This is a genomic window from Succinivibrio dextrinosolvens DSM 3072 (assembly GCF_900167015.1).
GTDB classification, from domain to species: domain Bacteria; phylum Pseudomonadota; class Gammaproteobacteria; order Enterobacterales; family Succinivibrionaceae; genus Succinivibrio; species Succinivibrio dextrinosolvens.
This window is the reverse complement of sequence record NZ_FUXX01000013.1, coordinates 1-56,881: the sequence shown is the minus strand read 5'-3', so window position 1 is coordinate 56,881 and position 56,881 is coordinate 1. Positions and strand designations below refer to the sequence as shown.

General features: G+C 39.8%; 48 protein-coding genes and 10 tRNA genes. 29 read left to right on the top strand and 29 right to left on the bottom strand.

What is annotated here, in order from left to right; genetic code table 11:
- Positions 1-364, bottom strand: a 364-nt coding sequence (locus B5D46_RS05290) for a flagellin N-terminal helical domain-containing protein (protein ID WP_459551246.1), incomplete at its 3' end; no start/stop codon positions are given.
- Between the two features lie 434 nt (positions 365-798).
- Complete coding sequence (locus B5D46_RS05285) at positions 799-1,755, bottom strand: flagellin N-terminal helical domain-containing protein (protein ID WP_078928562.1); 957 nt, start codon at positions 1,753-1,755, stop codon at positions 799-801.
- A gap of 295 nt (positions 1,756-2,050) precedes the next feature.
- Between B5D46_RS05285 and B5D46_RS05280 the strand changes: the two genes are divergently transcribed.
- From B5D46_RS05280 to B5D46_RS05270, 3 genes are all read left to right on the top strand, one after another.
- Positions 2,051-2,126 (top strand) — tRNA-Gly (locus tag B5D46_RS05280).
- Between the two features lie 31 nt (positions 2,127-2,157).
- Positions 2,158-2,233, top strand: a tRNA-Gly gene (locus tag B5D46_RS05275).
- Positions 2,234-2,266: 33 nt separating this feature from the next.
- A tRNA-Gly gene (locus tag B5D46_RS05270) sits at positions 2,267-2,342 on the top strand.
- A 352-nt stretch (positions 2,343-2,694) separates the two neighbouring features.
- Here the strand turns inward: B5D46_RS05270 and B5D46_RS05265 are convergent.
- The 4 genes from B5D46_RS05265 to B5D46_RS05250 all read right to left on the bottom strand — a co-directional run bounded on the left by B5D46_RS05265 (position 2,695) and on the right by B5D46_RS05250 (position 3,084).
- Positions 2,695-2,784: transfer RNA gene (locus tag B5D46_RS05265), tRNA-Leu, on the bottom strand.
- A 46-nt stretch (positions 2,785-2,830) separates the two neighbouring features.
- Positions 2,831-2,920: transfer RNA gene (locus B5D46_RS05260), tRNA-Leu, on the bottom strand.
- Positions 2,921-2,926: 6 nt separating this feature from the next.
- Positions 2,927-3,000 (bottom strand) — tRNA-Cys (locus B5D46_RS05255).
- A gap of 8 nt (positions 3,001-3,008) precedes the next feature.
- Positions 3,009-3,084: transfer RNA gene (locus tag B5D46_RS05250), tRNA-Gly, on the bottom strand.
- 276 nt (positions 3,085-3,360) lie between these two features.
- On the opposite strand from B5D46_RS05250, the gene xseA reads away from it, so the two are divergent.
- Both xseA and B5D46_RS05240 read left to right on the top strand, forming a co-directional pair.
- Positions 3,361-4,941, top strand: a complete 1,581-nt coding sequence (gene xseA, locus B5D46_RS05245) for an exodeoxyribonuclease VII large subunit (RefSeq protein ID WP_078928561.1) — start codon at positions 3,361-3,363, stop codon at positions 4,939-4,941.
- On the top strand, positions 4,938-5,744 hold the full coding sequence (locus tag B5D46_RS05240) for a hypothetical protein (protein WP_078928560.1): 807 nt from the start codon (positions 4,938-4,940) through the stop codon (positions 5,742-5,744). The genes xseA and B5D46_RS05240 overlap by 4 nt, the downstream gene beginning before the upstream one ends.
- A 165-nt stretch (positions 5,745-5,909) precedes the next feature.
- Here B5D46_RS05240 and B5D46_RS05235 read toward each other — a convergent pair whose 3' ends face one another.
- Positions 5,910-7,193, bottom strand: a complete 1,284-nt coding sequence (locus tag B5D46_RS05235) for a dicarboxylate/amino acid:cation symporter (RefSeq protein WP_078928559.1) — start codon at positions 7,191-7,193, stop codon at positions 5,910-5,912.
- Positions 7,194-7,198: 5 nt separating this feature from the next.
- The gene (gene cysK, locus B5D46_RS05230; RefSeq protein WP_078928558.1) at positions 7,199-8,131 is read right to left on the bottom strand and encodes a cysteine synthase A; all 933 of its coding nucleotides are present in this window, start codon (positions 8,129-8,131) and stop codon (positions 7,199-7,201) included.
- A gap of 318 nt (positions 8,132-8,449) precedes the next feature.
- On the opposite strand from cysK, the gene B5D46_RS05225 reads away from it, so the two are divergent.
- The 5 genes from B5D46_RS05225 to nudC all read left to right on the top strand — a co-directional run bounded on the left by B5D46_RS05225 (position 8,450) and on the right by nudC (position 12,451).
- Entirely contained in the window at positions 8,450-9,370 is a 921-nt protein-coding gene (locus B5D46_RS05225; protein ID WP_078928557.1) for a 3'-5' exonuclease, read from the top strand.
- A 20-nt stretch (positions 9,371-9,390) separates the two neighbouring features.
- Positions 9,391-9,831, top strand: coding sequence for a large-conductance mechanosensitive channel protein MscL (gene mscL, locus B5D46_RS05220; protein WP_078928556.1), 441 nt, complete (start codon positions 9,391-9,393; stop codon positions 9,829-9,831).
- Between the two features lie 153 nt (positions 9,832-9,984).
- Positions 9,985-10,662, top strand: a complete 678-nt coding sequence (locus tag B5D46_RS05215; RefSeq protein WP_051639667.1) for a M15 family metallopeptidase — start codon at positions 9,985-9,987, stop codon at positions 10,660-10,662.
- Between the two features lies 1 nt (position 10,663).
- Positions 10,664-11,596, top strand: coding sequence for a thioredoxin-disulfide reductase (gene trxB / locus B5D46_RS05210; RefSeq protein ID WP_078928555.1), 933 nt, complete (start codon positions 10,664-10,666; stop codon positions 11,594-11,596).
- A gap of 3 nt (positions 11,597-11,599) precedes the next feature.
- Entirely contained in the window at positions 11,600-12,451 is an 852-nt protein-coding gene (gene nudC, locus B5D46_RS05205; protein WP_078928554.1) for an NAD(+) diphosphatase, read from the top strand.
- 71 nt (positions 12,452-12,522) lie between these two features.
- Here the strand turns inward: nudC and B5D46_RS05200 are convergent, their stop codons facing one another.
- Positions 12,523-13,170: a hypothetical protein gene (locus tag B5D46_RS05200; RefSeq protein WP_078928553.1), complete on the bottom strand. Its 648-nt coding sequence runs from the start codon at positions 13,168-13,170 to the stop codon at positions 12,523-12,525.
- Between the two features lie 255 nt (positions 13,171-13,425).
- Here B5D46_RS05200 and proQ point away from each other — a divergent pair, with 255 nt between their 5' ends.
- The 6 genes from proQ (at position 13,426) to B5D46_RS05170 (ending at position 21,163) form a co-directional block, all read left to right on the top strand.
- Positions 13,426-14,109 carry an RNA chaperone ProQ gene (proQ, locus tag B5D46_RS05195; RefSeq protein ID WP_078928552.1) on the top strand — a complete coding sequence of 228 codons (684 nt, stop codon included), beginning with the start codon at positions 13,426-13,428 and terminating at the stop codon, positions 14,107-14,109.
- A 12-nt stretch (positions 14,110-14,121) separates the two neighbouring features.
- Positions 14,122-16,173: a carboxy terminal-processing peptidase gene (locus B5D46_RS05190; RefSeq protein ID WP_078928551.1), complete on the top strand. Its 2,052-nt coding sequence runs from the start codon at positions 14,122-14,124 to the stop codon at positions 16,171-16,173.
- Positions 16,174-16,228: 55 nt separating this feature from the next.
- Positions 16,229-18,862, top strand: a complete 2,634-nt coding sequence (gene pepN / locus B5D46_RS05185; protein ID WP_078928550.1) for an aminopeptidase N — start codon at positions 16,229-16,231, stop codon at positions 18,860-18,862.
- A 5-nt stretch (positions 18,863-18,867) separates the two neighbouring features.
- Positions 18,868-19,098 (top strand): DUF2835 family protein, encoded by a 231-nt coding sequence (locus B5D46_RS05180; protein ID WP_078928549.1) that lies wholly within the window; start codon positions 18,868-18,870, stop codon positions 19,096-19,098.
- A 15-nt stretch (positions 19,099-19,113) separates the two neighbouring features.
- The gene (gene pyrD, locus B5D46_RS05175) at positions 19,114-20,145 is read left to right on the top strand and encodes a quinone-dependent dihydroorotate dehydrogenase (RefSeq protein WP_078928548.1); all 1,032 of its coding nucleotides are present in this window, start codon (positions 19,114-19,116) and stop codon (positions 20,143-20,145) included.
- A gap of 454 nt (positions 20,146-20,599) precedes the next feature.
- A complete protein-coding gene (locus tag B5D46_RS05170; RefSeq protein ID WP_078928547.1) occupies positions 20,600-21,163 on the top strand; it encodes a cell division protein ZapC domain-containing protein in 564 nt (187 codons plus the stop codon).
- A gap of 1,674 nt (positions 21,164-22,837) precedes the next feature.
- Here B5D46_RS05170 and B5D46_RS05165 read toward each other — a convergent pair.
- Together B5D46_RS05165 and B5D46_RS05160 are read right to left on the bottom strand one after the other, a co-directional pair.
- A tRNA-Pro gene (locus tag B5D46_RS05165) sits at positions 22,838-22,914 on the bottom strand.
- A gap of 39 nt (positions 22,915-22,953) precedes the next feature.
- Positions 22,954-23,030, bottom strand: a tRNA-Pro gene (locus B5D46_RS05160).
- A 437-nt stretch (positions 23,031-23,467) separates the two neighbouring features.
- Between B5D46_RS05160 and B5D46_RS05155 the strand changes: the two genes are divergently transcribed.
- Positions 23,468-29,380 (top strand): AarF/UbiB family protein, encoded by a 5,913-nt coding sequence (locus tag B5D46_RS05155; RefSeq protein ID WP_078928546.1) that lies wholly within the window; start codon positions 23,468-23,470, stop codon positions 29,378-29,380.
- A 122-nt stretch (positions 29,381-29,502) separates the two neighbouring features.
- On the opposite strand, the gene B5D46_RS05150 is transcribed toward B5D46_RS05155, so the two are convergent.
- From B5D46_RS05150 to B5D46_RS05140, 3 genes are all read right to left on the bottom strand, one after another.
- Positions 29,503-30,339: an ISL3 family transposase gene (locus B5D46_RS05150; protein WP_234973821.1), complete on the bottom strand. Its 837-nt coding sequence runs from the start codon at positions 30,337-30,339 to the stop codon at positions 29,503-29,505.
- Positions 30,340-30,385: 46 nt separating this feature from the next.
- Entirely contained in the window at positions 30,386-30,751 is a 366-nt protein-coding gene (locus tag B5D46_RS05145) for a transposase family protein (protein ID WP_078928544.1), read from the bottom strand.
- Positions 30,752-31,163: 412 nt separating this feature from the next.
- Positions 31,164-31,240, bottom strand: a tRNA-Pro gene (locus tag B5D46_RS05140).
- A gap of 616 nt (positions 31,241-31,856) precedes the next feature.
- On the opposite strand from B5D46_RS05140, the gene B5D46_RS05135 reads away from it, so the two are divergent.
- From B5D46_RS05135 to B5D46_RS05095, 8 genes are all read left to right on the top strand, one after another.
- A complete protein-coding gene (locus tag B5D46_RS05135) occupies positions 31,857-32,675 on the top strand; it encodes a BON domain-containing protein (protein WP_078928543.1) in 819 nt (272 codons plus the stop codon).
- A gap of 19 nt (positions 32,676-32,694) precedes the next feature.
- Positions 32,695-34,335, top strand: coding sequence for a hypothetical protein (locus B5D46_RS05130; RefSeq protein WP_078928542.1), 1,641 nt, complete (start codon positions 32,695-32,697; stop codon positions 34,333-34,335).
- Positions 34,328-35,143 carry a penicillin-insensitive murein endopeptidase gene (locus B5D46_RS05125; protein WP_159443024.1) on the top strand — a complete coding sequence of 272 codons (816 nt, stop codon included), beginning with the start codon at positions 34,328-34,330 and terminating at the stop codon, positions 35,141-35,143. Before B5D46_RS05130 ends, B5D46_RS05125 begins: the two co-directional genes overlap by 8 nt.
- Before the next feature lie 278 nt (positions 35,144-35,421).
- The gene (gene argC, locus B5D46_RS05115; RefSeq protein ID WP_078928539.1) at positions 35,422-36,426 is read left to right on the top strand and encodes an N-acetyl-gamma-glutamyl-phosphate reductase; all 1,005 of its coding nucleotides are present in this window, start codon (positions 35,422-35,424) and stop codon (positions 36,424-36,426) included.
- Between the two features lie 61 nt (positions 36,427-36,487).
- On the top strand, positions 36,488-37,249 hold the full coding sequence (gene argB, locus B5D46_RS05110; protein ID WP_078928538.1) for an acetylglutamate kinase: 762 nt from the start codon (positions 36,488-36,490) through the stop codon (positions 37,247-37,249).
- A 47-nt stretch (positions 37,250-37,296) separates the two neighbouring features.
- Positions 37,297-37,953 carry a GNAT family N-acetyltransferase gene (locus B5D46_RS05105; RefSeq protein ID WP_031492766.1) on the top strand — a complete coding sequence of 219 codons (657 nt, stop codon included), beginning with the start codon at positions 37,297-37,299 and terminating at the stop codon, positions 37,951-37,953.
- Complete coding sequence (locus B5D46_RS05100; RefSeq protein ID WP_078928537.1) at positions 37,953-39,161, top strand: acetylornithine/succinyldiaminopimelate transaminase; 1,209 nt, start codon at positions 37,953-37,955, stop codon at positions 39,159-39,161. The genes B5D46_RS05105 and B5D46_RS05100 overlap by 1 nt, the downstream gene beginning before the upstream one ends.
- Before the next feature lie 94 nt (positions 39,162-39,255).
- Entirely contained in the window at positions 39,256-39,660 is a 405-nt protein-coding gene (locus tag B5D46_RS05095) for a GNAT family N-acetyltransferase (RefSeq protein ID WP_078928536.1), read from the top strand.
- Between the two features lie 74 nt (positions 39,661-39,734).
- On the opposite strand, the gene B5D46_RS05090 is transcribed toward B5D46_RS05095, so the two are convergent.
- The 3 genes from B5D46_RS05090 to B5D46_RS05080 form a co-directional block, all read right to left on the bottom strand.
- The gene (locus B5D46_RS05090) at positions 39,735-40,505 is read right to left on the bottom strand and encodes an alpha/beta hydrolase family protein (RefSeq protein WP_078928535.1); all 771 of its coding nucleotides are present in this window, start codon (positions 40,503-40,505) and stop codon (positions 39,735-39,737) included.
- A gap of 166 nt (positions 40,506-40,671) precedes the next feature.
- On the bottom strand, positions 40,672-41,838 hold the full coding sequence (gene dapE / locus B5D46_RS05085) for a succinyl-diaminopimelate desuccinylase (protein ID WP_078928534.1): 1,167 nt from the start codon (positions 41,836-41,838) through the stop codon (positions 40,672-40,674).
- A 12-nt stretch (positions 41,839-41,850) separates the two neighbouring features.
- Positions 41,851-42,837, bottom strand: coding sequence for a bile acid:sodium symporter family protein (locus B5D46_RS05080; RefSeq protein WP_078928533.1), 987 nt, complete (start codon positions 42,835-42,837; stop codon positions 41,851-41,853).
- A gap of 321 nt (positions 42,838-43,158) precedes the next feature.
- Between B5D46_RS05080 and B5D46_RS05075 the strand changes: the two genes are divergently transcribed.
- On the top strand, positions 43,159-44,244 hold the full coding sequence (locus B5D46_RS05075) for a DUF1189 family protein (protein WP_078928532.1): 1,086 nt from the start codon (positions 43,159-43,161) through the stop codon (positions 44,242-44,244).
- Positions 44,245-44,253: 9 nt separating this feature from the next.
- Positions 44,254-44,649, top strand: a complete 396-nt coding sequence (locus tag B5D46_RS05070) for a DUF1036 domain-containing protein (protein WP_031492774.1) — start codon at positions 44,254-44,256, stop codon at positions 44,647-44,649.
- 159 nt (positions 44,650-44,808) lie between these two features.
- Here B5D46_RS05070 and B5D46_RS05065 read toward each other — a convergent pair whose 3' ends face one another.
- Positions 44,809-45,789, bottom strand: a complete 981-nt coding sequence (locus tag B5D46_RS05065; RefSeq protein ID WP_078928531.1) for an MYG1 family protein — start codon at positions 45,787-45,789, stop codon at positions 44,809-44,811.
- A gap of 122 nt (positions 45,790-45,911) precedes the next feature.
- Here B5D46_RS05065 and B5D46_RS05060 point away from each other — a divergent pair, with 122 nt between their 5' ends.
- Together B5D46_RS05060 and B5D46_RS05055 are read left to right on the top strand one after the other, a co-directional pair.
- Positions 45,912-46,865 carry a tRNA-dihydrouridine synthase family protein gene (locus B5D46_RS05060; protein ID WP_159443023.1) on the top strand — a complete coding sequence of 318 codons (954 nt, stop codon included), beginning with the start codon at positions 45,912-45,914 and terminating at the stop codon, positions 46,863-46,865.
- Positions 46,855-47,340: a hypothetical protein gene (locus B5D46_RS05055; RefSeq protein ID WP_078928529.1), complete on the top strand. Its 486-nt coding sequence runs from the start codon at positions 46,855-46,857 to the stop codon at positions 47,338-47,340. The genes B5D46_RS05060 and B5D46_RS05055 overlap by 11 nt, the downstream gene beginning before the upstream one ends.
- A gap of 111 nt (positions 47,341-47,451) precedes the next feature.
- On the opposite strand, the gene B5D46_RS05050 is transcribed toward B5D46_RS05055, so the two are convergent.
- From B5D46_RS05050 to B5D46_RS12275, 11 genes are all read right to left on the bottom strand, one after another.
- Positions 47,452-48,486, bottom strand: a complete 1,035-nt coding sequence (locus B5D46_RS05050; protein WP_078928528.1) for a TerC/Alx family metal homeostasis membrane protein — start codon at positions 48,484-48,486, stop codon at positions 47,452-47,454.
- Between the two features lie 80 nt (positions 48,487-48,566).
- Positions 48,567-48,971 carry a phosphoribosyl-AMP cyclohydrolase gene (hisI, locus tag B5D46_RS05045; protein ID WP_074942434.1) on the bottom strand — a complete coding sequence of 135 codons (405 nt, stop codon included), beginning with the start codon at positions 48,969-48,971 and terminating at the stop codon, positions 48,567-48,569.
- Complete coding sequence (hisF, locus tag B5D46_RS05040) at positions 48,964-49,737, bottom strand: imidazole glycerol phosphate synthase subunit HisF (RefSeq protein ID WP_078928527.1); 774 nt, start codon at positions 49,735-49,737, stop codon at positions 48,964-48,966. Before hisF ends, hisI begins: the two co-directional genes overlap by 8 nt.
- Positions 49,719-50,453 (bottom strand): 1-(5-phosphoribosyl)-5-[(5-phosphoribosylamino)methylideneamino]imidazole-4-carboxamide isomerase, encoded by a 735-nt coding sequence (locus tag B5D46_RS05035; protein WP_078928526.1) that lies wholly within the window; start codon positions 50,451-50,453, stop codon positions 49,719-49,721. Before B5D46_RS05035 ends, hisF begins: the two co-directional genes overlap by 19 nt.
- A gap of 9 nt (positions 50,454-50,462) precedes the next feature.
- Positions 50,463-51,068, bottom strand: coding sequence for an imidazole glycerol phosphate synthase subunit HisH (gene hisH / locus B5D46_RS05030; protein ID WP_078928525.1), 606 nt, complete (start codon positions 51,066-51,068; stop codon positions 50,463-50,465).
- A gap of 2 nt (positions 51,069-51,070) precedes the next feature.
- On the bottom strand, positions 51,071-52,174 hold the full coding sequence (gene hisB / locus B5D46_RS05025; protein ID WP_078928524.1) for a bifunctional histidinol-phosphatase/imidazoleglycerol-phosphate dehydratase HisB: 1,104 nt from the start codon (positions 52,172-52,174) through the stop codon (positions 51,071-51,073).
- Between the two features lies 1 nt (position 52,175).
- Complete coding sequence (gene hisC, locus B5D46_RS05020; RefSeq protein ID WP_078928523.1) at positions 52,176-53,249, bottom strand: histidinol-phosphate transaminase; 1,074 nt, start codon at positions 53,247-53,249, stop codon at positions 52,176-52,178.
- Positions 53,250-53,264: 15 nt separating this feature from the next.
- Positions 53,265-54,548 (bottom strand): histidinol dehydrogenase, encoded by a 1,284-nt coding sequence (gene hisD, locus B5D46_RS05015; RefSeq protein ID WP_078928522.1) that lies wholly within the window; start codon positions 54,546-54,548, stop codon positions 53,265-53,267.
- A 12-nt stretch (positions 54,549-54,560) separates the two neighbouring features.
- On the bottom strand, positions 54,561-55,493 hold the full coding sequence (gene hisG, locus B5D46_RS05010) for an ATP phosphoribosyltransferase (RefSeq protein ID WP_078928521.1): 933 nt from the start codon (positions 55,491-55,493) through the stop codon (positions 54,561-54,563).
- Between the two features lie 182 nt (positions 55,494-55,675).
- Positions 55,676-56,500, bottom strand: a complete 825-nt coding sequence (locus tag B5D46_RS05005) for a transporter substrate-binding domain-containing protein (RefSeq protein ID WP_078928520.1) — start codon at positions 56,498-56,500, stop codon at positions 55,676-55,678.
- Between the two features lie 98 nt (positions 56,501-56,598).
- A partial coding sequence (locus tag B5D46_RS12275; RefSeq protein ID WP_200805021.1) for a transposase occupies positions 56,599-56,881 on the bottom strand: 283 nt, incomplete at its 5' end.

The following is a 56,881-nucleotide window of genomic DNA, read 5'->3' as shown; positions in this document are numbered from 1 at the left end:
CCTGTGATAAAGCCTCAACTTCCTGCTGAATTGACTTTCTGTCAATTGAAGTATTGGTACCGTTTGCTGCCTGAATAGCTAAGGTACGAATACGCTGAAGCATGTTTGTGGTTTCATCCAGCGCACCTTCCATAGTCTGGCACAGAGCGATACCGTCATTGGCGTTACGGTTACCTTGCTTCAGACCATTAATCTGAGAGGTGAGTCGGTCAGAAATCTGCAAACCAGCAGCATCATCACGAGCAGAGTTGATTCGAAGACCAGAAGCTAAATGCTGATAAGTTGTATCCAGCGATTTAGTTGCCGCATTTAAACGTCTTTGAGCATTAATCGAAGACGTATTTGTAGGAACATATAGAGCCATTTTTATTTCTCCCCTAATAACCCAAAAATTGGTGTTAGATATTCGCTTTAAGAGGCTCTCGTTTTTTTCTTATTTCTCTCCAAAAAGAAAAAACTCTTAAAGGTACATGTATACATGAAATATCTGTGCCAACTTTTGATTAATAAAATGGCAATATATATAACATCTTGATTAATAAGAAAAATGACTGAATAATTAATGAGTAGGGCAGAAGCGGCAAAGCAATACATTAATATAGAGGACGGAAACGGCAATTTTTTGCCGATCTGTTTTTTCTCTGACTTTTCGATTGTTATGCCATTTTTTGACGGTTCTGATTAGAGATTTCTAATCTTTTGGGCGCTAGAATAAAAAAAAGGGCCGGGAAGATGCCTGCCCGGCCAATGAGCATAATGCTCAGGAGAGAAACCTTTTACGGTTTTGTAATTCTTTTATTAGCCTCCAGATAGCAGACTCATCGCAATTGATGGTCTCTGGTTAGCCTGAGTTAGAACAGTTGTTGATGCCTGCTGCAGAATATTCTGAGCAGCCAGATTTGCTGATTCTTCAGCATAATCGGCATCACGGATACGTGAACGTGCGTCACTTACGTTTTCGGCGACGTTTTCCTGGTTGCGGATGGTTGATTCCATACGGTTCTGTATAGCACCAAGCTCAGCTCTCTTACTATCAACAATATTGATTAGGTTATCAATTGACTGAATGGTATATTCAGCATTATCCTGGGTATAACAGTTGAATTCGTAGAATCCTGCTGCGTTTATGTATAGACCGTTGGAGCAGATATCGGTTTTAGTCTTCTCTTTACTAATTTCTTCTCCTCCATTTGTCTTCAAATATAAGGAGTAGATTCCCGAAAGAGTGAAACCTGCTGACATTGATACAGACAGAGTATCAAATGCGTAAGCACCTACCTGGAATGTAACTTTACCTGACTGATCCAGAACACCACCCTTGTGGGCTCCGTCTACACCTGCCAGACACTGTCTTCCAGCGAAGAAGGTCTTACATGCAATTCTTGTAATTTCAGCTGAAAGCTGAGTGATTTCCTGCTGGATAGAATCTCTATCAATCTGGGTATTGGTACCGTTAGCTGCCTGAATTGCCAGGGTACGAATACGCTGCAGCATGTAGGTTGTTTCGTCCAGCGCACCTTCCATAGTCTGACACAGAGCGATACCGTCGTTTGCATTACGGTTACCCTGTTTTAGACCATTGATCTGGTTGGTTAAACGGTTTGAGATCTGTAAGCCTGCAGCATCATCACGAGCTGAGTTGATTCTTAAACCTGAAGATAAACGCTGGTAGGTAGTATCAAGTGATTTTGTAGCACTTGAAAGTCGTCTTTGCGAATTCAAAGACGATACATTAGTAGTAACATACAAAGCCATTTTTTTTCTCTCCTATTTTGACAATTTATATTGCCTTTTTAATTTGTGTAATTCCTTATGAAATTTGTATGCCATCTTGTTGAGAAGAGAGAAAAATTTAGAGTATCTTATTGAAATATAAAAATAAAAAATAAATCTGAATAATATATTTTATTTTGTAAGATTTATTTGACGGCAAAAATTTGCCGTATAAAAGGAATGGCTTATATTTGCTTTTTTTTTGGATTGCTTTGAATTTAATTAAAAAAATCGCTTGATTTGAGTTATTAGATCTGTATAATGGCACACATTGGATGCGGGAATAGCTCAGTTGGTAGAGCATAACCTTGCCATGGTTAGGGTCGCGAGTTCGAACCTCGTTTCCCGCTCCATCTAAAATTTGTTATAAAGAATATATTGAATGCGGGAATAGCTCAGTTGGTAGAGCATAACCTTGCCATGGTTAGGGTCGCGAGTTCGAACCTCGTTTTCCGCTCCAATGTACTTTATGACTCCTTCTCTAAATCGGAGTGCGGGAATAGCTCAGTTGGTAGAGCATAACCTTGCCATGGTTAGGGTCGCGAGTTCGAACCTCGTTTCCCTCTCCAGATTCAAATCTTTACTTATTCTTTTTATATTTGTTTTGTCGATAGATCTATCTGTTAATACATCGCTTTTGACTATTAACAAGCGTATTCGTCTTTCTTAATTTTGTGATTTTTCACTAGTATACTAGTATGAATTTATTATTCTGTTTAAACAATCTAGTATATTGGTATAAAAAGTAATAATTTTAGAGTGCTGCCATATGATCAAAATAGAATGCTACTAAAAGAACATTCACGAAAGTTTTATTAAATTCTGTTTTGAGAAAATTTCAATTTGGTGAACATGCAAATAGTACACAATTCATGAAAAAATTGTTTTTTTGAGGTTGGTTGGAAATAAGAATATCGAAAGTGGTGCCCGGGGTCGGAGTCGAACCGACACGGAAGTATAAGTTCCGAGGGATTTTAAGTCCCTTGTGTCTACCAATTTCACCACCTGGGCAATAAGAGAGAATGTTGATTTTTACTAAAGTGCATCACTTGGGAAGTGGTGCCCGGGGTCGGAGTCGAACCGACACGGAAGTATAAGTTCCGAGGGATTTTAAGTCCCTTGTGTCTACCAATTTCACCACCTGGGCATTTAGTGGAGGCGCGTTCCAGAGTCGAACTGGACTTCGCGGATTTGCAATCCGATGTATAACCGCTTTACTAACGCGCCATCAACATTGGAGCGGGAAACGAGGTTCGAACTCGCGACCCTAACCATGGCAAGGTTATGCTCTACCAACTGAGCTATTCCCGCATCCGATGTGTGCCATTATAAGGGATTATTTTTTTATGTCAACAAAATATTTAAAAAAAATTTTGTCTTTTACATTTTTAACGTATTGTTATTAAACATTATTTGTAAAAAAGAGCTTTGCGGATAGCATATAAATCAAGGATGTATAATAAGCTTTTCTTTTGGTGCATTATGTAATTCTGTTTACTCTATTAGTCGACAAGATTCTTCCTTTTCTGGTCTTTTTCTAGTTCACTTCTTTGTCTTTTGATACAATTCTCCTGTAAGGAGATTTTTATGCCACAATTATTCGATGAGTCTTTGCTTGATAGTGCGGATCAAAGCTCATCTGTTCAAAATATTTCTATGATTGATTCTCTGGAAGAAAGACCATCAGAAGGCTCATGGAGTGTATCTGAGTTTTTACATCAGACTGATTCTTTCTTTAAGACTCTAGGTCCATTCGTAATCTATGGCGAAATTTCAGAGATAAAAAGCTACAATCACATTTACTTTAAGCTAAAGGATTCTAATGACGGTTCTACTCTGGACTGTGTAATGTGGCAAAGTTACAGACAGAGAATGTCCTTTGAACCAAAAGCCGGAGATAAAGTAGAGTTAAACGGTAGTATCAGTCTCTTTACCAAAAACGGACAGTTTAAATTTATTGCTCATTCCATGAGAAAACTCGGATTGGGGTCTATCATGGAACGACTCAATGAGCTTAAAAGAAAGCTTGAGTCAGAGGGATATTTCTCACGTGAAAAGCGCTGTATTCCAAGATTTGTTAATACTGTAGGTGTTGTAACTTCAGCTGACGGCAGGGCAATCGGGGATATTATTAAAACAATAGAGCATAGAAATCCTCTTATCAATATTATTCTTTATCCATCACTTGTTCAGGGTGCAAGTGCTCCACAGTCACTTTTGAGTGCTCTTAATCTTGCTATTGAGCACAATCAGTGTGACGTTATCATCATAGGACGAGGTGGCGGTTCTTTTGAAGATCTCCTTGCTTTCTTTGATGAGGAGCTGGTAAAGGCTGTTGCTAAATGTCCGATCCCTATTATTTCTGCGGTTGGCCATGAGGCTGATTATGCCTTTACAGATTTTGCCGCAGATATGCGTGCTGCAACTCCAACCAGAGCTGCTGAATTTGTCTCCTCTGTATTAAGAAGTGATCTTTATAATTCAGTTGAGCAGTATGTAAAAAAAATGTCAGATGCCATTTTCAGAATCTATGATTATGAGTGTATGAATTTTGATCATCTGTGCAGCAGACTGAAGAATTCATCTCCTCAGCTTTATGTGGATAACATTTCAAAGCAGGTTGATTTACTCATAAACAGACTGGATTCTGCATCGGCAAATACCGTTTCAGAGTACGAGCACAGGCTGAATTCCTTAAAGGAAAGGCTTTCTGTTTTTGAGCCTTCCTATTATCTTGAGCAGGAATCGTCAAAGGTTAAGAACTGTCTTATAAGAATGAATTCAGCTCTTGATCGTCAGCTGTTTGATGTATCTGAGAGGCTTAATTATGAGCATAGAGTTCTTTCCTTTAACAGCCTGATTGATAAAAAGATAAATCTGTTAAAGGACAGGCTCAAAGCTCTTGTGAATGACATTCAATCCTCAGATGTTGAAGACAGGCTTAATCGACTGAATCAGGAATACATAAAGCAGGTTACCAGACTGTCGTCATTAAATCCTCTGTATATCTTAAATCGCGGATATTCGATAACCTTTGATAATAACGATCACGCTGTAGATATAGATTCCTTAAAAAAGGGAGACATAATTACTACAATGCTTTCTGATGGCAGAGTAAAATCAGAGATAGTAGAAATTCAAAAGAATGATAAGGCTTCAATTAAATGAGTTTATTTGTTAAGTCACTATTACTGACACTGTTATTAACTTCAGGCGCATTTGCCAATACACTTCCAGAAAAAATGGATAAGCCTGAGTCAAAGGACATTATTTTTGACACCAGTACCTATGATGAGGTTGTTGAAATGTCCTACACTCAGTCAACCTTTCATCTTCCAGCACTGTGTAAGAATGAAGCCTATTCCAGAACCTGCGGTTTCTTCAAGAATTTCTACGTCAGTAAGTTTGAGCACGATTATATTGGTTACATTACTGATAATCTCGATTTTGAAGATGAGAACAGTGATCTTTTTATTCAGAGAGATATTGCCTATCAGGATGTTTCCTTTGATTTTCGTGTGATTAAAGAGCTTGGTTTCATGTGTGCGGTTGTGCTCGTAAAACAGGAGTTTTTAGATCAGAAGGCTACTCTGACTGATGTTTTCAACTTTAATCTTGAAACCAAGAAATTTGTCCATTTTGAAGACCTCTTTGAAGATCCTACTCTTGCAGCCATGACCTGTTCCAATCTTGTCTACAATAAATTCAAGGAATACGGCTATAAGAATCTTTACGTAATTAAGGCGCAGATCGAGGTTGATCCAAGAAACTATGTATTGCTGCCTGACGGGATTGAATTTATCTTCACCAAGGGGACAGTTGCCCCTAATGATGTTAATTCAAGACTGTTTATTTCTGTTGATGATCTGATTGCGGCAAAGCCTAAAAAAGAGTGGTTCCCATCCATGAAGGGGGAGATCCTTGGACGAAAGCATGTATCTCATGGTATCAAATCCAAGCTTCTAAACTAGCTCACTGAATATTTCTTAACTATTTAATTTATAAGTGATTTTTAATTCCTATTCGAAATTAACCAAAGACTTTGGATATTTTCGAATAGAAAAAATTGAATAATGTTTGTTCAGATAAAAAAAGACCAGATAGTGATCTGGCCTTAGTGTTGAAATCTTCTAAAACTAAGCTTCTGCTGGAAGCTTGTCCTTCATAGTCTTATTCACAATGTTTGCAACACATGAGTCAGACCATACGTTCAGTGACGTCTCAATCATATCAATTACTGCATATACAGGCAGAATAACACCCATCAGTGATACAGGAATGTTCATTGATGAAACCAGAGACAGGGTTAGGAAGTAGCATCCCATAGGAACACCAGCGTTGCCAACTGCGGCAAAGGTTGCAATAAATACCCAGGCAGTCAGGGTGCTAAAGCCGATTTCAATACCAGCATTCTGCAGCAGATATACTGAAGTGATCAGAATAAATGCAGCGCAGCCGTTCATATTGATAGTGGTGCAGATTGGAAGAACGAATCTTGAAACTCTTCTGTCTACATGAAGATTATCCTCAGCTGCCGCCATGGTAACAGGCAGGGTACCTGCTGATGACTTGGAGAATAATGCAACTGCAAGAGCAGGTAGCATGCCGCGAGCAATCTTCAGAGGATTTAGTCCCTTAATCAGCAGAATCAGAGGAAGAATTACGAACATCTGAATTAAATTAGAGCTGATTACTACACCAAAATAGGTAGCAAGACCGCCTAGGATAATTCCTGCTTCAAGCTGAGTTACAAGCTGAGCTGTGAATGCCATGATACCGATTGGCAGAATTCTGATTAACCAGTGGATCAGGATGAATAACAGTTCCTGAAATCCTGTAATTACAGAAATAAGCGCATCCTTATTCTTGCTTTCCTTCATTGAGGCAATACCTAAACCAAAGGCTGCGGCAACCATCAGAATTGAAAGCACATTACCTGCTACAAATGGCTGTAGAAGATTATTTGGAATAATGTTCTGGATATGCTCAAGATAAGATAGAGATTCATATTTTGAGACAACATCTGCAGCACCTTCTGTCATTGCAGCAGGAACGTTTGCTGGTGTGATGACTGAAAACAGTACTGCACCTAAAACTGCTGCCAGAATAGTTGTCAGAAGAGTGTAGAAGATAGTATGAATAAAGATGGTTCCACCCTTTGAATTACGGGACAGATTTGCAAGAGTAGAGATCAGTGATACTGCAATGATTGGAACTGCAATAAAGCTGAACAGTCTTGTGAATACGGTGGCAATAAAGTCCATAACCGCATTTACATCTGCATTACCTGCAAAACCGATTAGAGCACCTATAATCAGGGCTCCGATATAAAAGACTGCAGTCAGGGCTCTGCCTTTTCCGCTAACCTTTGCAAGGGCAGTCGCAGCTGCCGCATGGATTCGTGATGTATTAAAAATCATGATAGTTAGTCCTGATGATATAGTGCTGTTGAAAGATATCTGTCACCGCTGTCTGGAAGAATAACAACAATAATCTTGTCCTTATTCTCATCCTTCTGAGCAAGCTTGATTGCTGCACTGATGGCTGCGCCAGATGAAATACCAATGAAAAGACCTTCAGACTGGGCAAGAGTTCTGCCGTTGTCAAAAGCTTCCTCATCAGTAATATCGATAACCTCGTCTACAACAGATTTGTCGTAAATCTTAGGAATGAATCCTGCGGAAATACCCTGAATCTTGTGAGGACCGGCATTACCTCCGTTTAAAACAGGGGAAGCTGCAGCTTCAACACCGTATACTCTGATGCTGCTGTTCTTTTCTTTGAGGTATTTTCCGGTTCCACTTACAGTTCCGCCTGAACCGACAGAGGCTACGAAAATATCAACCTTGCCGTCGGTATCATTCCAGATCTCAGGGCCGGTAGTCTCATAGTGAGCCTTAACATTAGCTTCATTTTCAAACTGCTGAGGAATAAAGGTATTGTCAGATGCTGCTGCAAGTTCAGTTGCCTTTTCAATTGCACCCTTCATGCCCTTGGCACCTTCTGTCAGTACCAGTTTTGCACCGTAGGCTCTAAGAATGTTTCTTCTTTCAACAGACATGGTTTCTGGCAGAACCAGGGTAACATCAAGACCAAGATTTGCACATACAAGAGCAAGACCTATACCGGTATTTCCGGATGTTGGCTCATAGATCTTTGTATCCTTGTTGATCTTTCCTGAGGCAAGAGCTTCTTTGATCATATAAAGAGCAGCTCTGTCCTTTACTGAGCCTGATGGATTGAGAGCTTCAAATTTTGCGAAGACTCGTGCCTTCAGATTAAATTTTTTCTGTAGATTTGACAGCTCAACCAGAGGTGTATTGCCAATCAGATCGATTGCAGACTTGTAATATTTCATATTGTCATTCCTTGTTAATTCTATCGATTTGTTTATATGTAAACATATTCATTAACGTATTAAAATAGGTAATTATTTTTAACATTAATGTTTGCACCAAAAATAAGCAAAATGTAGATAATTTTCTTTATAAATCAACAGGAAAATAATGTATAAAAACAGGGCATATTTATATAAAAATAAATGTTTGCTTTTTGATCATATTATTTGCAAAAAAACGTAACATAAAGATTAAATTGGATATAATACAAATAATTAAGTAGATTTTTTTCTAAAATCCGCGAAGAATACGGTATTTAAAGATAGAAACAGATATTCATGCAAGATACAAATTCTTTCCCTCTGAACATGATTGAAAGGATCACTGCGCATCCTGAAAATTATCGTTTACTTGAGAAAATTCCCCTGACTATTTCAGGTGTAGATACTCATTTTCCAATTGTTCTAAATGATCCTCTTCCGAATGAGAAGGTATATTCCGTGGTTTTTCTTGATACAGAAACAACTGGAATGGATCCGATGAAGAACAAGATCATTGAGCTTGGAATGGTTAAGGCAACCTTTTCTTTAGACAGAAAGCTTCTGTTAACAGTAGACAGATACTACGACGAGTTTGAAGATCCTAATGAACCAATTCCTCCTGAAATCACTGAGCTGACTCATATTACTGATGAGATGGTTGCAGGTCATCATTTTGATGATGAGATGGTTGCCAGATTCCTGACAGGAAGACCTCTTGTTGTTGCTCATAACGCTGCATTTGATCGTCCTTTCTTTGAAAAACGCTTCAAATCTCTGTCTACTCTGTCATGGGCCTGTTCTCTAAAGGAAATCCCATGGAAGAAGCTTGGATATTCAAGTGCCAAGCTTGAGTTCATAAATCTGGTGCTTGGGTATTTCTATGATGCTCACCGAGCATATGTGGACTGTCTTGCTCTTTTATGGATCATGTATAAGGTTCCTGTAGCCTTCAGTGAACTTATCGGTTCTGCTCTAAGCTGCAGCTATAGAGTTGTAATCAGAGGCAATACCTTTAAATTCAAGGATAATCTTAAAGAAAGAGGCTTCAGGTTTGACGGCGGTAATGCCAAGACCTGGTCTCGTTACTATCAGGATGAGGATGAGGCATCCAAGGTAAAACAGATTATCGAGGATACCTATAAGGATGGCTATGTCGATTTTGATATCAAGATTATCGAATATAAGGCCAAGACTCGATATAAATTTGAAAATAACTAAATGTAATTTAAGGAGTATATATGAAAGACATTGTTTCAACAGGCAAGTCCTTTTTCAAGGAATTCAGAGAGTTCGCTGTTAAAGGTAATGTAATGGACATGGCAATCGGTGTGGTAATCGGTACTGCATTCGGTAAGATTGTTTCATCACTGGTTGCTGATGTAATCATGCCTCTGGTTGGTCTATTTGTTGGCAACATTGATCTTAAGGATCTGGCTGTAACACTTCAGGATAAGACTGATACTTCACCTGAAATCGTTCTGACCTATGGTGTTTTCCTGCAGAACGTTCTTGATTTTCTGATCATTGCCTTTGCAATCTTCCTGACCATTAAGCTTATCATTAACCTTAAGAACCGTATCATCAAAGAGGAAGAGAATCCTGCTGAAGCTCCTGCTGATCCTGCAGATGTACAGCTTCTACGTGAAATCAGAGATCTTCTGAAAGAACAGAACAAGTAATTTAAAAAAACCGGAGGATTTTCTGATCCTCTGGTTACTTTCCTTTCATTTTCAAATAATTTTTTTCAATTTGCTTCCATCTCGCTGAAATATTTTTGTATTAGGCATATAGTAATAGCTAGCTTTGTTTATAAGATAAGGAACCTTTGATAATTGATTACAAAAGAACAGGTTTTAGGTCTTGATGACAGCAAGCTTGTAAACTTCAAGGATGATCCAAAGCGAATGCTGGTTCTTCTTGGTGACAGAGATGCTGTTAAGGCTTTAGGCCCTTTATTTGCGGATGCCTATGATAATGGCTTTGAGATTAAGATTGCATCTGCATACAGAAGCTTTTATAAGCAGTTTAAGATTTTTGATGACAAATTTAATGGTAAAAGACCTGTACTTGATGAAAATGAAGAGCCTATGGATATCTCTTCATTATCAGATGAGCAGAAGGTTTTAGAAATTGTAAGATTTTCTGCAATTCCTGGTTTTTCTCGTCATCACTTTGGAACAGATTTCGACATTTATGCCTCAAATCTCCTGCCTGAAGGCAAGCAGCTGGAGCTTACCGCAAGAGAGTATCAGAAGGGCAGTTATTTCTACAAACTGGATGTTTATCTTAAGAATGCCCTAAATAAGTTTGGTTTTAAAAGACCTTATACAGGAAAGAATTCAATGGGCTATGAACCATGGCACATTTCATATGAAAAGAAGGCCTGCGAGTTTTTAGCTTCATTCAAGCTTGATGATGCTCTTGAGTACCTGTCTTCATTTAATGAACCTTGGGTACCTTACGCTATCGAATACGCAAAAACGCATTACAAAGATCTAATAGGAGCCTGATATGACTCAAGAAGTTTTAAATACCGTAATTATCGGTTCTGGTCCAGCCGGATGGACTGCTGCAATCTATGCCTGCCGTTCCGGTCTCTCTCCAGTCCTTGTGAGTGGTCCTGAGGTTGGCGGTCAGCTGACAACTACTCCTGAAATCGGCAACTGGCCAGGAAGAAAGGATGCTCCAGATGGATTCTCTCTAATGAAGACACTTCAGGAGCATGCTGTATCCTTAGGAACAAAGATGCTGTCAGATACAGTTACCAAGGTCGATTTTTCTCAGGAGATTAAGGAAGTAACCTTATCATCAGGTGATGTTTTAAAAACAAAAACCGTGATTATCGCCACCGGCGCCAAGGCCAGGTATTTAGGACTTCCTAGCGAGGAAATCTATAAGGGAAAAGGTATTTCTGCATGTGCAACCTGTGACGGCTTCTTCTTCCGCAACAAGGAGGTTGCTGTTGTAGGTGGAGGCTCTGCAGCCTTTGTTGAAGCTTTATATCTGACCAACATGTGTAAGAAGGTTTATCTGATCCACAGAAGAGAAGGCTTCAGATCTGAAAAGGTTATGGTTGATAAGCTTCGCTCAATGGTGGATTCAGGTAAGGTTGAGTTCATACTTAATGCTCAGATCACCGAGTTTAAAGGTGATGGCAATAAACTGTCCGGTGTTGAGCTTGATGTAAAGGGGCAGAAGAAAGAGCTTGCTTTAGATGGTGTGTTTGTTGCCATCGGACATGCTCCTGCAACCTCAATTTTTGAAGGCCAGCTTGAGCTTGATAATGGCTATATTAAAACAGGATTCGGCAGTGATACTGCAACCTCTGTAAAGGGAGTTTTTGCTGCAGGTGACTGTGCAGATATGGTTTACAGACAGGCAATTACATCTGCAGGTGAAGGCTGTAAGGCAGCTTTGGATGCAGAGAAATATCTTTTAGGATAATTTATGCTACAGGATATCGGGGATCATCTTTTTAAGAATGAGTTTTCATTAAAAAGAGCTCCTCTTGATACAGATTTCGTCCTTGCCTTTAAAGACAGGGACGTCTACGTAAAAGGAGATGGTAAAAACTCTCCTTTAACCTTTCCAAGAGCTTTCTCTTTCCCAAAAGAGAAGCTGACGTATCTTTTCTCTATAGATGAGAATGCATACTTTCTATATAACGATTCGTGCAATGCTCTGAATATTGAAGGTTTTGAATGGCAGAGAAATACTGTTCTGCGTTCTGACAATCCTCGTATTGAATGCTTTGCTGGTTTTACCGCTTACCATTTATATAACTGGTATATGAGTAACCGTTACTGTGGAAAATGCGGCTCTCTCACAACTCACTCCAAGTCCGAGCGAGCACTGTGCTGTCCGAACTGCGGTAATATCATCTATCCTAAGATCGCTCCTGCGGTAATAGTAGGAATTACTGACGGGGATAAGATTGTAGTTACCAGATACAAGGATCGCCCTTACAGAGGTGTTGCTTTAATTGCTGGCTTCTGCGAGATAGGTGAGACTCCTGAACAGACAGCTCACAGAGAGGCTATGGAGGAGGTTGGTCTTAAAATTAAGGATCTGACCTACTGCGGATCACAGCCATGGGGACTTGATAGTAATATTCTGTTTGGTTTTATGGCAAGAGTTGATGGTGATACTAAGATTACCCGTGATGAGGGGGAGCTTGCAGAAGCTTTCTGGATTACACGTGAGAATATCGATGAGATTCAGTCAACCATATCCTTAACCAAGACCATGATTAATAATTTCAAAAAATACGGTTTTGATCTGAAAAGTAGAGATGCTTAGAGATCAGAATATATCGTGGAAATAAATGATAAAGCATAGGCCAAAACCTATGCTTTTCTCGTCTTAGAATACTAATCGTCTTCAGTTGGGTACTGAAGGAATAGCTTTCTTTCAAGACGCAGGAACTTGTATGCAGTCTTGCTTTCTTCTTCAACCTTAAGGGCATCGAATCTGCCGTATCTTACATCAGTCAGAAGCTTGATGTCTGCATCGGTAAGATCTTTTAGTGCTGCTGTGTACTGTCCTAGGAACTGGTTTGCCAGAAGCTCATCCCATGGATATACAGTTGAGATTGATCTTAAGATGAACATTGACAATGTATCCAGACAGATCAGGCATTTTTTCTGTAGCAGCTGCAGGAAATCCTTTGAAAGCTCACTGTTCTGTGCAATGTTGTAGAAATCTAAAGATGGACCAACAGCTCCGTCAGTGTAGGCAATTGAAGCCTTGGAAGGATCATCGTGTACACGAATGAACTCCGGCTTGATCTCAGCCTGTTCTGCATTCTTAAGAATCAGCTCCTTCATTTTCTCTGAACATAGAATAAGAGGCTTCTTATTCATCATGGACAGAATATCTGTAACGTTATCCATGCCGTTAACCTCTTCAGAGTCTGGCACATAAACGCAAAGAGTAGCAAAAACTTCCTTCTCTGGTGGTCTGATAACCTTGTGTGCATCAGGCGGACACTCTGGATGATAACGTTCAGGCATTGACATTTTTGTATATCTCCTAGTTCTTATTAATCGTGTAATCTAAGAATTCTACCAAATTCTCGAAGTGATATACCAATCTTGTAAAGTTTAATTTTCAGTCAACAAATTTTTTTCAAAGTTTTCTATGTTAGAGTGACTGATAGTACAAAAAATTGTTGAATTAGCTCTACTTTATGTATTTTTCAATTCACAAATCCTTTAATCTAAATTAAAATATAGTATTGCATTACATTTTAATAACTATAAAAGGAGTTTCTTGTGGAAACCCAGGAAAACGCACTACAGCAGCCTGTAGAAAATGCTAACGAATCAGCTGCAGAGAAGACCGCAGAGACTGGTTCTCATTTTGAACATGTAAAAGAGTCAATGGAGCTTCTATACAAGGCTTTCCCTAAAGCTTTTGTAAAAGAAGGTGACTGCAAGCCTCTTAAGATTGGTATCTTCGATGAACTGAAAGAGAGAATTTCAGGTATTGAAGGTCTGTCTGTATCAAAGGTTCGTGCAGCACTTCGTCTGTATACCTCCCGTCTGAAGTATCTGTATTCAGTAAAAGAAGGTGCCGCAAGAATTGATCTTGACGGTAACGAGTGCGGTGATACCGTAAATGCTGAACATGCACAGTACGCAGCAGAAAAGATTAAAGAAATCAATCAGAAGCGTAAAGCTTCAAAGCCTGCTAAGAAACAGAATCCTACCAAGAAGTTCTTTAAGAAGAACGGTGCAAAGCCTGCAAAGAAAGCTTTCAAGGTTGAAGGCGACAAGGCAACCGTTGAGTCATTAAAGAATGGAACAGAAGTTCTTGTTCTAAGCTCAGAACAGCATTTTGTTAAGGGCATTGTTGCTCAGGATGCTGTTAAGGATACTGTATACGTAACCCTGAAATCAGGTCTTACTGTAAATCTTCCATTAGATAGAGTATTACTTCCAAAAAAGGCAAAGTAAGGCACTATTAAATTGAATAAATTAGCAAAAATAGCACTTGCCTGTATGTTTGCAGGTAGTTTGGGTGTCTGTGAAGCAAAGCTTACAATTCCTAAAGCAGAGCAAATGCCGGTTCTACTTCCAGAACCTAGACATGATACAGCCTGCTCAAGAATATATAATTTCTTTACCAGAGCTCACTATAAGATTGTCAATGTAGACGAGAAGTTTGCAACCAATGTGATTGACAGACTTATGTCTTATCTGGATTACACCCATTCCCTTTATACACAGGGCGAAGTTGATCTTATCTATGCTAATACAAAAGGCATTATAAACAGTCTGGATAAGTGTTATCTGAACTATCCATATGACCTTTATAATCAGAACATTAAAAAGCGTTACGAAAAGTACAGCTATTTAATTGGTTTACTGGATTCTCCTTTGGATCTGAAGGCAGATGAGAGCATCGAGCTTGATCGTACCAAGGCTTCATATGCAGCAACAGAGGCTGAGCTTAAGAATCTGTGGATGCGTGAGCTTAAGAACGAGTATGAGATTCAGCTTTTAAACGGCAAGACTCCTAAAGAGGCAACAAAGCGTCTTAAGAACCGTTATATAGCATCTATGAGAAGATTGTCTCAGATTACATCTGAGGATGTTTTCTCTGTATTTGAGAATGCTTTTGCAACTGCAATTGATCCTCACACCAATTACTTCGGACCTGTAGAATCAGAAAACTTCAATGACGATATGAATCTGTCATTAGAAGGTATCGGAGCTGTGCTTTCTCAGGAAGATGAGTACACAGTTATCGAGTCTCTGCTTCCAGGTTCTCCTGCAGAAAAATCCAAGCAGCTTAAGCCAAAGGATAAGATTATCGGTGTTAAGCAGAAGAATGGAAAATTCGAGGATATTATCGGCTGGAGACTTACCGAGGTCGTAAAACAGATTAAAGGCAGAAAGGGCACCAAGGTTACTCTTGAGATTGAAAGAGGAGAAGGTGCTGCTACCAAGACTTTCAATGTTGATATTGTAAGAGACAAGATCAGACTTCAGGACAAGGAAGCCAAGTCAAAGGTCTATAACTCATACAATGGCAAGAAGGTTGGTGTAATTACCATTTCAAGCTTCTACACAGATCTGCATCTGAACGTAAAGCGCGAGATCGACAAGCTAAAGGCTCAGAACGTTGATTCAATCATTATTGATCTGAGAAACAACGGCGGCGGTCTGCTTCCTGAGGCAGTATACACCACAGGTCAGTTTATCAAGTCAGGTCCGGTTGTTCTTGTACGCGATGTAAACTCCAATGAAGTTCCTTATGAGGATGAAGATCAGAATATTGACTATGATGGTCCTCTTGTAGTGCTAATCAATCGTCTGTCTGCTTCAAGCTCTGAGATTATGGCTGCTGCACTTCAGGATTACGGAAGAGCACTGATCGTTGGTGATACCTCATATGGAAAGGGCACTGTTCAGCAGAGCAGACCTCTGACCAGACTTTATGATCTAAGTGGTTCAGATCTTGGTTCTATTCACTACACCATCGCCAAATTCTATAGAATCAACGGCGGTTCAACTCAGCTTAGAGGCGTAACTCCAGACATTGTTCTGCCAACTCTGATTGATGTTACCGAGCTTGGTGAGAAGAACGAACCAAATGCTCTGAAGTGGGACAAGATTTCAAAGACCGATTATGTACGCTACTCTGATCCTGACAGGTTTGTCGACAGACTATCAGAGCTGTACAGACAGCGTATTGAAAAGGATCCTGTATTCAACGTTATCCAGTCCGAGCGAGAGCGTTATCTGAAGCTCAAGGAAGGAAAGGTTATAACTGTTAACTTCGACAAGCGCAAGAAACTGTTTGATGAAGATGAGAAGAATGCGCTTAAGAATACAAATATTCGTCTGAAGGCAATGGGTAAGAATCCGGTTAAGTCTGTAAAGGATCTTCCTACTGACTTTGAATTTGATGATCCTATTCTTCTTGAGACTGTAAATATTGCCTCAGATTATTCTGATATGATTAAGAAAAAGACTGACGGCGACAGTGTTGTGGCGCAGACAGCTGCAAAATAAATTTCAATAAAGCCCAGCTCAATGTTGGGCTTTTCTATAATTTTTAAGGTGATTTATGACAGAAAAGCGTAATACCTACAAGGCACAGAAAAGAACAGATTACAAAGCACCAAATTTTACTGCAGTTGATATTGATCTTACCTTTACACTTGATGATACACATACCATTGTAAAGAATGTAACAACCTTTAAGCGTTTAACCTCTGATACCAAGGCTCCGCTGGTATTAAACGGAGAAGATCTGAAGTTAAACTATGTTAAGGTTGACGGTATTGAAGCCAAGTATAAAGACGTAAAAAACGGCATTGAGATTTCATCTGTTCCTGATGAATTTACTGTTGAGCTTGAAAATGTTATCAATCCATCAGAGAACTCATCTCTAATGGGACTTTACAAGTCAAACGGCACTTTCTGTACTCAGTGTGAGCCAGAGGGCTTCCGCAGAATCACATATTCTCTGGATAGATCTGATGTTCTAGCTAAATACAGAGTAACCATTATCGGACCAGAGTATGGCTGTGGTGTTCTGTTATCTAACGGTAATCTGATTGAAAGAGGTACCAGAAAGAACAGACCTTATGCCGTATGGGAAGATCCGTTCCCAAAGCCAAGCTATCTGTTTGCTCTGGTTGCAGGTACCTTTGATATTGTTTCTGATACCTTTACCACAATGTCCAGACGTAAGGTTGCTCTTGAGCTGTACGTTGACAGAGGCTCATATGATCGTGGACTATGGGCAATGCAGTCAATCAAGGATTCAATGAAATGGGATGAAGACCGCTGGGGACTTGAGTTTGATCTTGATAATTTCAAGGTTGTTGCTGTTGATTTCTTCAACTTCGGCGCAATGGAGAACAAGGGACTGAATGTCTTCAACTCTGTATATGTAATGGTTGATCCAACATGTGCAACTGATACAGCCTTCTATAATGTTCAAAGTGTTATCGGTCATGAGTATTTCCATAACTACACCGGTGACAGAGTTACTCTGCGAGACTGGTTCCAGCTTTCATTAAAGGAAAGTCTGACCGTATTCCGTGATCAGGAATTCTCATCAGATGTTGCCAACAGGGCATTAACCCGTCTTCATGCAATCAATGTGATCCGCGGACCTCAGTTTGCTGAGGACGCATCTCCAATGGCTCATCCTGTAAGACCAGAGGAAGTAATGGAGATGAATAATTTCTACACCGTAACAATCTACGACAAGGGTGCAGAGATTATCCGTATGATTCATACCTTAATCGGCGAGAGCAGGTTCAAAAAGGCTCTGAACGATTACTTAAGGAAGTTTGACGGTCAGGCTGTAACCATTGAAGATTTTCTATGCTGCTTTGAGGAAAGTGCTGGTGTTGATCTTTCTCAGTTCAGACGCTGGTATACACAGGCAGGAACCCCTCATGTCAAGGCTTCATGGACCTATGACGAGGCTAATAAGAATCTGGTATTAAAGCTGACTCAGCATACCAATCCAACACGTGATCAGAAAGAGAAAGAGCCTTTCTACATGCCTATCAGACTAAGCTTCCTGGATAAGGATGGTCATGATGTTCACCCAGCTGAGCTTTCATCTGACGGCTTTATTATCTTCAATGAGAATGAACAGGAATACCGCTTCACTCTGGATAAGGACACCTTCCCTGTAATTCTGCGTGATTTCTCTGCTCCTGTTAAGCTTGATGCTCCATACACCATGGAACAGCTGCAGCACATGCTGTCATTCTGTGATGATGCCTTTATCAAGGTAGACTGTGCCACAACCATGCAGAACCGTTATGTTCATGACAATCTTGAGATTGCCGCTGCAGAGGGCGTGCTCAGAGAGCCTGCTGAACTGATTGCATCATATAAGTCAATTTTAGATAGTGTTGATGCTCAGAGTGATCTGATTCTTATAAATGAAACTCTAAAGATTCAGAGTATTGCAAATCTGATGGAGACATTTGATAAGATCAACATTGATGCAATCAAATATGCTCATGATGCACTTGAAACAAAAGTTGCCGTTTCTCTGGTTAATGAATTTGTACAGCTTTATGGAAAGATTAAGGCTTCAAGTTCAAATTACAGTGTTACAGATATGGGAAGACGTGCTCTTAACAATCTAGCTCTGCACATGATCGCTGTGGCTAAATGTGCAATGGACAAGAAGACTGAAGCTTCTGAGATTGTTTTTAACCACTATAACGGTTCTAAGAACATGACCGATAAACTTCAGGCTATGACTGATGCTGTTCATCTTGATCTTGACTGTAAGAGCGAGATTCTGAAGTCATTTGAGAAAGACTGGTCAAAAGACGCTTTAGTCTTTGATAATTTCTTCAGAGTACAGGCAACTGTTCCTAACAAGAGTGCAATTGATAACGTTAAGAAGCTTCTGTCTCACCCAAGCTTTGATGGCAGAAATCCAAACAGAGTAAGAGCTCTGACTGGTGCTTTGGCTTTATCAAACCCTGTAGCCTTAAATGATATTTCTGGTGAAGGATATGATCTTCTGTGCAAGCAGATAACTGAGTTAAATGACATCAACCCAAGTGTTGCTGCCAGAATTCTAACTCCGCTTTTAAGCTTCAGAAGATTAGACGAAAAACGTCAGGGAATGATTCTGAATAACCTGAATTCTCTGATGCAGATGCCTAAATTATCTCGTTCAATTTACGAGAAGGTAAGCACTGCTCTGAAGGAGTAGATTATATGTACGGAGAAAATCGCTATCGTTTCTCTTTGTCAATGAGTAAGGAGACATTACTGTCTCTTTACAAAGGAGCTTTTCAGAGAGTTCGTGTTCGTACCTTTGAAGGTCTGGTAATTGATATTGATGCAAATCATTTAAAGAAATTTACCACCGAGGATGGTATTCACGGAACCTTTGAACTGGTGACAACAAGCTCAAACAAGTTTTTAAAGCTGATTCAGATTGATTAAATATAAGGATTTCTTATGCAGTTCATTCCTTACAGTCTCTATCCTTCAGTGATCCGTCCATTTTTATTTATGCTTGATCCTGAGACTGCACATGACTTGATTTTAAGAGGCGCTAAAGCCTGTTCTAATAAATCACTGTTACCGATTTTCTCTCAGAATATTGAGTATCGTCCTGTAAAGGCAATGGGACTGGAGTTTAAAAATCCATTAGGTCTTGCTGCAGGTCTTGATAAAAATGCTGAAGCTGTAGACTTCTTCGGTGCCTTAGGTTTTGGTCATATTGAGGTTGGAACTGTAACTCCAAAGGCTCAGAATGGAAATCCAAAGCCAAGAATGTTCAGAATTCCAAGCGCTCAGGGCATCATCAACCGTATGGGATTTAATAATAAGGGCGTTGACTATCTTGTAGAGAATCTGAAAAAACGTACCTATGACGGCGTTTTAGGTGTAAGTATTGGTAAAAACGAAACCACACCTCTGGAAAACGCTGTTGATGACTATCTGTTCTGTTTACGTAAGGTTTACCCTTATGCTGACTACATTGCCGTCAATGTTTCCTGCCCAAATACTCCAGGTCTTACCAAGCTTCAGGCCAAGGAGCCTTTATATAATCTTCTAAAGCCAATCAGGGCAGAGCAGAAGAATATAAGTGCAACCTCAGGCAGATACGTTCCTCTTGTTGTTAAGTTCTCTCCTGATCTTTCAGATGAGGCTTTGGAGAATCTGTGTGCTGTATGTCTTGATCTTGGAATTGACGGCGTAACCTGTACAAATACCACCACCAGAAGAGATATTATCAATGGAATGGTGCATGCGCAGGAGTGGGGCGGACTTTCAGGCGAGCCTTTAAGAAGTATCAGTTCTGAAACTTTACGCAGAACTGCCAAGATTATTGATAAGAAGATCCCTATCATCGGTGTAGGCGGAATCTCAAATGCAGTAAATGCACGTGAAAGACTGAATGATGGGGCAACATTACTTCAGATTTATTCTTCACTGATTTATCGTGGACCAAACGTCATTAAATCAATCGTAAACAACATCTGATGATCCTGATCGGATGTTAATCTCTGAAAGCTTCACAACCTGAGAGGGCAGTGAAGCTTTTTTTAGTTTTTCACGTTCTCTTTTTTTCTAAAACTAATAATCACGTCCAATAGAAATATTATTATCTGCTGCTTTATTCTGCATTTAATCTAATTTACAAATAAGTTTAAGCTAATTCACAAATAATCATATAAATAATAATACAGACTCTCATAATAATAATGACTGTATAAGACTAATATAATTTTTTTTAAGTAATATTTAAACATTGAAAAAAATGCTCTAGAAGCTATTGACATTTACAAATAAAAATAACTGAAAATGTGATAGACAGATCAGTTATTGACAAATAAAACATTTTTTATTTTTCATTTAGTTTATTTTCTTCAGTTTATAGGCTAAAATGAAAATGAATTACAAATTTCAGAAAACTGAATAAGGACAGCAAAAACAGATGGTTATTAGCCCTCAGAATGATTGTACATGGACTTATCATGACGGAAAGTTAAGTATCAATCTTACAACCGATGAAGGTAAGTCCTACCTGTTTAAAACAAGGTACAACGTTGAAGATTTGTTTGTCCGCCCTGAGAGTAACAGTCAGTTCTGTATAGATGATGCAAATCTTCTGACTGATTACCAGGATGGTTTATATGAAATTTTAAAGAATGAAAGTTTTGCCCTTGATCTTGGACTTAATGCAGTTGCATGCGAGAAGTTTACAAGACCAGCAGCTCCAACCAGCAGATACTTTTTAGCTCTTGATCGTCCTGCTGTAGAGTTTGCAAGGGGAGATGTAGTAATAGTTTACTCAAAGGCCGGTTCAGCAGGTTATTGCCTGGTTCTTGAAGAAATAGATGCTGACGGTATGGTAAGACTGATGCTTCTATCAGAGGAGCTGGTCTTAGATAAGGAACAGAATAGAGGATATCAGATTGGAATGATGATCAGAGTATGTCCAGAGTGCATTGGCGATATTTATTCTGGCTCAAATGATCGTCGTGTTAGATACGCTTAAAGAATTTTTTCTCCTAATTTGCTGTAGTTCTTAACGTTAGTTAAGACCATTCTCTCCCTCGAGGACGCTCCATCCTTGAGGGATTTTTTTTGATCCTGCCTTTAATTGATCCTGCATAAATGCATCTGTGATTGATCCTCTTTTACAATTGATCCTGTTTAAGTATATGCAGATGCTCCTGATTGCATATGTATCTATAGACGTAAAAAGATGTATGAATATGGCTACAGGTCCATATTAAAGAAACCTCAGTATGTGCAGGAGAATAGGGAAGTATCATTGGAAAATAGGAAAGATGATCCTCTGGAAATGATACTGAGGGGATTGATCCTGTGCAGAACAGTCTATAACGAATGATCCGGTCCTTTCTTTCAGTATCACTGTATGAGAATTAAAAAATAAAGGAGAGGGCATTGTTGTAGAGAAGATCATTCATGCTTATAAAAGATCAGAGGCTACATTTTACTGTAGCCTCTGATCCTTTTTTGCTGTAGTAGTTTTCTACCATTCTCAGTTCAGATTTACTGAACTTTTTTTATATAAAATCTGTAAATAAAAAAAACTCAAATCTCAAGAGATTATCTGTAAGTGATCCTGTTTTTCAGTAATAAATAACAAGATCTTAAAACTAATAGAAAACGATCCTCGTTTTTCTCTGTTCACATTATCAGTATACATTATTTCTCCTTAATATCGAAGATTAAAAATGTGAATAACTATATATTTTTAGAGAATTTTTAGCTCTGTATTTAAGATTAACTTTACATAAATAAACCAGCGTATTTTTAGCCTAAGACTGATTTTGTAAAAAATATGAAGAAAGATAGGGAAGAGTTGTTATATAAAGTTGAAAAATTACATCTAAATGTAAGTGATAATATGATTTGAAAAACGGTATATATGAAAGATATATTTATGAGTATGAATATTGTAAATAATTAATAACATACTGAAATATAAAATCTTTAATCTATAAACCGAGTTATTATATATAACTTAATATCAATATATAATTATTGATCAATAATGGGAATTTTCATAAATTAAATCAATGTAATTAGAATTACAAAAATGTAATTATTGAAATGAAATTAAATTACAGAATTAAGATGATAAATCAGTTTTATGAAAATAAGGGAGCTTTTGTCTAAAAAAGACGATAAGTTTGCTGTTATATAAAATAATCAATAACATTACAAATGTAATTAAAGATAAATAATAATGTATTATCGCTTTATTCTGTTCTTAAAAGTAATAAATACATAATTGTTATTAATTATGAAGTAATAAATAACTTCCAAGAATAAAATAATCTTTATGTGTTTTATAGATCTTGCACGAGAATGCTCTAGGATTGAGTTTTTTAGTATTTTACTTGTAATGGGTGGTTATATTGTTTTGCGTTAATCCTGGAGGATTTTTAGATTACTTTTCTGTGTATAATTTATTGATCCAAGGGATGAGCTTTTTGTACGGATAATTACAGTTATCTTAAAACTTTCTCCCCTACCGGTCTTTTTTCTCTCTGGCTTCTGGCAAAAATCTGTTTGGATCTTTTTTTGTTGTTTAAAGATGAGTGTTTTTGATGTCAGATATACACAAAGCAAATGACACAACAAATATGTATGCTAAATCTTTATTTTGTGTTTTTTTAGTATTGGATGTTTCTGAGAGTGGTCGGTAATGCAGGGTTCGAACCTGCGACCCTCTGGTCCCAAACCAGATGCGCTACCGGGCTGCGCTAATTACCGACTTTTATGATGAGATGTAATCTCTATTTGAATTTTAAATGGTCGGTAATGCAGGGTTCGAACCTGCGACCCTCTGGTCCCAAACCAGATGCGCTACCGGGCTGCGCTAATTACCGACTGAGGCACATTATAGGGATGTACCCTTTAGGTGTCAACTCTTTTTTTAATTTTAATTTAAATTGACTAATAAAGCTTTCAGAAGAAGTTCTTTTTTTGTTTGTATTTTTCTTTAAATGATGTTTTTATCGTGATAAGGTGATTCTGTCAATGTCTCTGAACGGCTCACCTTCTTCTCTAAAGATTTCTAACTATATATAGTTAGAAAAAATAATAATATTTTTTTGTTTATAGTTTAATGGGGTACAATAAAAAATAATTTATTGTAGTTGCAATTTTTGCTTATATGTGATTTTATTCTTATTTTTTTTTACAAACTTGCCCCATACTATATTTAATCGCAATCAAATAAATACAGACCGCTTATAAAGAATAACTGTTTGATATAGATTTTTAGCGGATGTATTCACAAATAGCTCATTAGGAGAAGTAGGGTATGAGTCATCAGATCAACGGAAATAACTTCGGTCAGAATATCAACAATCCTCTGATTAACGGAAATTTAAATCAGAACGATATAAATGATAACCCAAACAATATACCTGCTGAAAATCAGAATGGTCAGCAGGAGGGGGGGAATGATTTTGAGATTATAAAAATTCCTATGATCAAGGAGTCTCTGGCTGAACCAAAGAAAACAGCAGAACTGATCCTGAAGAATCCTGAAAAGCTATCTGCCCAGATAGAAGAGAAGCTGGTTCCAAAGAAATCTCATTTCTCTTTCTTTGAAAAACTGATTACCGTGCTGACATTTGGTATCGGCTATTTTGTGTTCAGTGGAGAGCATGATATTGATGATGCAGCCCTGTCTATGAAAAACAAGAGAGAAGCAGACGAGATTAGAAAAGGAGTAAAGAACTTACAGGCAGGTCTTAAGACCTTCCCTAATCGAGAGGATTTTGAGCAGACCTTTATCATCGGTGGTAATAGAGTTAAATTAAGACAGGACTCAGATAACAAGCTTTTTGCAACCTTTGAGGAAGGTAATAATAAGGTTACATTCGAGCTGCCTCTGACAGCAGCTCAGCTTAGAGCTCAGCTAGAGGACGATATCATAAGCCATCCTTCCCTGTATGGTAAGGATGCTGTCCAGAATACCATCGACGCTGCAGAAATACCTCTGGATGAGGATATAGAACTTGATGAAGCTCCTCAGCTTGATGAGAACAGCCGTACCAGAACACTGTATATCAAACTTATCTCAGCTCAGACTCTGTTTGCCAATGTAGATTTCACTATGATGCCTACAGAGACAGTGCGTAACTGTGCTCTGGCTGTTCTAGAAAATCTTGGAGATAAAAACAAGGCTCAGGAGGCTGTAAAACAGCTTTTGACTAGATTTGCAGAGCAGAATCAACCGGGTGAAAAGCAGGATAAAATCAACTCTCTGATGACCACAGAGCTTTTGGCAAAGCTTGATAAGGAAGACAAGAATCAGCTTGAAAACAAGGTTGATGTCAAGAATCTTGATCTTGAGAAACAGAATCAGATAAAAGAGCAGCGTGAGATAAACAGGCAGGAAATTGCGGACGCGGAGAATAAGACTAGAGAAGCTCTTCAAGACGTCCATGATCAGGTTGATAAGACTAATAATCTTGCCCGTGATTTAAGCATCTATAACGAGATTGACAGCCTCTGCCGTAAACTCTATTCCCTAAATACTGATCAGAAAGCTCTTGGTACTGCCTTAGCCGAGATCATGTATTCAGAAGCTCGCGTTCTAGCTCATCTGATAGCCAATCGAGGTCTTCTGAATGAAATAAAAGAACCTGCGATGAGTCAGATAAAGAAACTGATTGACTACTGTCAGAACAACAATCTTAAGACTGAGCTGCTTATCAGAAATGAATTCAAAATGCCTGACAAAACCCTTAAGATTAACTTTTTCGGTTTTAAAAAAGAGGCTGAGAATCCTCTTTATAAAACCTTCCTTCAGAAGATGGAAACTGACTTTAAGGAAATTGAACAGAGCCTTGATAACAGTCTGCAGAAAAAAACTCTGCTTTTCTCTAAGCAGCTGTTCTCAGAACTTACAGCTAAACGAAAAACATCTATCAATGATCTTAAAGATATTCTTGAAAAGAACAGTGAAAATCTGAAGCTGATTTATGCTGATAAGGCCTGCCTAGAATCTCTGTCACCATCGGTTAATGCACTCTTATCAGAAATTGCAAAGACCAATCCTGATTTCAAGGTTCCCCTAACCATACCTCAGCAGCAGGCTCAGAAGGTACTGGATGTGGCAGAGCTTCAGGTTGTTGCAGATGAACTTGATAAAATTGTCCCTGATGAGAATAAACGACAGGAGACAATGATGCAGGGAGTAAAGATTCTATCCAATCATGCAGAGCTCATGTTCAGATTCAGAGATAAAGAATATGGTGAAAGTGTAACGAAGGAGATTTCTTCTGCAAAAGAGAAGCTGTCAAATCTTGGCTCGTTTGCACAGAAATTTTCTTATTTCTTATGTAATCAAGTTGAGCCGAAAAGAGTTGAGAAAATTAATAGTGTCGAGGAATTAAAGCTGGTTTTAGACAAGGTTCAAAATGGCTTTGATCCGAATAAGGATACAGCAAACCTTACTCCGGAAGAGCTTAAGGAGTTCAAAAGATGTAAGTATATATTTAAGCATATGAAGTCATTAAGCTATGCTCTTCAGGCTCATGAGTTTACCGACAAGATCGAAGAGGTAATGCAAAAGGACATAGCAAAAGGCGAATCTACAATTACAGCTGAAAATCTAAAGGAGATCATCTCTAATAACCTCCTGATGTTTGACAGATTGATTCTCTGTAAGCCAACAGAGGCTGAATATGAAAGTAATATGAAGAATACCTTCTCCTATGCAGTTTTCCTGTTTATGAGGGGAAACATTCCCGGTATATTCAGAACGGAAAACAAGGTTGGTACCGATTATCTGCTTTCTATGTCTCAGGAGGACAGATTAAAGCTCTACAGGGGACTTCTATCCAATGAGGAAGGTAATGTTGTTCCTGAGCTTAAAGCTCAATTTGAGCTTGCAATAAAAAGAATAGCAGATTTAATGCTGAAGATTTCTCCTCAAAGCAGAGATGGTCTTGAGCCTTTATACCTGAAGAAAGAAGGTCTGGACAAGCAGAGTCAATTATATAAAAATATTTCTTATGAAGCTAATGAATACTATAAACGTACCAGTACCTACAGTAGAGCAGCTTCTAATGAAAAACCTGCAATTGAGAAACAGCAGAAATTTGAGAAAAAGCTTGAAGATGAGAAGGTTCATAATTTCTTTGCTGATCTGATCTTAAATTATGACGGCAGCAAGTATGACTCGATAATAGACAATCCTAATGCCAAACCCGGCACCAGAATTGTGAACACTATCCTTGATCATATCGAAACCTTCAACAGACTTGTATCAGATCCAGATGCCATCAATACTCTTCCTGAGAATGTAAGAAAAGCGCTAGGATCCGCACTTGGAGATCTCCGTGGACATCTGCTGCTTGATCAGTTGGAAGGGGTTAATGAGCCTCCTTTAGGAGGAGAAAGACTTCCTGATGTTCAGGAAATTATTGATCAGGTATTCGACTCACCTCTGATGCAGCAGCTTAATATTCAGGATCCTGTAACCCAAAAGAACTATGTTGATCTTGTTAATCACATCTTTAATAACAGGATGCTGCCATTAGATCTCATTTTGAGTCTTGTGTCAGAGCTGTCAGGCAGCAAAAAAATAGATAATGCTGAGGCAAATAAACTATTCAGCCTAATAACTGCTGACCTTAAAAAGGAGGAATTTACTCTAAAGGAGCCGTTTAAGAAGGTTGATACTCCAAATGATGAAAACTTAAAAGAGATTATAAAAAATAAACTGCTTCCACTGCAGCTGGTAAAAGAGATTATCGTTGCCATGGATAATAAAGGTTATCTGCATGAATTCAAGCCAAACCACTATGTTGAAATGGCAGAGAATGCCTATGGCGATGAGAAAGTGGAGATTAAGGAGCCATTTATGCTGGCACAGCCAGGCTCCTATAAGATGGGGTTACAGCAGATAATGCTGAGGAATAAACTGGAAGAACTTCTCAAGAATCCTGACGATGAACTGTGGGAGGTCATAGGTAATGCAGAAATTTCACTTAACCAGGAGATTGACAATCAGGCTCAGATTATTGGCAATGATATTGCGGAAAGGTTCAATGAAGCTCTAAAGCCTGAAGGCGAAGAGAAAGCTCCTCTTGATCCTACCAACAAGAACGTAACCTTAAAACAGCTGCAGGATGAAGGCAACAGCTCCTTTAACAAGACCGCTCTGGGGCAGTTCATTGGAGAGGTTATGAAGACCTATTTCAAGGATATGAGTGCCATTGACAGACGAAATATGCTTGCTTCCATGGTCCGCTACTCCAATTCTGATTCATCTCCAGCACAGATACTTGGCGCAATGTTCAAGGGTGCAGGTCCTATCATGCAGAAGATTCTGCAGAGACTTCCTCCTGATGCACTGACTGACGAGCTTAAGACAGCCTTTGCGGATATGAAGTGTAATCTGGCTCCTATACCAGATCGTATCATTCAGGCTCATCTTCTTGAGATTGTGAATTCCTCAAATGGAGAAATCTCAAAGATCAGCGTAGTCAGGTCCTTAGGTGCAGCTTCAGTCGGCCAGGCTGTACTGTGTAAATTCTTTACCAAAGATCACCCTGAAGGTGTGGAAAAGGTGGTTAAGTTCCTAAGACCAGACGTTCAGAATCGAGCTGAGCGAGAAAAGAAGATCTTCACTGAGGCTGCGAAGAAGGTTCCTGGAATGGATGTTACCTTTGCAGGTGATCTTAAGACCATTCTTGAAGAGCTTGATCTTACCGTGGAGGCAAACAACGTAGAGTCAGGTCAGATCTACAGTAACAATTCCACCAAGGTTAAGAGCATGACTCTAAGTCCTCTGGTCCGTCCTACCACTGATGTGATGGTGCTTGATCTTGCCCCTGGTGTAACTCTTGATAAATGTATACGTGATGCCAATGAAATCGTTAAGCAGCATTTGAAGCCATTTACCCACGAGTTTAACGGTGTTGAGGATCTGGAAATATATAAATACAGTGGAGAGGTAACCGATAAATTCCTGCATCGGGACTACAAGGTTTCGCTGGATAAATATAATAAGCTTTCTGAGCAGTATCAGTTCCTTCTGAAACAGCAGCAGAATCTGATGTCCTTCACCAAAAACTGGGTTAGTGAAGGTATTTTTGGCAAGGGCTTCTACCATGGAGACCTGCATGCTGGAAATATCATGACCTCTCCTGATCAGCTTACAATCATTGATTTTGGTAACTGTACGCAGCTTACTCCAGATCAGCAGTTGCATATTACCAAAATGATGGCAGCTGCCATGTACTCAGACAGCTCTGCTTTTATTGAATCTCTAACAGCGCTGCTCTCTGATACCAGTAAGGCCAGACTAAATGAACATGTAGATAAGAATGATCCTAACTCGCCTCTGGTAAAGGATCGCATGAAGGCTGTGTTAAGTGCAGTGCTATCAAAGGGCAGCAGAAAGGATGCCGGTGCCAGAATTCTTGTTGCACTGCAGGAAGTTCTGAAGCTAGGTGTGGAAATGCCTGCGCCAATCTATAACTTCAGTAAGTGTCAGATAGCACTGAACAACGCTATTGAGGAGCTTAACAAAGCCCTGAAGGATACCTACAATGCAATGCGAATTGCAGCCGCAAATGTGAAAATAAGGAATCAGGATCCAGTATCAATCCTTGTGTATAACATTGGTGCTGACAATACTAGAGATGAAAAGACCAGACTTAAACTGATCAACAGATTCTGTACTACTGCCAAGAAGGAGGTCAATGGTCCAGAATACAGACAGTACATTCTTGATCTTTTCGATAAGAAAAAATCAGACACTGAGGTTGATGAAACGATAAAGTCGCATCTTGATGGACATGATGATCTCAAGGTCATGTTTGATCAGTATCAGCAGTGCGTTGACCGCAGAACTAACATTGAAGCTCTTTTAAAGAAAATTCCTGAACCAGGAACAGAAGTAGATCCTGCAAAGGAGGCTGAAAATCAGGCTTACCGTGAGATGATAACCCGTGAGCTTGAGTCTGTGAACCGCAGTGCAAAAGATATCTTTGATGGATTCTTCGAGCAGTTCAAGGGAGTAATTGCACAGGACATTGACGATATTGCAGAAAAAGCCCGAAATAGTGCAAAAGGTGCAAAAGACTACGACGACTTCCTCGACTGCATGGCAGAAGTTCTTTCGGATAAGCGTTCTCAGGCAGTGGAAAATCTTGGCACTGGAAAGCTCATCAAGTATGCAATTCCAATGTTAATCGACAGCTTTGCCTAATCTGAGTCTATCAAACTGATAAATAGGGTACCGAGGTGACAAGGTACCCATTTTTTGGGGTTCATCCGTGAATCTGTGGAAAGCCCTGATTTGAATATAACAAAATTCATCAGGGTTTTCTTCTATCCAATCGTCGGGATTGGAGTAAACTTTCCCCTGAATGCACTTCTTATTCTTAAAAAGAAGTAATCTAAATCTCTGTAGCCGTAGGCTACACGCTTTAGAACCTTTATCTTGTTGTTTATTCCTTCCAGAACACTTGTCCTGATATGGTAGATACCGGCATTGGTAATGCCATCTCTGTAGTGGTCATTCTGACTCTTAGCAAACCTCATAATCTCATCAACTCCAGAGGTCATAGCAAGTCTTACCCATTCAGTCCATAATCGTTCTGCTTCAGCCTTGGAATTAGCTTCGTATACTTCAGGTAACAGCTCTTTGAGTTCATTGGCTTTATTGAGTTCACTGTAGTAACTGAGTATAGAATCAAGTCTTAGTTTCTTTTCCTCACTTAATCGTGAATTACGTGTAAGCAGAAGGAATCTGGAGCCTTTAAGCAGCTGATATCCAGCCTCATCTCCATGGTCTCTGTAGTAATTGGCAAGTCTTATTCTTATGGCACTAATGACAAGCCTTCCGAAGTTATAGACCATATGGAACAGAGCATACACAACAAGGGCTTTAGAGCAGTATCTGTTTACAAGCGATGCAAAGCCTGCATTCTGGTCCATTGCTACAGCCTTAATCTGCTGACAGCCTATCTTTCCACACAGTTCAAAGAATCTGCTGACATCTGTATTTGATTTGCCTTCACAGACCCAGATAACTCGTTTGGTTACAATGTCAGCGACAACCGTACCGTACTTATGTCCCTTCTTGATTGAGAACTCATCAATAGCTAAAAACTCAGAACTTCCAAGGGAGAATGAAATGGTACTCTGTAGATACCGCTTATGAATATTCTTGCATACATCCCAGGATAAGCCTGTCCTTGCTGAGGTATCCTTAATTGAGCCTCATCTCCAAATCCTCTATAACAGCTTCTTCTGCTCTCTTTGTAACTCTGAAGGAATCTGATAGGAACGGGATGTCTTCAGTAGCGTATTTGCAGTCGCAGTAATTGCATCTGATGGTACGGTAGGTGATTACTAGAGTAACGAAGCATCCTAGCAGCTTTTCATCTTTGATAACTCTCTGCAGGTATTCGTGAACAACTACGTTATGACTTCCACAGTGAGGACAGACAGGTGGTTCTGCAGGTTCAAGCTCGATAGTAATATCCCTGTCAGACACCTCAGAAAAAGAAATATTTGTAATCTTGTAGCCAGGAAAGAAGTTTTTAGATAAAAAATCAGATACAATACAAGTCATGGGCGTTGTCCTTCTTAGGTGTTGTTGTTCTATTTTTATCTTAAGAGGAAAATGCCCTTTTTGTTTAATTTATTTGATAATATTCACTAGAATTTTTTAACTAGCCACAAATTCTCTGAAGAACCTTTTTTTTTGCAGATAAAAAGGCCTTATTTTTTTCAATGACCATCCTTTGAAACTGAACATAAGTAATTGTCACAGTAGTAATGGTGGAGGAATCTGGAATTTCAGATTGATATTTTTTCAATAAATATCTGCTGTTTTCTCTTTATATATTAAGGAGGGGAAATATTTTTTGTCTGCTGAATTAAATATGACAGTTGTATTAACAGTTACAGATAATAACCTGTTGATTTATTTAATTTAATTTTTAACTGATTTTGTTTTTGAAGAATAAGAAAGGATTTTTGAATGGTCGGTAATGCAGGGTTCGAACCTGCGACCCTCTGGTCCCAAACCAGATGCGCTACCGGGCTGCGCTAATTACCGACTGAGACACATTATAGGGATCTCGCTCCTGACTGTCAACTGTTTTTTTTAATGATTTTATCTTATTTTTATCTTTTGAATCAATAAAATAGCATATATATCGCGTTTGTTCGGATTTGTTCAAATATTAAAAATCAAAAAATTAATCAATAGCTCGTTTTTACATTTTTTTATTTTTATATAGCCAATTTATGAAAATGCGATTTACATCTTAATTTACTATGCAAATTCTTCCTATATTTAATATACAGTCACCGAAAATCGTAAGTGATAAAAATTATCAAAAAAGTATTTTGTTTAACTTATTGTTTTTTCTTGAATTTGCTAAAAAGTTGAAAAAATATTTTTGAGAAATTGATCACAATTGATTTTTTGTGATATAGTTCACGTACTCCTTATGTTTGTTTGATTGTTGTCCCCTGATAAATTCTTATTCAGGGGATTTTTCTTTTCAGGCCCTCTATTTATTTTCTCCTTTTAATCTCACTTTTATTTTTATCCTTTTGACTATATTCTGTCTTTTGCTAAACTACTGTATTAGTTCAATATCGTAGATATATTTTGCATAAGTTTTCAACGAGTATAATGTTGGAAAACTGTATGGAGTCATAAGGATATGCAAATTTCTAACTTAAAGAAGCTTTCTCTTGTCGCAGCTTTCGCTGTTTCATCTGCTTTCGTATTCAATGGTTGTGCTGCTGTAGTAGTTGGCGGTGCAGCTGCCGGTGCTGGTGCCTATATCGGTTCTGACAGCAGAACTGTTGATAAGCAGGTTGATGATCAGAAGATTTCAAAGAATGTTCTGAGCATTCTGAGAAACGACAATACCAGATCAAACGGTAAGGTATTCCGTGTTGACTGCGTTGTTCTTAACGGTAATGTTCTTCTGGTTGGTGAGACACAGGATAGAGAATACCTTTCAGAGTGTCTTGAGAAGATCAAGCATGTTAAGGACGTAAGAAGAATCTTTAACTGTGTTGAAAACAGAGCTCCTGTATCTGCAAGCACTGTTGCATCTGATGCATACATTACTTCTAAGGTTAAGAGCATGCTTCTGTTTGGCTCAAAGATCAGCTCAGGCAGATTTAAGATTTATACAGAAAACTCTGTTGTATATATGATGGGTTATGTTACCCGTGAAGAGGCTTCAAGAGCTATCAATCAGGTACGTAAGGTTGACGGTGTTAAGAAGATTCATCCTATTTTTGACTACATGGATGCTTCAGGTACTCCTAACTCATCAGACGGCGGTGCTCCTATCGTAGGTGATCCAGGTACTTCCTCATCAGCTTCATCATTAAACTCAACCAATGAGTATTCTCAGAGCTCTTCATCTATGGCAGCTGAGGTTCAGGGAAATGTTGATAATGGCGGTGCTGTACTTGAGGAGGATGAGAATCTGTTAGCTCCAAGTGCACCTGCACAGGGGTTCTAGGGAAGTATGTATTTAAATCATGTCTTCTAAAAATACAACTTTATATTTTGTTGATGCCTACTCTCCTAATGAAGGAGATAGTAGCCTTTTTTTAGAGTATGGCATTTTAAGATGGTCAGAGAATAAATCAGAAAGACCAGAGGTATATGTTCATACCTATCTGCAGCCACAGTACAACTATAATCGGATCCACTGGTCCGAGGCTGCATCTAAAATGCAGATCTCCCGTGATTTCATAGAAAGCAAGGGTGATCTTCCAGCTATTGAAGACATGATTGAGGCTGATTATTTAAAGCGTAAGAATGTTGTCTGCTTTGATGCCTCAAAGGAGCCTTTTGTATCATTATTACGTAACAGTGAACATGTTTTCTCCATAGTTGATGTGTTTGCTGATATTTATTCTGATGATGAAAAGGCTCAGTCCTGTACTACCTTATCCAGAATGTGCGATTATGTCGGTCTGATTCCTGATGATAATCGCAATACCAATTACACTCCTCTTTTAAAGCGCCTTCATCAGATGGCTGCCTTATGGTCGTTTTTAGAGGAACTTCTGCTTAATCCAAAACGCAGAAAGTCAATTTCTGCAGGTGGAATTCAGCCAAGCTTTATCTGGCCTTTACCTGAAACCAAGGATGTCTGGTTTGAGAATGATCCTAAATCCTTTAAGGATCTGTCTGACAAGGAAATCACTGATTTTTTCAGTTCTAATCTTGCAGACAGACTGGACTGGTTTGAGATGAACATGTATGCCTGTGACTGGCTTTTCAACCGTCAGCAGCGGCCTACAGCACGTGAGCTTGCAGGACAGAAGGAACTTGCGGAGTTCATTTTCCAGAAGATCCTGTCCTTTAGAATGCAGATCTGGATTCTGATCTTCTATTCCCAGTTCTTCCATAAAAAAGAGGACTCTCTGACTATAGCTAAAAACAGGGGAGACTTCTCTGTTTTAAGACCTGCTGGTATAGAGAGCTTTACAAACTTCATTATTGATAATCTTGATCTGTTTTTATCCTCAGATCAGAAGGCCAGTCTGATTGCATCTCTTATCAATCAGTCTCTACATGAGAATGATACTGTGCCATTTGAGCACTATGATTTTGATCTTTTAAGAAAGAAGGATCGTACTGCTCCTGAAGGTCCTAGACTTTATTTTTCAAGTTCTCCTGAACGCGGCAGTGCTGCCGACTGCTATAAGGAGATCCGTGATGCAACCGGTCGCAGTATTTACAGACGTTTTGAAATCAAGGGCCGCGGAAAAGAACGTAATGCCCATATCGAAAACGTCCGCCATCATGTAAACGAGATTATTAGAGAGGCATCCAATCCGTTTTCTGATATATGGATGACTCCTGCTTTAAAACTGTGGATTCAGTATATTACCGGAATCAATTTTACTGATATAGTAAGACCGCAGAAAATGAATGATCCTGAATCTTTAAACAGTGCCAGAATCACTCTAAGAAAAATTATTGAAAGGGAATCTTCTCCTTATCTTGAGAAGCTTTATGCAAACCTCAATGAGTGCGGTGAGCTTATCAGTCAGGAGAACACTGATATTCCTTCAAAAGGTTTTAATTTCCAGGGAATATCAATTGAGGTTATGATTGTTCCATCTTCAAAGATGGGCTTTATCAAGAGATTATTTTCCTTTGAATAGCATCAGAATATTTATAGCAGCCTTTTTTGCTGTTTTATTAAGCTTCTGTTCCTATGCCAAGACACCATCAGGTGTTGAGTCTATTGGAGAGTATTCCAATGGCTGTATCAAGGGTGCCGTTGAGCTTAAGGACGGAGAGCATTTTCAGGTTCAGCACTGGGGTGTTTACCGTAATTTTGGTCACCCTCAGCTTATAGACTATATCAATAAGCTTGTTGTCAAAGCTAAGAAGGCGGGGCTTCCAGATCTGCTTATCGGTGATTTATCCAGACCTTTGGGCGGTTCATTTGGTGCAGCCTCTAATCATGGCTCACATCAGACAGGTCTTGATGTAGATATTTCCTTTGATTTCTCGACTCCACGCAAGAGTGAGTATGAGCTGAATCATCCTGAGGATGTCTATATTGTTGACACCAAGAACAGACCAACAAAGTTCTTTGACAACAATCGAGTTGCTCTGCTTTATATGGCAGCACAGGACCCTCGTGTGGAAAGAATCTTTGTTGCTCCTGGTATTAAGAAAACTTTATGTCAGATTTATGAAGGTCATGATAAGTCATGGCTTCAGAAAATCAGACCTTGGTTTGGTCACAGAGGTCATATGCATGTAAGACTTGGCTGTCCTACAGACAGTCCTTCATGTGTAAAGCAGGCCAAAGCACCTAATGGAGACGGCTGTGGCGCAGAGCTTGCCTCATGGTTTATTCCTCCTCCACCTTCAGCAAAGCCTACCAAGCCTAAGGTTAAGCCTAAGAAGATTCCCCCTGCAAGATGTCAGGCTCTGTTTAAGGACAACAACTACAATTAACTCTTTTCCTTTTCAATAGCTTCTTTTGTAACTGTTGTCATTATGCTTTTGTAAGGCATAATGACAAGAGAGAAGCTGCCTTAAAACTAATTCAAAAAAAAGAATATTTTTCTCTTTTTTGGGGAATATCAGACGTAATATTTCCTGTTTTCCTCCTTTCTCTAGGCTCTGTCTTAAGTTAAAAGATCTAAAACTGTGCAAAAGTAACATTATTTTTCTTTACTTTAGAATATCTTGTAAACTTTTAATGTATTTTACAAATGTATTTTGGAGTTTTGATGTTAAGTGTTGCTGTTGTAGGCGCGAGTGGATATGCAGGTGCTGAATTATGCCGCATTTTCTGTGCACATAATGAAGTATGTCTAAAGCATCTGTATGTATCGGAAAACTCACTTGATAAAAATAAGAAAATCTCAGATTTATACGGTTCACTAAAAGGTCGCTGTGATCTTGTTTTAGAACCAATGAGTGATCCAAAGAATTTAATTGGAGAGGTTGATGCCGTATTTCTGGCAACCGACCACAAGGTAAGTCACGATGTGGCTCCTGTTCTTACTGCAGCTGGTATTGCTGTATTCGATTTATCCGGTGCTTTCAGAATCTCTGATCTTAAGGTATTTGCTGAGGCCTATGGCTTTGAGCATAAGTATCCTGAACTATTGGCTTCAGCTGTATACGCTCTGCCTGAGTTCACTGATTTAAATGCGTTAAGAGCAACCAAGATGATTTCTCTGCCAGGCTGTTATCCTACAGCATCACAGCTGGCACTGCGTCCTCTTATTGATGCGGATCTTCTGGATAGAAACTATCGTCCATCAATCAACGCTGTATCAGGTGTTTCAGGTGCAGGCAGAAAAGCCAAGCTTACAAATTCATTCTGCGAGGTAAGCTTAAATGCCTATGGTGTGTTTACTCACCGTCATCAGCCTGAAATAGCAGAGCATCTGGGATGCGAAGTGATCTTCACTCCTCATCTTGGCGATTTCAAACGCGGTATACACGCAACAATCAATGCAAAACTTAAGGACAATGTAACCGTAGAGCAGGTTAAGAAGGCATATTCCGTATACGACAACAAGCCTCTTGTTAGAGTAAAGGACGGAATGCCAAAGCTTATGGATGTTCAGTATCTTCCATACTGTGATATCGGTTATGCCATGAAAGATGGCTATATTGTAGTATGTTCATGTATAGACAATCTGCTCAAAGGTGCCTCAGCTCAGGCTGTGCAGGTATTCAATCTATATTATGGATTTGATGAGCTAAAGGGACTCTTTGGTTAACCGAAGAGATTTAAGTGGTATTTTCGCAGATCGTAGAAGATCTTCATAAGAGTATCGTGTAATGACTGAAAATACTGTTGTTATAAAGCTAAGCGGTAAGGCTCTGGATGGACACAGGGAGTTGGGAGAGCTGTTTTCAGCAGCCCGCTCTTCACGTATTGTGGTTGTCCATGGTGGCGGTGTTGAGGTTGACGCTTTATTTAAAGATCTGAATCTTAAAGTAGAAAAGAAGAATGGTCTTAGAGTCAGCCCTAAAGAACAGATGCCATATATCAGTGCCGCCCTTTGCGGAATGTGTAATAAGAAGCTGCAGGCTTTAGCCATAAAGAATGGTCTTAAGGCAATCGGCATGATTGCCTCTGACGGCAATTCCTTAGGCGTAGAACAGCTTTCTGCCGACCTTGGAATGGTAGGAAAGGTTTCTCCTGTATCAGCAGATTACATCAATATGCTTTTAGATGGTGGCTATACACCTGTAATCGCATCTGTTGCTCTTGATTCAGAAGGGCAGATGTATAACGTTAATGCAGATGATGTAGCCTCAGCAATCGGACTGTTACTGTCCGCTCCCGTCTATTTTATTTCTGATGTCCCAGGTGTTCTTGATAAGGAAGGAAAGCTAATTCCTTCTTTAAACGAGGCACAGCTTAATAGCTTAATTGAAGATGGTACCATCAGCGGCGGTATGCAGGTTAAGGTAAAGAGTGCTGTGGAAACAGCAAAGTTTATTGGAAAGCCTGTTTATATCGCATCCTTTAAAGATCCTTTATTAAAAGAGATTGTCTCTTCACGGCATCGGCTTGGAACTGCTATTGAACTCTAGTCAGAGTTTTGGTTTTCAGGTTTAATTTATTTCGTGGAGAATTATATATGCCACCTATCACTCAGGAATCATCCTTCTACATACTGGATGAATTAAAGAACAATACCTTAGAAGAGATCTACGATAAGATCGCCGATCTTCGTGCAGAGCACAAGATCACTGATGAAGAGCTGGTTTCAATTAAGGATTCTCTGGTTAACCTTAATCAGATCTTCCTAAAGCAGGAACATGCAAGTTTTACTGTAAGACAGGCAACTTTAGAAGATGTTGACTCTCTGATGGATATGATTGAATACTGGGCTAAGCAGGGACAGAACCTTCCTCGTAAGCGTAATGATATTATCAGAGGTATTCAGACCTTTGCCGTGTGTGTCAAAGACTCTCAGGTAATGGGCTGTGCCTGTTTATATGTTTATGATTCCGGTCTTGCTGAAATCCGTTCTTTAGGTGTTTCTCCTGTAGTTCAGAGACAGGGACAGGGCAGAGCTATTGTTAATTATCTTTTAAAGAGAGCTGCAAAGATGTTTATCAAGAGAGTCTTTGTCCTGACACGCTCTCCTGAATTCTTCTCAAAGGTGGGCTTCCAGAAGACTGTAATTGAAGCTCTGCCTGAGAAGATTCTAAAAGACTGTGAAAACTGCCCTAAACGCGCCACCTGTGATGAAGTTGCATACATATACGATGTGAATAAGGAGAATGCATAATGAAGATTACAAGAAAGACTTTTGATGAGGTAATGTTCCCTTGCTATAACCCTATGGATATGGTTATCAAGAAGGCTCACGGTGCATATGTTTATGACAACAGGGGCAATAAATACACTGATCTTACCTCGGGAATTGCAGTTAATCTTCTGGGGCATACTCCTAAAGGTGTAGTTGAGGTTATCAAAAGGGCATCCGCTAATCTTATTCATGTAAGTAACATTTTCTGTAATGAGTACACTCTGACTCTTGCATCAAAACTTGTAAAGAAGACCGGTTATGAAAAGGTATTCTTTGTAAATTCAGGTGCCGAGTCAAATGAGACTGCCCTAAAGCTTGCCCGTAGAGTTGCCTTTGATCTCTATGGTGAGGAGAAGAATGAGATTATCTCCTTTAACAACAGCTTCCACGGCAGAACCTTTTTCTCTGTAACCGTAGGTGGACAGGAGAGTTATTCTGACGGTTTCGGTCCAAAACCTGCCGCAATTACCCATCTGCCATACAATGATACCAAGACCTTTGAGGAGACCATCTCCGATAAGACCTGTGCAGTTATCCTAGAGCCAATTCAGGGCGAGGGCGGTATTATCACAGCAGACAATGACTTTCTGATTAAGGTTAGAGAGCTTTGTGATAAATACCATGCAGCTCTGATCTTCGACGAGGTTCAGACCGGTGTTGCCAGAAGCGGTTCTCTTTATGCCTATGAGCAGACTCCAGTTAAACCGGATATTCTTACTTCAGCAAAAGGCCTGGCTTCAGGACTTCCAATTGGTGCGGTTCTAACCTACGATAAGTTTGCTTCTCATTTTGTACCTGGAACTCACGGTTCAACCTTTGGCGGTAATCCTCTTGCCTGTGCTGTTGGCGCTTATGTTATCGACAAGGTAAGTGACAAGGCTTTCCTTAGAAAGGTTAACAGAACCCATGATTACATTGTTGAGAAAGTCTCTAAGCTTAATGAAAAGTATCATGTATTCAAGGAAGTTAGAGGTAAAGGTCTGCTGCTAGGTCTTGTCTTAGACGGTAAATATGCAGGCAAGTCCTCTGAGCTTCAGAAACTTTGCTTTAAGCATAAGCTGTTAACTCTTACAGCTCACTCTGATGTGCTGCGTCTTGCACCTGCTCTTAATATCAGAGCCAAGGTTGTCGATGAAGCCATGGAGCTGCTTGAGAAAGCTGTAAAGGATCTTATCGCTGAGAATTAAGGTAAGCTGCTTAAAGTTAAGGAAAATCACCAGTTGCCTTTATTGTGTTTCTGGTGATTTTTGTTTTTGGAATGTTTTTTTCTAAGGATTATAAATGGCTATTCTCTACAAGGACATACACGATTTAAAAAGGGAGGATCTTGAAGAGCTTTTCCTCTCTGTAGAATGGTCATCTGGTCATTTTCCTGACAAGCTTGTGGTTGCTATGAAGAATTTCCATACAGTCTATTCTGCATGGGATGGGGATAAGCTTGTAGGAATGATCTGTGCTATGGATGATGGCATCATGAATGCCTATGTGCATTATCTTCTGGTAAATCCTGCATATCACGGACAGACTATAGGCAGAACTCTGGTTGCAAAGGTGAAGGAACACTATAAGGATTACCTTAGAATTGCTGTGATTGCCTATGATGACGAACTACATTTCTATTCTGACTGCGGTTTTGTCAAGTCCAAGGATGCCTCTCCTATGTTCATTACCTCTCTGTGGACATAACTATAATCTGCGGGAAATCAATTTGATCATTCCTCCAGCGCCCAAATCGTGGCTGGAGGAGATTATGAATTGAGTTAACTGTTCTGTGGTGCAAAGAAGTCGATTATTTTCTGAATTGCAAAATCCATTCGCTTTGGATCTGAAAAACGGTGATCTGCCTTTTCAACTTCTACAAGTTCAATAATATTCTTATCAGAAAACTCTTTTGCATTCTCAATAGGAACACTGTCATCAAGGGTACCGTGAATCATGAGGATGCTTTCTGCATAATCAATATAGTCAAAGCCTGCAATTTCCTCATCTATGGTCTTTAGGGAATCCAGAAATTCCTTACTGATCTTCATCTTGCGGTCTCTGCCTGCTAAGACCTCTTTTCCTCTGGATAGCTTCTTATGATCATCCTCAGAAATAGTTGATGACATGATGTCATAGAGCTTTACTGAAGTACTTCTTAGGGCAATTCTTTCAAAAGGATTACCATTATCTGCTATGTATTTTAGGGGATTAAAGCCGCCAAAGCTTACAGAATAATTGTATAAGGCTTTTGCCTTCAGGTGCTTTAGAGCGTAATCAATAACAAGCTTAAGGTAGGTCTGGCATTCACTTATAAGAAGTTTCTTTCTTGCGTCCTGACCGTGACAAGGCCAGTCAAATGTAATTACGCCAAAGCCTTTATATTTTGTATCGATTCTTTCTGCGAATTTTTCGACAGATTTATTGTCTTTAAATCCACCGAAGCCGTGGGTTGCGATTACAACCTTATCGATGGCATGTATGTCTTTATCGTAGAATAATTTGCAGCGTACGCTGTAGCCTAATTCATTTATATCAAATAGCTTTTCCATATTCGTCCTTAAATAATACAGCAACGATTATAGAGCAATTCTTGTAGAAAAGCATATGAGTCTGGTATGTGTAACTAATTGGAACGCATAAAGAGAAAGACCTCAATCCATCGTTTTTACGAGAAAATGAGGTCATATGAAGATATTTTGGTTTTTAAAAGAGAGTCTATTCTTCAGTAATAGGCTTGTGTATCATCAGCTGATAAATGACTCTAAGGTAGATTTCATGCAGCATATCAAGCTGTTTTACACTGACTCTTTCATTAACCTTATGGATTAAATCTGAAACAGGACCAAATTCTACAGTCTGAGTTCCAAGTGGCCTTACGAATCTGCCATCAGAGGTTCCACCCGAGGTTCCAAGATCAGGGGTAACACCACTGACTGCTCTTATTGAATTATAAAGAGCATCAATAAGCTCTCCGTCCTTTGTAAGGAATGGCTTTCCCTCTTCTCTGAACTCCATATCGCAGTCAATATTAAGATCCTCTGCCACGCCTCTTACGTGCTTTTCTATAAGAGATGGAGTCTGAGAATCGTTCCATCTGAAGTTGCAGCGCAGTGTGCATGAGCCAGGAATTACATTGTCAGCACCAGTTCCTGCATGAATATTGGATACCTGAAATGAGGTTGGAGGGAAGAACGGTGTTCCGTTATCAATAGGATTATCCAGCATTCCCTGAATAAAGCGAGATGCTTCGAATACAGCATTCTTAGCGTGCTGTTCTAAAGCTGCATGTCCCTGAATTCCATGAACGTTAATTGTGGCATTCATATCTCCACGACGACCGTTCTTGATGGAATCTCCAAAGATCTTATCGCAGGAGCATTCTCCAATCAGACAGTAGGTAGGGATCATGTGACGCTCTTTCATGTAGTCGATTACATAAGGAGTACCACCTATGGCATCTCCTTCCTCATTTGAGGTTAACAGCAGTCCAATGGTTCCAATATGATTCTGATTCTGCCTTATGTACTCGCACATTGCAGTGATCATTGCGGCATCACCGCCCTTCATATCAGAACTGCCTCGACCATACAGATAAGGCTCTCCGTCATACTCGAAGATATCGCCACAGAATGGAGGATGATCCCATGATGACTCGTCTCCGACCGGGACGACATCTGTATGACCTAAGAATAAAAGGAAAGGGGAGCCCCGTCCGTGAGTTGCCAGAAGATTTGTTACACCTTTTTCTTCAATCGTGTAACAGGTGAAGCCCAACGGCTTTAAGATCTCCTTTATCAGATCCTGACACCCGTTATCATCAGGTGTTACTGATTCTATTCTAACCAGTTTCTGTGCCAGCTCAACGGTACGGGATAGCTCCATTACTCTTCCTTACTACTGTTCTGTTGAGGTCTGAAGATTATTTGATCCTTCAGCCTTTTTCTTGTCATAGGTTGCAAAGATATTTGCAAGGATGGTTCCTGAAATTGAATGCCATACGCAGGATACTGCTGATGCGATAGCTGCTTCTGCAGATGTTGGGAAGAACTTGCCGCAAAGACCTGTTGCAAGGCCTGCATTCTGAACACCAACCTCAATTGCAAGGGTTCTCTTCTTTGCTGTACTCATCTTGAAGGTACGGCCTGCAAAGAATCCTAATAGGTATCCTAAAGCGTTGTGACAGAAAATGCACAGGAAAATTACAAGTCCTGACTCAAGGAATTTCTGTCCGTGGTAAGCAATAACGCCACCAACAATCAGAGCAAATCCGATTACTGCAACACCAGGCATGATCTGACGAATCTTCTTGAAGAAATCGAATTTGCCGAAAATAATGTTGCAAAGAGAACCGATGCCAACTGGTACGATGGTAACCATCAGCATAAACTGGAACATGCTCCAGCCGTCAATATCAATACGCTGACCTACAAGGTAGTTTACTAACAGAGGAGTTGCTACAGGAGCAATAATGGTTGATACAGTGGTCATACCAACTGAGAAGGCAACATCTCCCTTGCAAAGGAAAGTCATAATGTTGGATGAAACACCTCCTGGGCAGCAGCCAACCAGAACAAGACCTAAAGTTAGGCCGTCTGATAGATTGAAGGTGGTTGCAAGCGCAATTGCAATCAGAGGCATAATGGTGAACTGTGCAATTGTGCCGATAAGAATGTCAAATGGTCTCTGGGCCAGGATTCTGTAGTCCTGTCTGCCTAGAGTCATACCCATTGAGAGCATAATAATGCCGAGAATAATAATCTGAGTATTTCCTTTTACGAAGGTACATGATGATGGAACAAAGTAGGCGAAGACAGCAGTGCCGATAACGAACAGTGCTGTATATTTAGCAAGTATTCTGCTCAGTGTTATTAATAGTGACATGTTAATTCCTAATGTTATTTGTCGTTTTCACAGTGTTGTTTAACACTATTTCATATTCTATCTGCCGGTTTTTAAAATCAATAAAAGCCATTTTTTTTGATAAAAATGCATTAAAAGAGAGCAAATCGGGGGTATGAATTGCTCCATTTTGGAAGAGGTTGTGTATTTCTGGGTAAATTTTGGTGCTTTTTTAGAAAAAAATCGAAGTTTCGTTGATTTAAATTTTCAACTTTTGGCTGATTTTGTTCCTGATATAAAGAAATTTGTTCACAGTTGTGTGTTATTCTTAGAGTAGGTATATGTTCACTAGGATTATAAGCTTTGATAACAAAAGAACAATTTTTAAACTACTGCTCCTATCCAATTAAGGCCCTATCCTCTAAAAAGTTTTATTTTGATGTTCTATTCAGAATGAAAGGATTCGGTCTGCTTTATCTGCTATTTTTATCTGTAATTCTTTCTATTCCTGCAAGTGTTAAGATCAATCACGTTCTTGAGATTTTCAGAGGTATTGAACTTCCAAGAATCGTAGCCATGATCCCTCCTAGCTATGTTGCTCAGGATGGCTCCTTCAAGCCATTAGTTGAAGACAACAGCTATAAGGAAATCTTTACAACAGACGGAACTCTTGCAGTTGTATACAATGTAAAGGATCAGCCTTTATCCGGTAATGCTCAGAAGGCTATTGTCGAGCTTAATTCAAAGACAATATCTGTAAAGGCTCCAAACCAGAAGACTGTTGTTAAGTACACTGATCTTGTGACCACAGGTACTAACTTTGATCCTCTTGAGGTTTCAAATGTTGTGGATGCTCTTTTCGGTCTTGCAGTTCCATTCATCTTCATTTTTCTTCTATGCTGGTTCTTCTGCATTCTGGTCTTTAATGCTCTTGTAATGGCTGTTTTATCGAAGTTTCTCTTTGTTTTTGTTGGAAAAATCAAGACATCCTTTGGTAATACGCTAAGACTTAGCTCATTTGCAAATACTATAGTAGGTCTACTGTTATTAGTAGAACTTATTTTAAATGTTAAACTTCCATTCAATCTGGTCATGCTTCTGCCTATGGTATACATGATTCTTTTTGTGAGAAATTTCCGTTTCGAGCTTGAAAAGAATGGTGTGGAAGAATTTGTCAGAAAATATACCCCTCAGGGGACAACAATCAAAAATTATGATAACGAGAGCTCACAGCCATCAAGAAGAGACATTTCCGACTTTACAGATGGCTTAGATTCAACTACAAATAAAGGTAGGAACCCTGTAGAAGATCCTGTTGAAAATCAGACTGATACAGCAGAAGAAAACAAAGAGTTATCCTCTGAGACTTCTGAAGGTTCTACCAATACCAAGACTCAGTCTAAGTCTTCGGACAGCTCTGGTGACGGCCCTGGATTTTTTGCTCCATAAGGATTTCGTATGAAAAAGGTTGTGCTTTCTTTAGCTTCTGTTTTATGCGCTTTTTACGCCAATGCTCTTGAGATTACGATAGAGAATCAGACCGACGCTACAGTGGTTATGGCCTTTTCATATCTTGATAACAAGGAAAATGACTGGGTAGTAGATGGATGGTATAACGTTATGCCAAAGCAGAAGGCCAAGGTCGAGCTGGACAGCAAGAACGATATCTATTATCTGTACTCAGAGTTTTCTAATGGTAAGAAGCTTGAGGGGGGAAAGGGATCGGTTGATCTGAAGGTTAGGGACCGCTCATTTTTCTACAAGCAAAAGCAGATCCCTGATGATGTGGACCGAAAGGTAAGCTTCCTGCGCGCCAGAGGCAACGATGGACATGCTCTGATCCGAATCAAGTAAAGTCACAATTAAAAATATCTCAAGCTGTAAAATCGTTATTGTTTTTGGTTATTATTTTAGAACTGAACGTTAAAATAGAGACAATACAAACTCAGATTTCACTGCCTTAAATAAACAGAAAAATCCAGGTTGTATATTGTTAAGAAGGTGATTGCTAATCTAATCCTTTTCTCCAAGCTCAAGCCACAGCTTGGCCAGCTCAAGATTATCCTCAAAGGTCTGAGCTCCGCCTGTAAAGCCAGATTTATGAATAAAGGTCATATTCTTAAGTCCGGTTGCCTTATCAAGCTCGGTATCGTTAAGTCCTCTCCATGCTGCAGGAGCGGATAGTCTGTTCTTAAAGCGCTGTGCCTTTGACTGAGGCAGGGACTGTACTCTCCATCTCTGGTTTCTGTCTGGGTATACAGCGATAAGACAGTCTTTGAAGATCTCTGGATTGTTCAGAACAGCACTGGTCCAAGGCAGTCTCTCATGCATAATCAGAATTTCACCGCCAGAGTAGGCTTCAATTACCTTGGCTACACCGCTTTCAGTGTGAAGTGCATTGATTGCCGCATTAAGAAGGATGGTCTTGAGCATTTTAACTGTCTGATTAAAGGACTTGTCCTGCTCTGCACCTACCTTATTTGGCAGATTCATCATGGCTACAATGAAAGGAATATCAGCTGTAGCCTGATAAAGCTCATTTAATCTGTTGACTATAGCTCTTTCACTATCTGTCTTTGGATCGGTTATCAGATCGACATAGCCTGTCAGCTGACCATTGTCATTTAAATCAATCATGGTCATGATATCTTCATCGATACGTACAAATGCGCTGTCGATTACTTTTGCTGAAGGACGGAATTCAAGCTCCTTCTGTGCAACCTTTTTTAGGTACTCGTGTCCGAATTTATTCCACATCAGACCTGCTGTGGCATATTTGACTCCGTTGTCACGACACAGTTTGAAATCTTTTGAGTGGTGATCAAAGTGTTTGTCATCATTGATATTTGACACATCAATAATGATATCAGCTTTTTCAAGCTCTGCAGGATCACGTGATCTGATGATTGAAGACGTATCAAAAAGGTATGTAAGAATGGCACATGCAGTGGTTTCGTCTGCGTGAAAAGTTCCGTCGTGGGTAGCTATTATCATTTCGTCTCCTTAGCTGCGAAAAATTCTATCACAAAAAGAGATGACAAATTGCCAAAAATTGCTATTATGAGCGCACTGTTCACTATTTGTATCGAATTATGTTAAAAGATAGCAAAGTTTATTTGGCTCCCCTTGAGGGACTGGCAGATGGCCCTATGCGTGAGGTTTTATGTGCTCACGGCGGCTATGATCTGTGTTTCTCAGAATTTATCCGTATTACTGATCTGTGTGTTTCAGAGAAAACTCTGATCCGCGAGATCCCTGAGTTTTTAAATGACTGCAAGACTCCAGATGGTACTGATCTGCGTGTGCAGTTTTTAGGAGATAATCCTAAAACTCTGGCTTTATCTGCCGTTAAAGCACATAAACTTGGTGCAAAATCCATTGATATCAATTTCGGATGCCCTTCAAGATTCGTTCACCATTCAGGAGCTATGCTCTTAAAAGAACCTGAGCTGATGCACGAGATTATGTGTACAGTTCGTGAGGCTCTTCCTCCTGAGTGTGAGCTGTCTGCAAAGGTAAGACTTGGCTTTGCTGATAAAGCTGAGGCTCCTGAGGTGATTAAGGCTGTTGCTGTTGATGGTGTTAAGGAAATTACTGTTCACTGTCGAACCAGAAAAGATTTATACAAGGAAGATGCCTTAGACTGGTCTTCAATGCGTAATCTTCATGAACTGGCTCCTAATGCTACTCTTATTGCCAACGGAAATATCAACTCTCTTGAAGATGCCGTAAAGTGTAAGGAAATCACCTTATGTAACGACTTTATGTGCGGCAGAGGTGCTTTTGCTATTCCTAACTTAGGTCATGTGATTAAGGAAGGGGCAGAGCCATTTTCAATTGTTGATATCCTGAAGACCGATGTTGAGGTTATTGAGGTCTTTGCCAAATCAAGACCTACCGAGAAGATGGTAATGGATAGAGCCAAGCAGTTTTTAGGTTATGCAAGAGTTCACAGAAGAGAATTAAATCCATTTTTTAAAGTTTTCTGTAAGTGCGTAACCGTAAACGATGGACTAAAATTATTACATGACGAGATAAATCGTGAGGAGCATAATTCTAATGATAATTAAATCTAAACTCGTTCTGTTATCAGCCATTCTTTTAGGCTTTTCTGCATACGCAGAAACCCAGATGGCTTATTTTCCACCAGTTCCTGAATCTTGGAATGTAAAGGTAGAAGGTACATCTATTGAGTACTCATCTCCTGTGAATAAGAAAACTCAGCCTCAGCCTAAGACCAAGGTTCGTTTTCAGTATACAAAGACTACTCAGGACAAGGATGCTACAACTCTTGCTCAGGAGTATGCCAAAACCAATGAATGTGGAGCCCCAAGAGAACAGGGCAAGGCTTTCTTTACTATTTCATGTCCTAATATAGCAAGAAATGCTGTTATTGTAGGCGAGCCTAATAATATGTATTTCATTGAGTTATCTGGAGAGGTTTCAGCAGAGGCGAAGAATCTTATCAATACCTATGTAACTTCTATTGTTAACGGCAAGAGAACCTTTGAGGACCGAGAGATCGGTGAGAAGGTCTCACGTTAGGAATTATCGTTATTCCTCAAAAAAAGCGCAGGTGCGCTTTTTTTTTATGCTTTTCAATAAAAAAGGCAGAAGACTAACCTTCTGCCTTTGCATAATCTTAAGCTCTAAAGTCTATTCTTTTGCCTGTGAATCTTCAATCTTCTTTGGAAAAACGAAGCTTGCAAGAATACCTACTGTCAATGCTGAGGCAATCACAATCAGAGAGGTATAAACGTCAATATCAAGGCCTACACCGAACAGATGCAGAGAAGCTGCTGCAAATAGTTTAAATGCAACAAAGAACAGCAGGAAGATAACAGCCTTTTCAAGATGTACCAGTGCGTTTCTTAAGGCGTCCAGAATAAAGAACATTGAACGCAGACCAAGCATTGCAAAGATCATACATGAGTAAACAATGAATGGATCCTTTGAAACAGCGATAACTGCAGGAACTGAATCAAAGGCGAACATTACATCAGAGGTCTCAACAATTGCCAGGCACAGGAATAATGGGGTAGCAAAGAACAGTCCTTTTCTCTTGAGGACGATATCCTTGTTCTCTTCTTTTTTCAGCTCTTCTTCAACGTGTTCTCTTGAGATAAAGAAATTGTGTCCGTAGAGCTTTGGATACAGAGGAAGGAACATCTTTACAAACTTAAATGCTGGATGGGCAGAGAAGTCTGAGGTTTCCTCATGCTCTTTCTTCTTGAGCATCAGAATAGCTGAAACTGCAACCATTACAGCGAATACGATTTCAACATATGGTCCAAGAGCAAACAGGCTGGTACCGATTAAAACGAAGATAAGTCTGAAGACAACTGCTCCGATAACACCCCAGTAAAGTACACGGTGGGTATAGCCAGATTTGATACCGAACCAGGAGAATATCGCCATAATTGCAAAAAGGTTATCAACCGACAGCGCCATTTCAAAGGCATAACCTGCAAAGTATAGTGATGCAGCTTCTGCTGAGAAATGGAAGTACAGGAAGAGGCCAAAGGAAACTCCAATGACGATCCAGAATATAGTCCAGAAGGCTGCTGCTTTAATCGAGATTGGTTTGTCGGCTCTGTGGGCAAAAAGATCGATTACAAGGCCGGAAATAGCTAAAAGGGTAAAGATGATTAGTGTTTCAAGTTCAAGACCAATATGAACAGAATTTTGCATTTTATTATTTTTTTTCCTAAAAAAAATGGTATGTGTTTTTCTCACATACCATTATCTTAATTTGCTTTTTTAAATCAAGTTTATTTTACAAAATTATAGTTCTGTAAAGGATTGCCTGAAATATATCTTGAGGTTGCATCTGCAAGTGGAGATGCATCAAAGCAGCTGGTGGTACCTAAATGGCAGGTTGGACCGTCAGGTCTTGCCAGTACCAGCAGGGTATCCTTGTCACAGTCGCAGGTGATTGATCTCATGTGCAGGAAGTTTCCTGATTCCTCACCCTTGGTCCACAGTTTCTGTCTTGCTCTTGAGAAGAAGGTTACATAATGGGTATCAATGGTTTTCTGGATTGATTCCTTGTTCATATAGCCCATCATTAAAACCTGACCGGTCTGGCAGTCCTGAACAATTGCAGGAATCAGCCCGTCATTCTTTTCAAAATCTAAATCGTCAATGCTTTCAAAACCATGGAAATATCTAATCACGGATACAAACTCCTTTTCCTTTTAAATAATTCTTAAGCTCAGGAATATGGATGGTTCCCTTATGAAATACTGAAGCTGCCAGAGCTCCGTCAGTATTAGCAAGCTCAAAGGCCTCATAGAAATGCTCCATTGTGCCTGCACCGCCTGATGCAATCAGAGGTACGCTGCAGATTTCACGAACCTTCTTAAGCTGCTCTAAATCGTAACCATTACGCATACCGTCCTGATTCATCATGTTCAGGACAATCTCGCCTGCACCTCGTTTCTGAACTTCTTTTACCCATTCAAGAGTGGTCCAGGAGGTAGTGGTGGTCTTGCTTACATCACCGGTATACTGTTTTACCTGATAGTTATTAAGTTCCTTATTATAGTAGGTATCGATTCCGACTACCACACACTGAACACCAAACTTATCTGCAAGACGGGTGATAAGAGTAGGATCTGCAAGAGCAGGAGAGTTGATGGAAATCTTGTCGGCTCCGTACTGAAGAATGGTTCTTGCATCCTCAACAGACTTGATTCCGCCAGCCACTGCAAAAGGAATATTGATAACCTCAGCGACCTTTGCAACCCATGATTTGTCTACACGACGGTTGTCAGAGGAGGCTGTAATATCGTAGAAAACCAGCTCATCGGCACCTTCATCTGCATATCTTTTTGCAAGATCGATAATTGAGCCCATGACCTCGTGATTTCTGAACTGAACGCCTTTTACAACAACACCATCACGAACATCAAGGCATGGAATTATGCGTTTTGCCAGCATTTGATAGCCTCCTCAACTGAGAATTTACCCTCTAAAAGAGAGCGGCCTAAAACTACGGATTTAGCTCTGGCTCTGGCAACATTTCTGATATCGTCTAGTGATGAGATACCGCCTGAGGCAATGATATCCAGATCAGGATATTTAGCATATAAGGAAGCGTAAAGAGAGTTGTTTGCTCCCTTCATCATGCCGTCCTTGCTGATATCGGTTACAAGCACATGCTTGATATGATATGGCAGATAGTGACGCAGAATCTGATCTAAAGTGGTATCAGAGGTCTTCAGCCAGCCGTGGGTTGCCACATAAGGAACATTATCAGTAAGTCTTACATCCAGAGCCAGAGTGAAGTGCTCGGCACCAAAGAGCTTTAACCAGCCTCTGACAAGATGAGGCTGCTTTACAGCAACTGAGCCTACTACAACTCTCTCAACTCCAAGATCAAGAAGATTTCTGATATCAAATTCTGATCTGATACCGCCGCCGGTCTGAATAGGAACAGGGGAAGCCTTTACAATCTTGCTGATAAGAGCTCTCTGTCTTAGAACAGGATCCTTTGCTCCATCCAGATCAACAATATGAATCAGCTCAGCGCCCTGATTGGCTGCATCGTAAATTCTCTTGATAGGATCTACATCGAAAATAGTCTTCTGAGCAAAATCACCTTGCTTAAGACGAACGACGTGACCGCCTGATAAATCAAGTGCAGGGATAATCAATTTTTGCTCCTAGAAATTCTTAATAAAGTTTGTCAGTAACTGTTCACCTGCTGCAGATGACTTTTCTGGGTGGAACTGAACTCCCATAAAGTTGTCTTTGGCAATTGCTGAAGAGAACTCGGTTCCATAGGTGGTCTTGCCTATGGTGTAGTCTCCGGTCTGCATAGCAAATGAGTGATCAAAATAGAAATAGGCATCCTGCTTAATATCAGCAAACAGAGGATGATCGGTGTGACTTACAGTATTCCATCCCATGTGAGGAAGACGCAGTCCGTCGCACTTTAGCTTTACAACTCGTGACTTTACGATATCAAGACAGTCAATCACGCTGTCCTGTCCTAAAGGAACTTCCTCTGAATCGGTAGCCTGAATCTGCATGCCAAGACAGATACCTAAAAGAGGCTTTTTAGTCTCAAGAATAAAATCTCTAAGCTTATACTTATTGATTCCATCCATTACAGCACTGGCTGTACCTACGCCTGGCAGCACCAGTCTGTCTGCCTTTTCAAAATCAGCAATCTCTGATGAAACTACTGCTTCATAGCCGATTCTCTTAAAGGCCTGTACTACAGAATTTAAATTGGCTGAACCTGTGTCAATGATAGAAATCTTCATGATTAAAGCTTTCCTTTTGAAGATGGCAGTTCATTTCCTGATCTTGCAAGTGCAACTCTCAGGGCTCTTCCGAATGCTTTGAATAAAGCTTCAATCTGGTGGTGGGCATTACCCTCACTTACATACATATGAAGGCTTAATCCCATAGCTACAGCCAGAGCATGGAAGAAATGAGGAACCATCTGGGCTGACATCTGACCAACCTTGTCACGGGTGAAATCGGCGCAGAAATCAAACTTGACGTGAGGACGGCCTGAAATATCTAGTGCGACAGTGACATTGTCATCATCAAGACAGTCTGCAAATACCTTTGCATAAACCTCATCCATAGGAAGCACGAAGCCGAATCTGCCGATGCCTCTCTTATCGCCTAAAGCTTTTAGCAGAGCTTCGCCTAAAGCAATGCCGGTATCCTCAATGGTATGATGATCATCCACTTCAAGATCGCCTTGAATCTTGGCATCAATGCTGATACCGCCGTGGGTTGCAATCTGATCAAGCATGTGGTCAAAAAAGCCGATACCGGTATCAAAGTGAGAGCGACCGCTATGATCTAAATCTACAGTGATCTTAATCTTGGTTTCGCGGGTGTTTCTCTCAACAGTGGCAACACGAGGCAGAGAGCAGAGTTCATCTGCAATTCTGTCCCATCCCATATTCTCAGGGTCGTACTTTATAGGAGTGATGCCCATGTTCTGTCCCATCTTGACGTCAGTATCTCTGTCACCGATGAAATAGGATTTTGTTCTATCCCATGAGGTGTCCTTAAGATATGACATTACAAGACCAAGCTCAGGCTTTCTGCAGCTGCAGTGATCCTCTGGCTTGTGAGGGCAGATCAGCACCTGTTCAAAATCAATACCCTGACTCTCCAGGGTATTTAGAATAAGCTCGTGTGCAGGTGTGAATGTATCAAGAGGAAAGGACTCTGTTCCAAGTCCATCCTGATTTGAAACCATAACAAAGGTGTAGCCAGCAGCCTGAAGCTTTAACAGGGCAGGAATAACATTCTTTTCAAACTTTACCTTTGATAGCGCATCAACCTGATAATCCTCAGGCTCGGTTACTAAAGTTCCGTCTCTGTCGATGAAAAGATATTTTTTCACACTAAATCTCCACGCCCTTGAGGTAGCGCATCAGCTCCTCTAATTCAGCATCAGAGCCGATTGTTATTCTTACGCAGTTCTTAAGACCAGGCTTGGTTTCAAAGGAACGTAGAATTACACCTTTCTGAACCATGGCATCGAAAACCTTAGGACCGTCTTTAAACTCAACTAAAATGAAGTTTCCTACAGAGTCAAAGGTTTTAACAACAAAAGGCAGAGACTCTAAAGCCTCCTTCAGCTTTGCTCGTCTTTCATTGCACTTTACAACTCGCTCACGGGTCATTTCGACACCGTGATCTGACAGTGCCTGAACCGCAATCTGAGCTACTGGATCGGAGATTGGATATGGATCAATTACCTTCAGCATTGCCTTGATAATGTTTTCGTTGGCAATAGCAAAACCGCAGCGGATACCTGCAAGGGCAAATGCCTTTGAGAGAGTTCTGGTGATAATCAGATTCTCGTGATCCTTTACCATTGAGGTGTAATCATCAGCCTCTGATGCGAACTCTACGTAAGCCTCATCCATAACAATCAGAGTATCTGGAAGAGCTTTAAGAAGTTTTTCAAGCTCAGCTTTCTCGAAGATATTGCCCAGTGGATTTGCTGGAGAGTCAATAAATACAGCCTTAATCTTAAATGAGCTGCTGTTGACTGCATCAATCAGTGACTGAGCCTTTAATGAGAAATCAGCCTCTCTTTTAGCTGTAGCAACAAGTACATTGTTGGTGTTTGCTGCAACCTCATACATTCCGTAGGTTGGAGGGGCAATCAGAATACCCTCAGAGCCTGCCTCGCAGAAGGTTCTGATGATAAGTCCGATAACCTCGTCTGAGCCACGGGCTGCAAGTACCATTGACTTGTGTACACCGGCAAAGTCAGCATATCTTTCAATCAGTTCCTCTGGCTGACAGTCAGGATATCTGTTGAGTGTTGATGAATTTAAAAAATAGCCCTCTGATTTAGGAGACTCGTTGGCGTTGAGGAAGTTATGACCATGACCACCAATACGACGAGCTGATAAATAAGGGACAAGCTTCTGTACGTGTTTGGTAATTAGTTTTTCAAAGTTCATAAAATTATCCTCAGTTTAAATATCTTTTACTCTCACAACTACGGCATTTCTGTGGGCATCAAGCCCCTCAGCTGAAGCCATGGTGGTGACAGTCTTTGAAATCTCTTTTAATCCTTCCTTTGATGCTCTCTGAATGGTATAGCGTCGTCTGTAGTCATCTGTACCCAGAGCACTGAAGGTCTTTGCATAACCATAGGTTGGAAGAGTATGGTTGGTGCCTGAAGCATAATCGCCTAAAGACTCTGGAGTGTATGCTCCAACGAAGATTGAGCCTGCATTTCTTAGTTTGCCGATTAGTGAATCAGGATCATCAATCTGCAGAATCAGATGCTCAGGAGCATATCTGTTTGATAGCTCTGCAGCCTCATCTAAGGAATCCACAACTAAGGCTGTACTCTTGGATAGAGCCTTAAGAGCGATTTCCTTACGAGGAAGAGCTTCAAGCTGCTCATCAACCTTCTGCATAACCTTGTTTGCAAATTCCTGGCTTAAGGCAATTAAAATCACCTGTGAGTCTGGACCGTGTTCAGCCTGAGAGAGCAGATCTGCAGCAATATATTCTGGATTTGCGCTGTCTGATGCAATTACCAGAACCTCTGAAGGACCTGCAGGCATATCGATTGAAGCACCCTGTGCATCGTTGGATACGATTCTCTTTGCCATGGTTACAAACTGGTTGCCAGGTCCAAAGATCTTAAGAACCTTTGGCACGCTTTCTGTACCATAGGCCATGGCTGCTATAGCCTGAGCACCGCCAAGATTGAAGATTCTCTTTACACCAGCTTTTGATGCAGCATAAATAATGGCATCAGAAATTGGAGGAGGTGAGCATAGAATTACCTCAGGGCACTGAGCAATCTTTGCTGGAACAGCAAGCATCAGCGCTGTTGATACTAATGGAGCTGAACCGCCTGGTACATAAAGACCTACAGAATCGATTGGATGAGTATGAGTCTCACATACAATTCCAGGAAATGTCTCTAGCTTTATGTGATGAGGTTTCTGCTCAGCGTGAAACTTTGCGATGTTCTCATAGGCTGTATCAATTGCCTTTTTAAGGTCTGCATCAACTCTTTTGCAGGCTGCGCTGATTTCCTCTGCTGTCCATTCGATATTCTCACCCTCAAACTTATCAAGGGTCTTAGAATACTCAAAAAGGGCGGTATCGCCCTCTTTGCGGATTCTGGAAATAATTGATGTAACAATCTCTCTGATCTTGTCAGATGAGGCCTGAGCAGGTCTCATCAGAGCAGCTTCCTGCTCCTTGCTGCTCAGTTCTTTCCAAATCTTTACTTCCATTTCTGTCCCTTATTAGCCAAGCATTTTTTCAATAGGAACAACCAGAATAGAGGTTGCACCAAGAGCCTTTAGCTGTTCTAGAGTTTCCCAGAACACCTTTTCTCTTGATACTACATGAAGTGCAACTCTGTCGGAACTGCCTTCAAGTTCGATAATTGAAGGATTCTCGGCACCTGGCAGGATAGCTCTAATCTGCTCTAGCTTAGCCTTTGGAGCATTCATCATGATGTATCTGCTTTCAACAGCTGACATAACGCCCTTGAAACGCTCGATAATCATATCTGCGATTGCCTGCTTCTCTGGGAATAAAGGCTGATCACGTCCAATCAGGACAGCCTTTGAGGTATAAATTGTCTCAACTTCCTTAAGACCGTTTGACTGCAGGGTTGCACCGGTACATACAAGATCACAGATAGCGTCTGCTAGACCTGCGCGAGGGGCAACCTCAACAGAACCGGTTAACAGAACTGATCTGAAGTTAACACCGGCATTCTTCATAACACGACGAAGCAGGTGAGGGTAGGTGGTTGCAATCTTCTTGCCTTCAAGATCAGAAAGACCGTGCCATTCCTCTTCCATTGGAACTGCTACAGATAGTCTGCAGTCACCGAAATTCAGCTTTAGAACTTCATTGAATCCTGTATACATTCCATCTAAATCACGCTGCATGGTGGTTTCTTCAAGAACATTCTGTCCCACAATACCCCAGTCAACAACATGATCCATAACAAGACCTGGAATGTCGTCATCACGTACTCGCAGAATGTCTATAGGCAGATTTTCAGCATGTGCAAGCAGATGATCTCGGTTAGAGGAAATCTTAATTCCACTGTCTTTGAATAACTTTAAGGTTTCATCAGTTAGTCGCCCAGATTTCTGAATTGCAATACGCAGGCGCTTCTTTTCGCTGCCATTATTTTCGCAACATGCTTTGCAAGTACTCATATTTATCTCTTTAATTTAAATGAAAAACAATAAGAAAAAGTGAAATAAATCACTTAGAACCCTAATAGTGTAACATAATTCAAAATAAAGCAAATATATTGAAAGGTAACAAGATTCAAGCTCCAAAACTGATCAGTTTTGGAGCTTGAATATAGAGAATAGTTTTTGTTTTGGGGAGTGGTTTAAAGATTTTCAGAAATTAATTTATCTAAGGTTCCATCTTTCTTCCATTTTTCGATAAGAGCATCGATAAAAGGTGACAGATCTGAACCCTTTGCGCTAACAATTCCGTAGGCCTGGGGAGCAAATTCATCCTTTAGGATTACATAATTTCCGTCTAAATGAGACTCCAGAATGATCTTGTCGTTACAGAAAGCCTGGATTTCGTTAGTATCCAGATCCTCCATTACAGCCCCATCTGTATCATAGGATTTGAAGGTTATCTTGTTGTTCCATAGATCTGCGTCGAATGATTTATCTTCATATGCAGACTTATCAATCAATCCTTTGGAAATCATGTATTTTACAAGCTCTTTTGAAGCGGTTGCGTTTCTGATAACGCCGACTTTCTTTCCTTCCAAGTCCTTAACTGATTTTATGTTTGAATTTTTGTTTACAAGTACTGATATATTGGTAACAAAGTAAGGGGATGAAATATCGTATTTCTGCTTTCTTTCCTCTGTAATGGTATAGGTACCGATCATGCAGTCCGCATAGTCGATCTCAAGTACATTGTCGCGGTTTGTTGGGGGGGTGATAAAGGTGACATTGACCTTGTCTCCGATTGCTTTGGCAATCATCTTGGCAATTGATGGCTCAAGTCCTTTATATTCGCCTGTTTTGCTATCCTGAAGAGATAGTATTTTTAGATCATTATTAACAGATACTCTAAGCTCTTCATTGTCTTTAATTCTCTGAAGTCTGCTTTCATCTGCATAAGCTGAGCTTACTAAAGAACAGACTAGTACAGCTGCTGAAGTAATAATTGATAATTTGTTTAAAAGCATATAGTAACCTCAACATATAAACAGAATACCAACTTAAGTTTAAGCATATATATATTGCCCGTAAAATTTATGGTTCTAATCATAATTTCGGGGTTTTGTTAAACCCCGTTATATTTTCCAGGGAAATTCCACATTATTAGAAGCTTGAAATATTCAAAATCTCTAAAACCATAAGCCTTTCTTTTTATCACTTTTATTTTATTGTTTATTCCCTCAACTATTGAAGTTCCAACTCTATACAGACTTGAGTTAATTATTCCATCCTTATACTTCCTTTCCTGAACCTCGGCAAACTTAACTATTTCTGGTACTTCTGAGCTTAAAGCCATATCTCTCCATTCATTCCAACGTAAGGATGCATCCTCAACAGTGTCACAGAAA

Coding starts and splice junctions, on each gene's coding strand:
- B5D46_RS05285 (WP_078928562.1), bottom strand. CDS start 1,755: ATGGCTTTGTATGTTACTACTAATGTATCGTCTTTGAATTCGCAAAGA.
- xseA (WP_078928561.1), top strand. CDS start 3,361: ATGCCACAATTATTCGATGAGTCTTTGCTTGATAGTGCGGATCAAAGC.
- B5D46_RS05240 (WP_078928560.1), top strand. CDS start 4,938: ATGAGTTTATTTGTTAAGTCACTATTACTGACACTGTTATTAACTTCA.
- B5D46_RS05235 (WP_078928559.1), bottom strand. CDS start 7,193: ATGATTTTTAATACATCACGAATCCATGCGGCAGCTGCGACTGCCCTT.
- cysK (WP_078928558.1), bottom strand. CDS start 8,131: ATGAAATATTACAAGTCTGCAATCGATCTGATTGGCAATACACCTCTG.
- B5D46_RS05225 (WP_078928557.1), top strand. CDS start 8,450: ATGCAAGATACAAATTCTTTCCCTCTGAACATGATTGAAAGGATCACT.
- mscL (WP_078928556.1), top strand. CDS start 9,391: ATGAAAGACATTGTTTCAACAGGCAAGTCCTTTTTCAAGGAATTCAGA.
- trxB (WP_078928555.1), top strand. CDS start 10,664: ATGACTCAAGAAGTTTTAAATACCGTAATTATCGGTTCTGGTCCAGCC.
- nudC (WP_078928554.1), top strand. CDS start 11,600: ATGCTACAGGATATCGGGGATCATCTTTTTAAGAATGAGTTTTCATTA.
- B5D46_RS05200 (WP_078928553.1), bottom strand. CDS start 13,170: ATGTCAATGCCTGAACGTTATCATCCAGAGTGTCCGCCTGATGCACAC.
- pepN (WP_078928550.1), top strand. CDS start 16,229: ATGACAGAAAAGCGTAATACCTACAAGGCACAGAAAAGAACAGATTAC.
- B5D46_RS05180 (WP_078928549.1), top strand. CDS start 18,868: ATGTACGGAGAAAATCGCTATCGTTTCTCTTTGTCAATGAGTAAGGAG.
- pyrD (WP_078928548.1), top strand. CDS start 19,114: ATGCAGTTCATTCCTTACAGTCTCTATCCTTCAGTGATCCGTCCATTT.
- B5D46_RS05170 (WP_078928547.1), top strand. CDS start 20,600: ATGGTTATTAGCCCTCAGAATGATTGTACATGGACTTATCATGACGGA.
- B5D46_RS05155 (WP_078928546.1), top strand. CDS start 23,468: ATGAGTCATCAGATCAACGGAAATAACTTCGGTCAGAATATCAACAAT.
- B5D46_RS05145 (WP_078928544.1), bottom strand. CDS start 30,751: ATGACTTGTATTGTATCTGATTTTTTATCTAAAAACTTCTTTCCTGGC.
- B5D46_RS05135 (WP_078928543.1), top strand. CDS start 31,857: ATGCAAATTTCTAACTTAAAGAAGCTTTCTCTTGTCGCAGCTTTCGCT.
- B5D46_RS05130 (WP_078928542.1), top strand. CDS start 32,695: ATGTCTTCTAAAAATACAACTTTATATTTTGTTGATGCCTACTCTCCT.
- argC (WP_078928539.1), top strand. CDS start 35,422: ATGTTAAGTGTTGCTGTTGTAGGCGCGAGTGGATATGCAGGTGCTGAA.
- argB (WP_078928538.1), top strand. CDS start 36,488: ATGACTGAAAATACTGTTGTTATAAAGCTAAGCGGTAAGGCTCTGGAT.
- B5D46_RS05105 (WP_031492766.1), top strand. CDS start 37,297: ATGCCACCTATCACTCAGGAATCATCCTTCTACATACTGGATGAATTA.
- B5D46_RS05100 (WP_078928537.1), top strand. CDS start 37,953: ATGAAGATTACAAGAAAGACTTTTGATGAGGTAATGTTCCCTTGCTAT.
- B5D46_RS05095 (WP_078928536.1), top strand. CDS start 39,256: ATGGCTATTCTCTACAAGGACATACACGATTTAAAAAGGGAGGATCTT.
- B5D46_RS05090 (WP_078928535.1), bottom strand. CDS start 40,505: ATGGAAAAGCTATTTGATATAAATGAATTAGGCTACAGCGTACGCTGC.
- dapE (WP_078928534.1), bottom strand. CDS start 41,838: ATGGAGCTATCCCGTACCGTTGAGCTGGCACAGAAACTGGTTAGAATA.
- B5D46_RS05080 (WP_078928533.1), bottom strand. CDS start 42,837: ATGTCACTATTAATAACACTGAGCAGAATACTTGCTAAATATACAGCA.
- B5D46_RS05070 (WP_031492774.1), top strand. CDS start 44,254: ATGAAAAAGGTTGTGCTTTCTTTAGCTTCTGTTTTATGCGCTTTTTAC.
- B5D46_RS05065 (WP_078928531.1), bottom strand. CDS start 45,789: ATGATAATAGCTACCCACGACGGAACTTTTCACGCAGACGAAACCACT.
- B5D46_RS05055 (WP_078928529.1), top strand. CDS start 46,855: ATGATAATTAAATCTAAACTCGTTCTGTTATCAGCCATTCTTTTAGGC.
- B5D46_RS05050 (WP_078928528.1), bottom strand. CDS start 48,486: ATGCAAAATTCTGTTCATATTGGTCTTGAACTTGAAACACTAATCATC.
- hisF (WP_078928527.1), bottom strand. CDS start 49,737: ATGCTGGCAAAACGCATAATTCCATGCCTTGATGTTCGTGATGGTGTT.
- hisH (WP_078928525.1), bottom strand. CDS start 51,068: ATGAAGATTTCTATCATTGACACAGGTTCAGCCAATTTAAATTCTGTA.
- hisC (WP_078928523.1), bottom strand. CDS start 53,249: ATGAACTTTGAAAAACTAATTACCAAACACGTACAGAAGCTTGTCCCT.
- hisD (WP_078928522.1), bottom strand. CDS start 54,548: ATGGAAGTAAAGATTTGGAAAGAACTGAGCAGCAAGGAGCAGGAAGCT.
- hisG (WP_078928521.1), bottom strand. CDS start 55,493: ATGAGTACTTGCAAAGCATGTTGCGAAAATAATGGCAGCGAAAAGAAG.
- B5D46_RS05005 (WP_078928520.1), bottom strand. CDS start 56,500: ATGCTTTTAAACAAATTATCAATTATTACTTCAGCAGCTGTACTAGTC.